The organism is Streptomyces sp. 2A115 (assembly GCF_052245575.1).
Taxonomy (GTDB): Bacteria; Actinomycetota; Actinomycetes; order Streptomycetales; family Streptomycetaceae; genus Streptomyces.
Genome location: NZ_JBQQCG010000048.1, coordinates 1 through 55,418 on the forward strand (window position 1 = coordinate 1; position 55,418 = coordinate 55,418).

Below are 55,418 nucleotides of genomic sequence, written 5' to 3' on the forward strand. Positions count from 1 at the left end.
ATGACAGGCCGGGAACGGGGTATCAACATATCTGGCGTTGATTTTTGGCACGCTGTTGAGTTCTCAAGGAACGGACACTTCCTTCGTACTCACCCACAGAACCTTCTCCGGGGCTTTCCTCCGGGCGTTTCCCTTCGGTCTTGCGTTTCCGACTCTATCAGACCGTTTCCGTATCCGATTCCCTGTCGGGTGGGTTTGTCTTTCGGCTCCAAGGTTTCCCTCGCGGCCTTTCGACATTCACTACGTTAACCGATCCGCTCGGCAACTCATAATCGAGTTCCGCAAGTTTGAATTAGGGCGTGCATGCACGCCGAATTCACCCTCGCTGAGAGGAAGTCGTAGGTAGTGGGTTGGCCGCTTCCGGCTGCTGGCTGAACGCCGTACCCGGTTCAAGCGGCTCGGACCACATTACGCACCACCCAAGGGTGGGTCAAGTTCGGCGACGACGGGGCGTATGGGCCCGATAAGGGCTCACCGTCGGGTCGTTGGTGATCCAGAAGCGCCACGGGTGGACGCCCCCTTCGCCTGCCACCCCGGTGCGTGGACCGCTGCTTACCTGGTCGGAGTGCACGCGAGTCCCCCTAAGAAGGGTTATCGGAGGCCTTGCGGGAGCGCACGCGTCCGTGCCGTCGAGGGTGCGGTCCACGCCCAGCGCCGTGGCCAGGCGGGCGGGTCCCTTGGCCAGTTCCCTGTCATATCGGGCTGAAAGTCGACGTTTGCGGGCCAGCTCGACGCCCTCGGTGATCTCTCCGGCGCGGAGCAGGACCGCGCTCGCCATGCCCTCCGGACCGCACACCAGGTTCATGCAGTGCCACATTCCGTAGGTGAAGTAGACGTACACATGCCCGGGCGGACCGAACATCACGTCGTTTCGGGCGGTGCGGCCCCTATACGCGTGGGAGCCGGGGTCGTTCGGACCGTCGTAGGCCTCGACCTCTGTGAGACGGAGCTCGATCGGTCCGTCCGGGGTGGTGCGCACGAGGACCCGTCCCAGGAGATCGGGGGCGACCTCCAGGACGGGTCGGTCGAAGAACTCCCGGGTGAGGGGCGTACGGTCAGGGGCCGCGATCATGGCGTACGAGCGTAGTGCAGAGGTGTGACTGCGTGCGGGGTGGTCAGGGAGCGTCCGCGTTGCCAGGGTGAGGGCACGGAACCGGCCACGGCTGGATCGCGTTTGTATGGATCAAGGATCCGATCCGGATAGAACAACGGGGCGTTGCCCGAGGAGGAAAAGACATGGGGTTCAAGCGGATGCTTGCGAGCCTGGGGGCCGGTGGGGCTTCGGTCGAGACCGTACTGACCGAGGTGAATGTCGTTCCGGGCGGCGTCGTTCAGGGTGAGGTGCGGATCCAGGGCGGGTCCGTGAATCAGGCGATCGAGGGCCTGTCGGTAGGACTGCAGGCCCGGGTCGAGGTCGAGGGCCCTGACGACCAGGAGCACAAGCAGGACATCGAGTTCACGAAGACGCGGCTCGGCGGTGCCTTCGAGCTGCAGGCCGGGGCGGTGCACGCGGTGCCGTTCGGGCTCGAGATCCCATGGGAGACGCCGATCACGACCATCAGCGGTCAGCCGCTGCGCGGGATGAACGTCGGTGTGACCACGGAGCTGGAGATCTCGCGTGCGGTGGACTCCGGTGACCTGGACCCGATCAGCGTGCACCCGCTGCCGGCGCAGCAGGCGCTCCTGGACGCGTTCATCCAGCTGGGCTTCCGGTTCAAGAACGCGGACCTGGAGCGCGGCAGGATCCGGGGCACGCGGCAGAAGCTGCCGTTCTACCAGGAGATCGAGTTCTTCCCGCCGCAGCAGTACCGCGGTCTCAACCAGGTCGAGCTGAGCTTCGTCGCGGACGAGCGCGAGATGGACGTCGTCCTGGAGATGGACAAGAAGCCGGGTCTGTTCAGTGAGGGCAGTGACTCGTTCCGCTCGTTCAAGGTGGGACTGAACGACTTCCAGGGGACGGACTGGGCCGCGTATCTCAATGAGTGGCTGTCCCAGGTCGGTAGCCGGCGCAACTGGTTCTAGGCTCGGGAACGAGAGATTCCACCGATCAGAAACGATCAGGAGGTGCCGAGGTGACCGAGCCCAAGAGGCCGCCGCTTCCCCACGACTTCCATCCCGCCGTGCCGTCGTTCACGGTCACGAGTGAGGACGTCGAGCCGGGCGCGACGCTGAAGGACGCTCAGGTCTACGCGGCCGGGAACACCTCGCCACAGTTGCGCTGGGAGGGCTTCCCGCCGGAGACCGAGAGCTTCGCTGTGACCTGCTTCGATCCGGACGCCCCAACGGGGAGCGGATTCTGGCACTGGGTCGTGTTCGACATCCCGGCCTCGGTGACCGAGCTGCCGGCGGGCGCGGGCAGCGGCAAGTTCGAGGGCCTGCCGGAGGGTGCGGTGCAGGTGCGCAACGACTACGGGTCGAAGGACTTCGGTGGCGCCGCGCCGCCGGCCGGGGATCCTGCGCACCGGTACGTCTTCACGGTGTTCGCGGTGGATCAGGAGAAGCTCGGGCCGGACTCGGACGGTTCGCCGGCCTTCGTCGGCTTCAACCTCCGGTTCCATACGCTGGCGAGGGCCCAGCTCATCGCCGAGTACGCGGCGCCCGCGGACAGCTGAGCGTTCACTGAACGTTTGCCCGCCTCTGGTCTTGGAATTGATCAGGGGCGGGCATTTTTTTATTGCGTTGTCCATCTCGGCGTGCCCGGCCAAAGTTGATCCAGTCCGCCAGGGGGTGGGCCGGTGCACAGAGGAGGTGGGCTGGATGCGGGACACGCTGGTGCTGAACGCGAGCTTTGAGCCGCTGTCGACGGTGACGTTGAACCGAGCCGTCGTTCTGGTGCTGCAGGACAAGGCCGTCGTCGAGCAGGCCCACCCCGAACTGCGTCTGCGCGGAGCCGCGGTCGACATACCGGCGCCCCGTGTGATCAGGCTCTGCCGCTATGTGCGGGTGCCCTTCCGAAGACAAGCGCCGTGGTCGAGGCGAGGTGTGCTGGTGCGTGACCGGCACAGGTGCGCGTACTGCGGAAGGCGGGCGACGACCGTGGACCACGTGGTACCGCGGGCGCAGGGCGGTCAGGACTCCTGGCTGAACACGGTGGCCTCGTGCGCGCAGGACAACCACCGCAAGGCGGCTCGTACGCCGGAGCAGGCGGGGATGCCGCTGTTGCGGCAGCCGTTCGAGCCGACGCCGGCGGACGCGATGCTGCTGGCGTTGGGGCGGGATGACTTCGAGGCCTTGCCGGAGTGGCTCGCCCAGCCTGCGTAAACGCTCCGCTGGGAGAGCCGGGGAACTGCGGGTGGTTCGTTGCTGCGGGTCACTTGTGGCTGGTCGCGCCGTTCCCCGCGCCCCTGAAGGATTGCGCAGTTCCCCGCGCCCCCAAGGAGAAGGGGCTCGCCTCTCCAAGAGGCGAGCCCCTTCTTTGGCGATTCTCAGTCAGTGACGGTCGGCTTCTCGCGGCGCTCTGTGCCTCCGCCTCCGTTGCCCGAGCCGCCGCCCATCCCGCCCATCGGTCCGAAGTTGCCCATGGCGCCGCTCAGGCCCTTGAGGGCGTCGCCGATCTCGCTGGGCACGATCCAGAGCTTGTTCGCGTCGCCCTCGGCGATCTTCGGGAGCATCTGGAGGTACTGGTAGGCGAGGAGCTTCTGGTCCGCGTCACCGGCGTGGATGGACTCGAAGACCGTTCGGATGGCCTGGGCCTCGCCCTCGGCGCGCAGCGCGGCGGCCCTGGCCTCACCTTCGGCGCGCAGGATGGCGGACTGCTTCTCACCCTCGGCGGTGAGGATCTGCGACTGGCGGATACCTTCGGCGGTGAGGATCGCGGCGCGCTTGTCACGGTCGGCGCGCATCTGCTTCTCCATCGAGTCCTGGATGGAGGTGGGCGGCTCGATGGCCTTGAGCTCGACGCGGTTGACGCGGATGCCCCACTTGCCGGTTGCCTCGTCGAGGACGCCGCGCAGGGCCGCGTTGATCTCCTCGCGGGAGGTGAGTGTCCGCTCCAGGTCCATGCCACCGATGATGTTGCGGAGTGTGGTGACGGTGAGCTGCTCGATCGCCTGGATGTAGCTGGCTACCTCGTACGTGGCCGCGCGGGCGTCGGTCACCTGGTAGTAGATGACCGTGTCGATGTTGACGACCAGGTTGTCCTGGGTGATCACCGGCTGGGGCGGGAACGGCACGACCTGTTCACGGAGGTCGATGCGGTTGCGGATCGAGTCGATAAACGGGACGACGATGTTCAGGCCCGCGTTGAGTGTCCGCGTGTAGCGGCCGAAGCGCTCGACGATCGCCGCGCTGGCCTGTGGGATGACTTGGATGGTCTTGATCAGCGCGATGAAGACCAACACCACCAGAATGATCAGGACGATGACGACCGGTCCCATCGTGGCTCCCCGTACCCTTCTCCGCCTCGGCGCTTGCCGGAAGATCTTGTGATTGTTGAAGATCTTGCTGGACGAGTCTGTCAGACCACAACCCGCCACGTGGGGCGTTCCGTTCGCTGAACGCCTCGGGGAGTCACATGACGATCGCCGTGGCTCCTTCGATCTCCACGACGTCCACCTCTTGGCCTACGTCGTAGGCGCGTCCGGTGTCGAGGGAGCGGGCGGACCAGACCTCTCCGGCGAGCTTGATCCGGCCACCGGCGCCGTCGACTCTCTCCAGGACGACGGCTTGTTTGCCCTTCAAGGCGTCTATGCCCGTGGCGAGCCGGGGCCGCTGGGACAGCTGCCGGGCCGCGATGGGGCGTACGACCGCGATGAGCGCGACGGAGACGACCGCGAAGACCACGACTTGGAGGACGACACCACCTCCGAGCCCTGCGGTCACAGCGCCCGCGACGGCGCCGACGGCCAGCATTCCCAATTCCGGCATCGCGGTCACGACGAGCGGAATTCCGAGCCCGACCGCGCCGATCAGCCACCACACCCATGCGTCGATGTCGTCCACGTGGTCATGGTAGGTCCGCGGGTCCCGTCGCGGACAGGGCGCCGATCAGGTTGGTGCAGGTCTTCGGGTCGTCAGGACAGCGGGAGGCCCTGCGCGGTCCAGCGTTCGCCGGCCTGTTCCACGACGAGGGGGAGGCCGAAGCACAACGACAGGTTGCGCGAGGTGAGTTCGAGTTCCAGGGGGCCCGCGGCGAGCACCTTGCCCTGACGGATCATCAGGACGTGGGTGAAGCCCGGAGCGATCTCCTCGACGTGGTGCGTGACCATGATCATGGAGGGGGCGATCGGGTCGCGGGCGAGGCGGCCGAGGCGGCGTACGAGGTCCTCGCGGCCGCCGAGGTCGAGGCCGGCGGCGGGCTCGTCGAGGAGCAGCAGCTCGGGGTCGGTCATCAGCGCGCGGGCGATCAGGGTGCGCTTGCGCTCTCCCTCGGAGAGCGTGCCGAACTTGCGGTCCAGGTAGTCGCTCATGCCGAGGCGGTCGAGGAAGGCGCGGGCGCGCTGCTCGTCGATGTCCTCGTAGTCCTCGTGCCAGCCGGCCGTCATGCCGTACGCGGCGGTCAGCACCGTCTGCAGGACGGTCTGGCGCTTGGGAAGCTTGTCGGCCATGGCGATGCCGGCCATGCCGATGCGCGGGCGCAGCTCGAAGACGTCCACCTTGCCGAGGGTCTCGCCGAGGATGGTGGCGGTGCCCGCGCTGGGGAAGAGGTAGCTGGAGGCGAGGTTGAGGAGGGTCGTTTTTCCGGCGCCGTTGGGGCCGAGGATGACCCAGCGCTCGCCTTCCTTGACCGACCAGGAGACCTGGTCCACCAGAGCCCGGCCCTCTCGGACCACGGATACGTCCTCAAGCTCCAGAACATCGCTCATGAGCGCGCTGTCTCCCATTGCAGTCTCGGCCGTCGCTTACGTCTGTGGACGCAGCCCCCAGGGAAAACCTACGCCACCGGTCGACCGGTCCAATCCATCGGCCGGTCCTTAGGGTGGGGGCATGCTTTCGGAACCACGCTCAGGACGGCTGGCGGCATGGGGAAATGCCCTGTTGGCCGGATTTGTTTCGCCGGACGACGCGGTCACCGCCATCATCGGCGAGGACGCCGTGCACCGGGTCGAAGGGCTGCCTGGTGAGACGGGGCCCGTCGGACTCACGCTCGCCCTGGGGCGACTGCGCACGCTCGGGGTGACCGGCCTCCGGATCGCGCTCCCCGCGCCCGGGCATCCGCTCGGGCTGAGCGGACCGCCGGAGTTCAATGCCCGCGCCCTCGACTCCGAGGAGGCGGTGGTCTGCCAGGGCGCCGCACTGGGGCTCGTACCCGAGGTGTACGAGGCCGGTCCCGACGGCGACGTGCACGTGGAGGTCGTCTGGCACTGTCTCGCCGTACGCGAGGCGCCGCCCGCCGATGTGCCGTCGCTCAGCGAGGCCGAGCGGGAGCTCGCGGAGGCACTGCGCGATGCCACCCAGATGCTGTCGCAGCTCGACGTGGCCGGCTCGGGTCCGGTCGCCGAGGCGGCGATCGACGCGTACCGGGCGCGGGCCGAGCGGGGCGGTGAAGTGCTCGCTCCCGGGTATCCACCGCGTGCGGTACGGGTGTTGGAGCTGGCGCAACGCGTCGGGCTGCTCGTCTCGGTGGCGTACGAGAACGGGCACGGCGGAGCTGTGAGCGCTTCGGAGATGGCCGCGCGGTCCGAGGCGCTGAGGCCTGTGGAGCGGACGGCTCGGCGGGCGCAGGTGGCTGCGTACAACGCGTTCGTGGAGGAGCAGGAGCGCGGGGTTCGGTGAGACCTCGGCCTTCGGCTGGGCTCAGGTCCCTCTGAGGTACGGAGGACGTCCCGGACGTACGGAAGAGGCCCCGCGACCGGTGTGGTCCACGGGGCCCTTGGCCAGGTGCGGTCTCAGTCGTTCGCGGCGAAGTCGGCGACAGCGGCACCGGCAGAGGCACCCGCGGCGAGACCGACGAGGGTGACGGCCATGGCTGCCCTCTTGGTGATGTTCATGCTGAGAGATTCTCCAGCGTTCGCGTGTCCGACCCAGCCGCGGGTCGCACGCTGAGCGGCATGTCCGGGAGCCGAAAACCGGACCGGCCCCCCAGGCGTACCTGGAAGGCCGGTGGTCACTGTTGACCCGGGGCGTACGTCAGCCGTTGATGCCGTCGTTGCCGAACGCCGGGTTCAGGATGCCGACAACGTTCACGGTGTTGCCGACCGCGTTCACCGGAATGGCGACGGGGGCCTGGACGAGGTTGCCCGAGGCGACGCCCGGCGAGCCCACGGCCTTGCCGACGGCGTGCGCACCATCGGTGGCGGAGGCGAAACCGGCACCGGCGGCAACCAGGCCACCGGCCACCATCGTGACGGCTGCGGCCTTCTTCAGGTTCTTCACTTCTAAGCCCTCTTCCTTGTGAACCACTGCGGCAAAGCGCCGCAGCACGCACTGAAGAACGGCGGAGATCCCGGAAGGATGCGCCATCTGGGGGACATTCCCACGACGGTATGAATCTCAGTCCGGAACGGAACGCTCCGTGTTGCCGTCCGGAAAGCTCGCAGAGGTGTGAATCAGCCGGTCACACCATGGCGTACGGCCCACAGCGCGGCCTGTGTGCGGTCGGCGAGGTCGAGCTTCATCAGGATGTTCGAGACATGCGTCTTGACGGTCTTCTCGGAGAGGACGAGGGCGCGGGCTATCTCGCGGTTGGAGCGGCCGTCGGCGATCAGGCCGAGGACCTCGCGCTCCCGCTCGGTGAGTGAACCCCCTCTTCCCTGCCCGTAGTTGGTCTCCTCCTGGGACAGCAGCGCGCCGGCCACCTCGGGCTGCAGCAGGATGTGTCCGGCGTGGACCGAGCGGATGGCTCCGGCGAGCGCGTCGGGGTCCACGTCCTTGTAGACGTACCCGGCGGCTCCGGCGCGCAGGGCCGGGATCACCGTGCGCTGCTCGGTGAAGCTGGTGACGATGAGCACGCGCGCGTGGTTGTCGAGTTCGCGGAGCTTGCGCAGGGCCTCCACGCCGTCCATGCCCGGCATCTTGACGTCCATGAGGACGATGTCGGGCTTCAACTCCTCGGCGCGGGCGACTCCTTCGGCGCCGTCGGACGCCTCGCCCACGACCTCGATGTCGTCCTGTACCTCCAGGAAGGTGCGCAGGCCCCGGCGGACCACTTGGTGGTCGTCGACCAGCAGCACCTTGATTGCGTCAGCCACCAGGGACCTCCATCTCGATCGTGGTGCCCTTTCCGGGCGCCGATTCCACGGTGAGCGTGCCGCCGACGCCACTTGCCCGGTCGCGCATGGACACCAGGCCGAGGTGGCGTCCCGCGCGGCGCGTCGCCTTGGGTTCGAAGCCGCTGCCGTCGTCGGTGACGCTCAGGACAGCGCCCTGACCGCGCCTCGCCAGGCTGACGTCGACGCGGGCCGCGCCCGAGTGGCGCAGCGCGTTGTGCAGCGCCTCCTGGGCGACGCGCAGCATGGCTTCCTCCTGGGCGGCCGGCAGCGCACGGACTCCGCAGCTGTCGAAGGTCACGTGCGCGGAGTGGGCGCGGTCGAGGACCTGTATCTGGGTGCGCAACGTGGCGACCAGGCCGTCATCGTCGAGGGCGGCGGGGCGCAACTCGACGACGGCGGCGCGCAGTTCGTCGGCGGCCTCAGCGGCGAGAGCGGCCACCTGCTGGAGTTCGCCCTTGGCGCGGCCCGGGTCGCGGTCCACCAGGGCGGCGGCGGCCTGGGCGGTGAGGCGCAGGGAGAACAGCTTCTGGCTGACGGCGTCGTGCAGTTCGTGCGCTAGGCGGGAGCGCTCCTCGGCGATCGTGAGCTCCCGACTGCGCTCGTACAGGCGGGCGTTGGTGAGGGCGATCGCGGCGTGCTGGGCGAGGATCGTCAGAAGTTCCTCGTCGTCCTCGGTGAAGCCGCAACCGCCCTCCGGCTTGGGGCAGTTCTTATTTGCCAGGAAGAGGGCGCCCATGACCTCGTCGCCGTCGCGGATGGGCAGGCCCAGGAAGTCGGACATGTCGGGGTGGGCGCTCGGCCAGCCCTCGAAGCGGGGGTCCTTGCGTACGTCGGCGAGGCGCTCGGGGCGGGCCTCGTGCAGCATCGCGGCGAGGATGCCGTGCTGGCGCGGCAGCGGGCCGATGGCCTTCCACTGGGCGTCGCTGACGCCGTCGACCACGAACTGGGCGAAGCCGCCGTGGTCGTCGGGGACTCCGAGCGCCGCGTACTGCGCGTCGAGCAGCTCGCGGGCCGAGGCGACGATCGTCTTGAGGACGTCGCGCACCTCGAGATGCCTGCTCATGGCCAGCAGCGCGGAACTCACCGCGTACAGGCCCGACCGGTGTCCTTGGCTCATGACCTCACGCTACCGGCGGGGTGTGACAGCGCGTATCCGACCTGTGGCGGCCGCCGCCTAAGCCGCTGGGCCTAGGGCAAAGGGCCCCGAGGTTTTGCGGCCCGCGCACGAGGCGGCGGAGGCGGCCCGGTTCCTACGTTGAAGACATCCGCCGGGAACGGCGGTCATGGGACGAGGGGACAGTTGTCATGCCGGTAGCGATCATCACGGGGGCTTCGAAAGGGCTGGGGCGCGCACTCGCCGAGGCCCTGGCGGCGCGCGGCTGGGATCTGGTGCTCGACGCCAGAACGGCGGGGGTTCTTCGGGAGACGGCCGCGGCGCTCAGCAAGTACGGGACGCGGGTGGAGGCGCTGCCCGGGGACGTCACGGACGAGGCGCACCGTGCCGGTCTTGTGGCGAAGGCGCGGGAGCTCGGTGGCGTCGATCTCCTGGTGAACAACGCGAGCGCGCTGGGCGCCGAGCCCCTCGTACGCCTCGAATCGCTGTCCCTGGACGGGCTGAGGCGGGCGCTGGAGGTCAACGTGGTCGCGGCGCTCGGCCTCGTCCAGGAGGCGCTGCCGCCGCTGCGGGAGTCGCGGGCGGGCGCGGTGATCGACATCAGCTCGGACGCGGCCGCCGAGGCGTACGAGACCTGGGGCGGCTACGGGGCCGCGAAGGCGGCGCTCGACCATCTGTCGGCGGTGCTCGGCGTGGAGGAGCCCGGGCTGCGGGTCTGGGCGGTCGATCCGGGCGACATGGGCACGGACCTGTACGCGGCGGCCGTGCCGGACGACGCCGATCCGCGGCCGGCCCCGGCCAGTGTCGTTCCGGCCTTTCTGCGGCTGATCGACCGGCGTCCGGCGAGCGGGCGCTACGGGGCGCCGTCGTTGCTGGAGCAGCGATGACGATCGCCACGGGGGTCTCCCGGCTCGAGCGAGGTCGAGAGTGGCGGAGGGTTCCGGAGGAGCTGTCGGCGCGGGTGCCGGCCGAGCAGCGTGGGCCCGGGCTCGACCGGGACGCGGTTCGGCTGCTCGTCTCGCGCGGTACGGAGGTGTCGCACCACACGTTCGTGGATCTGCCGGGCCTGCTGCGGGCCGGGGACCTGCTCATCGTGAACACGTCGCCGACACTGGCGGCCGCGGTGGACGGAAGGATCGGGCACGCGCGCGTGGCGGTGCATTTCTCGACGCGGGGCGACGACGGCCGATGGGCCGTCGAGCTGCGGGATCCCGACGGAACGGGCACCACGCGCGCGCGTGCGGGCGGGCCCGCCGGTACAGAAGTGCGCCTCCCCGGGGACGTACGGCTCGTCCTGGAGGAGCCCCTCGCCTCGCGCGGTCCCCGGCTGTGGTGGGCGCGGACGTCGGAGGCGGACGTGCCGGGGCTGCTGCGGCGGCACGGGAGGCCCATTCGTTACTCCTATACGGAGAGGGATCAGCCGCTGTCCGTGTACCAGACGGTGTTCGCGCTGCCGTCCGCCGACGGCTCGGGCAGCGCGGAGATGCCGAGCGCGGCGCGGCCCTTCACCTCACGTCTGGTGGCGGAGCTGGTGAGCCGGGGCGTGCAGTTCGCGCCGATCACGCTGCACACCGGGGTCGCCTCGGCCGAGGTCCACGAGCAGCCGTACCCGGAGCGTTTCACGGTGCCGGAGACGTCGGCGCGGCTGATCAACGCGGCGAAGGCCGGCGGAGGCCGGGTCATCGCGGTCGGTACGACGGCGGTGCGCGCCGTGGAGTCGGCGGCAGGCCCGGACGGAGTGGTGCGTGGCGCGGAGGGGTGGACCGATCTCGTGGTGACTCCGGAGCGCGGGGTGCGGGTGGTCGACGGGCTGCTCACCGGGCTGCACGAGCCCGAGGCCTCGCATCTGCTGATGCTGGAGGCGATAGCGGGGCGGGCGGCGATCGAGCGCGGTTACGACGAGGCGCTGCGCGGGCGCTACCTGTGGCACGAGTTCGGCGACGTGCACCTCATCCTGCCGAACGAGGACACTCACGCAGAGCATTGCTCGGGCAACTGTTGGTGAGACCGCAGCGTGACCCATGTGAGCCCGCGCATAGGACCCATATCACGTACGAAGGGACCTAGGAGATAAACCGGACCCCGGTGAGCGGGGCAGACGTCTTGGTCTGTCCCGTTTTGCCCTCCCCGGGTCCACTACCCCGCTTCGTAGGTCACACCTTTGCCACAGGATTTTGCGGCCGCTAACAATGGCTGCCGTCGCTCGACGCCGCGGGGTCCTACCCGCGGCGTTTGTCTGGAAAACCTTTGTCCCCCACCGGACTGAGAGCGACCTCCGCGCCATTGGAAGAGGTCCATCAGCCATGCCCCAGCAGAACCGCACCACTCGTCTTAGTCCCATGCTGACCAAGACCCACAAGCTCTCGCTCGCCGGTGTCGCCACGCTCGGCGCCGCCGCCCTCGCGTTCTCCCTCGTGCCGGGCAGCTCCGAGGCGAGCGCCGAGACGGTCTCCGCCGCTCCGGTCGCCTTCTCCTCCCAGCAGTTCACGCACGCGAAGACCGCCGTCAACGGCCAGCTGGCCTCCGCGACCGAGCAGGCCGCAGTCGACGCCGCGAAGAAGAAGGCAGTCGACGCTGCCGCCGCGAAGACGGCTGCCGAGGCCGCCGCGAAGAAGAAGGCCGAGGATGCGCGCAAGGTGAAGGAGGCCGCGAGCCGGTCCGCCAAGCGCGCCGCGGTCAAGCCGGCCGCCGCGAAGACCTACGCCAACAACCTCGACGGCTGGATCCGCCAGTCGCTGGACATCATGAAGAAGAAGGGCATCCCGGGCACGTACGACGGTCTGCACCGCAACATCATGCGGGAGTCCTCGGGCAACCCGAACGCCATCAACGGCTGGGACATCAACGCCATCAACGGCGTCCCGTCGATCGGTCTGCTGCAGGTCATCAAGCCGACCTTCGACGCCTACCACGTCGCCGGCACGGCATGGAGCCAGTACAACCCGGTCGCCAACATCACCGCCGCCGCCAACTACGCGGCCGACCGATACGGCTCGATCGACAACGTCGACAGCGCGTACTGAGGTTTGCGCGGACCTCTGCCACGTACGTCAAAGGGCGGCATCCCGACCGGGATACCGCCCTTCGCGCGTCCGGGAACTGCGCGTCCGGGAACTACTTGCGCATGACCTCGGGCTCGTGGCGGCGCAGCAGCCGCGCCACGATGATGCCGCAGAGCACTCCGATGCCGATCAGCACGCCCATGTCCATCAGCCACTGGCTGAGTTCGTGGTCCCACAAGGGGTCCGTACTGGTCGGATCGTCGCGGTTGGGGAACAGGATGTTGAGCGAGGCCGTGGTGCCCGCGGCGGCCACCGCCCAGCGGGACGGCATCAGGTACGAGACCTCGTTGACGCCGATTTGCCCGTTCAGGGTGAAGAGGCAGCCGGTGAAGACGACCTGGACGATCGCGAACATCACCAGCAGCGGCATGGTCTTCTCGGAGGTCTTCACCAGCGAGGAGATGACCAGCCCGAACATCATCGAGGTGAAGCCGAGCGCCATGATCGGGAAGGTCATTTCGAGCCGGGTGGACGCCCCGAGCAGTACGCCCTCCACGGGGGCCTCGTTGAGGCCGAAGCCGATCGCGCCGATGATGGCACCCTGGAAGATCGTGATGATGCCGAGGACGATCACCTTGGACATCAGATAGGCCGAGCGCGACAGGCCCGTCGCCCGTTCGCGTTCGTAGATCACCCGTTCCTTGATCAGCTCGCGTACGGAGTTGGCCGCGCCCGAGAAGCAGGCGCCCACGGCGAGGATCAGCAGCACGGTGGCGCCGTCCCCGTTGGAGCGCGGCAGAGGACCTCTGTCCGGGCCGAATCCGAGGCCGTAGTCAGCTGGGATCAGCACACCGACCGTGCCGAGGACCGCGGGCAGGATGACCGACAGGGCCAGGAAGCCCTTGTCGGCGGCGATGACCGAGGCATAACGGCGGATCAGTGTGAACAGCTGGGAGCCCCAGCCCTGCGGCTTCGGCGGCCGCATCGCCTGGGCGGACGGCATGGGTACGGACTGTGCGGCGACCGCGTCGATGTCCGCGGCGTACATCTGGTAGTGCTGCGAGCCCTTCCAGCGGCCCGCCCAGTCGTAGTCGCGGTAGTTCTCGAAGGCGGAGAAGACGTCGGCCCAGGTGTCGTAGCCGAAGAAGTTCAGAGCCTCCTCGGGCGGGCCGAAGTAGGCCACCGAGCCGCCGGGCGCCATCACCAGGAGCTTGTCGCAGATCGCCAGCTCGGCCACGGAGTGCGTGACGACGAGGACCGTACGGCCGTCGTCGGCGAGACCGCGCAGCAGCTGCATGACGTCACGGTCCATGCCCGGGTCGAGGCCGGAGGTCGGCTCGTCCAGGAAGATCAGCGACGGCTTGGTGAGCAGCTCCAGAGCCACGGAGACGCGCTTGCGCTGGCCACCGGAGAGGGAGGTGACCTTCTTCTCCTTGTGGATGTCCAGCTTGAGCTCGCGCAGCACCTCGTCGATCCGGGCCGAGCGCTCGGCCTCCGTGGTGTCCGCGGGGAAGCGCAGCTTGGCCGCGTACTTGAGGGCCTTCTTGACGGTCAGCTCCTTGTGCAGGATGTCGTCCTGCGGGACCAGACCGATGCGCTGGCGCAGCTCGGCGAACTGCTTGTAGAGGTTCCGGTTGTCGTAGAGGACGTCGCCCTGGTTGGCGGGGCGGTAGCCCGTGAGCGCCTTCAGGAGCGTCGATTTTCCGGAGCCGGACGGGCCGATGACCGCGATGAGCGACTTCTCCGGAACACCGAAGGAGACGTCCTTGAGGATCTGCTTGCCGCCGTCGACCGTCACCGTCAGGTGACGGGCCGAGAAGGAAACCTCACCGGTGTCGACGAACTCCTCGAGGCGGTCGCCGACGAGGCGGAACGTCGAGTGGCCGACGCCGACGATGTCGTTCGGGCCGAGCAGCGCGGAGCCGCCCTTGGCGATCGGCATACCGTTGACGTACGTGCCGTTGTGCGAGCCGAGGTCGCGGATCTCGTAGCGGCCGTCGGGCGTCGCGTGGAACTCGGCGTGATGCCGCGACACCTGCAGGTCGGAGACGACCAGCTCGTTCTCCAGCGCGCGGCCGATCCGCATCACGCGGCCGAGGGCCAGCTGGTGGAACGTGGTCGGGCTGCGGTCGCCGTAGACCGGCGGCGCCCCCGCGCCACCACCGGGTCCTTGCTGCGGCGGGATGTGCGCGGCCTGCTGCGGCTTCTGCCAGCCCTGCTCCGGCACCCGCTGCTCGGGCACCTGCTGCTCCGGCGGCGCCTGCTGGGCCCAGCCCGCGGCAGGGGCGGCCGGCGCACCCTGCGCGGCGTACGGCTGCTGTTGCGGCTGCGCCTGCGGTGCGGCGGCCGCGGCACCCGAGAGGTTCAGGCGCGGGCCGTCGGTCGCGTTGCCGAGGTGCACGGCAGAGCCGGGGCCAATCTCCATTTGATGGATCCGCTGCCCCTGCACGAATGTGCCGTTGGTGCTGCCGTGGTCCTCGATGACCCAGGTGCGGCCGCCCCAACTGATCGTGGCGTGACGCCAGGACACCCTGGCGTCATCGAGCACGATGTCTCCCTGCGGATCACGTCCGAGGGTGTATGGCCTGGACGCATCGAGCGTCCAGGTCCGTCCGTTCAATTCCAGTACGAGTTCCGGCACTCCATGCCCCACTGAGTTGTCCCCCGAGTTGTCCCCATCGCAGGGAGTCTAGGGATGTCGAACATCGGGGGGAACTATTTCAGTAGGAGCCCCATGACCGAAAGTCGGGCCTTCCGTAGATCGCGTACGGGCGGCTTGTCCGTTTCCGTTGACGGGGTTGAAACCGGCCCGGAGAGTGGTAATCCCACGCGAGGGGGACACCTCGGGTGGAGGCGTCGCGGTGCGGAGTCGGGGGGCTGACGATGAGCGACGGGACCGTGGGACACGGCAGGCGTGTGCCGATGGGTGACGTGCTGCTGTCCTCGATCGCGGCCGTGAGCTGGGCGTTGATCGGAATGGCGGGTGTGGCGGCACTGGGGCTGCATCTGCTCGGCGCGGACTCGGCGGGCTCGCTCGGGACGATGACCGCGGCGGTTGTGGCCCTTGGGGCGGGTGGTTCGGTGGCGCCGTCCGGCGATGTGTCGGCTTTCGGCCTGGAGGGCGCTCAGGCCGAGACCGCCCTCCAGATCACGCCACTCGGCGTGAGCCTGGTGGGTGCGCTGCTGCTGTCCTGGTTCTTCCTGCGTTCCCTGCGCGGGGCCGGAGTTGTGGTCGCCCCGGCCGAACTGCTCGCCCGGGTGGGCACGGTGGTCGTGCTCTTCGTCGCGATGCTGGGCGGTCTTGCCTGGGCGGGACACGATGTCATCACGATCGACGGCGGCTCGCTCGGGCTCGACGAGCTGCCGGGCGGCGGCCTGCCCGACGAGGTCGATGTTCCCGGACTCGGTGACATCGGCGGACTGCTGCCCGACCGCCTCGGGGACCTCGCCGACGCGAACGCGGAGGTGGGCTTCACGGTCGAGACCGTGCCGACGCTGTTCGGCGGCCTGGGCTGGGTGCTGGGCGTCCTGGCGATCGCGCTGCTGGCCTCGCGCCGGACCCCGCTGCCGCGCGGCTGGACGGCCGTGCACCGCTTGGTGCGGCCCGCCGCGTCCGCGCTGGTCACGGTGTTGCTGGTCGCGGTCCTGGCGGGGTTCTCGGCGGCGGCGTACGCGGCGATCAGCGACGAAAATCCGAAGCGGATCGCAGGCGCGGCACTGGTCGGGGCGCCCAACGGGGTGTGGCTGGGAATCCCGATCGGGCTCCTCGTGCCGTGGGACGGAAAGGCCACGGGCCCGCTCGCCACGCTCCTGCCCGATCCCGTGGACGAGTTTCTGAGCTCCTCCGACCAGCCCATCACGTTGGGGCGGCTGGCCGAACTGGACAGCCGGGTCTGGCTGTTGGGGGTCGCGGCGGCACTGATGATGCTGTTCGCGGGCGTGCTGACCGCGGTGCGTACGCCCTTCGTACGTGAGCGGGGTGTCCTCGGTTTCGCGGGGCGCTGCGCGCTGCGGCTGGCGATCGTGACCGCGCTCACGCTGCCGCTGCTCGCCTGGCTGACGGAGGTGTCGGTGGACGCCTCACTGTCCGTCCTCGGCATCGACGCGTTCGACGCCGGGATCGAGCTGCACGGGCAGCTGGGCATGGCGCTGCTGCTCGGCGCCGTGTGGGGTGCGGGCGCGGGGGCGGCGGGCGCACTGCTCGCCTGCGCCAGTGGGGCCGCCGGTCGGCACGCGGCACCGCTGGCACTGGGTGACGCGGGCGCTCCCGACGCCACTCAGCCGTACGCGGAGGTCGCCGCGGCCGCCGGGGAGTCGGGGCCTTACAACCCCGGTGCGCCGTTCCGGCCGGCGAATCCCGACACGAACCCGTATCTGCGGTTGCCGGACGAGCTGCGGGGGCCTGGGGACGGGAGGCGGGGTGCTGAGGACGGGCGGCGGCCGCCCGGCACCCGGTCCCCTCGTTCGCGGCCTCCCGGTGGGCAGTCCCCTGGCGGCGGGCAGGATCCTGGTGCCCGGCCGCCCAATGACGTGTACGGCGCCCCCACTGTGGCCGGGCCTTTCACGCCACCGCCGGTTCCGAAGCCGCGGCCCAGGCCCCGGTCGTCGCAGGACGGGCCGCCTCCCCCGCCGGACGAGCCGCCGCCTCCGCCCGAGAGGCCACGGGGGCGGCGGTGACCTCGGGCCTGGGACACCGAGGCCCCGAGGCACGGAACGCCGGGCACCGGGCGCTGGGGCACCGAGGCACGAGGTGACACGCGGGCGCCATGGCCCGTGAAGAGCGGCGACACCTCCATGACACCCACTGTTCGCTGTCCGTCAGGCGGACCTCAGGGGCGTCCGGCACGGGGTGCCGGATACGGTGGGAAGACCATGAGCGCTTCGCAGACCTCTGATTTCCCCACTCTCCTTGTCAAGATCTTCGGCAAGGACCGTCCCGGTATCACGGCCGGGCTCTTCGACACCCTCGCCGCCTACCAGGTCGACGTGGTCGACATCGAGCAGGTCGTCACCCGTGGCCGGATAGTGCTGTGCGCCCTTGTGACCCTGCCGCCGGCCGGCCTGGAGGGCGACCTGCGCGCCACGGTGCACAGCTGGGCGGACTCCATGAAGCTGCAGGCCGAGATCATCTCCGGTCTCGGTGACAACCGCCCGCGCGGGCACGGCAGGTCGCTCGTGACCGTGCTCGGACACCCGCTCACAGCGGAGTCGACGGCCGCGATCGCCGCCCGGATCACCGGGACCGGCGGCAACATCGACCGTATCTTCCGGCTGGCCAAGTACCCGGTGACCGCTGTCGAGTTCGCCGTGTCCGGTACGGAGACCGAGAAGCTGCGCACCGCGCTGGTGACCGAGGCGGCGGCCCTCGGCGTCGATGTCGCGGTGGTGGCGGCCGGGCTGCACCGGCGTGCCCAGCGCCTGGTGGTCATGGACGTGGACTCGACGCTCATCCAGGACGAGGTCATCGAGCTCTTCGCCGCGCACGCCGGGTGCGAGGACGAGGTCGCCGAGGTGACGGCGGCCGCGATGCGCGGGGAGCTGGACTTCGAGCAGTCGCTGCACGCACGCGTGGCGCTGCTCAAGGGGCTCGACGCCTCCGTGGTGGACAAGGTGCGCAGCGAGGTGCGGCTGACGCCTGGAGCGCGCACGCTGATTCGTACGCTGAAGCGGCTCGGCTTCCAGGTTGGTGTCGTCTCGGGCGGATTCACGCAGGTCACGGACGATCTGAAGGAGCGGCTCGGGCTCGACTTCGCCCAGGCCAACACCCTGGAGATCGTCGACGGGAAGCTGACGGGCAAGGTCACCGGCGAGATCGTGGACCGCGCGGGCAAGGCTCGGCTGCTGCGCCGGTTCGCCGCGGAGGCGGGTGTGCCCCTCGCGCAGACCGTGGCGGTCGGGGACGGCGCCAACGACCTGGACATGCTGAACGCGGCCGGCCTCGGCGTCGCCTTCAACGCCAAGCCGGTCGTCCGTGAGGCCGCGCACACCGCCGTGAACTTCCCCTTCCTGGACACGGTCCTGTATCTGCTGGGCGTGACGCGGGAAGAGGTCGAGGCGGCGGACATGCACGTGGACTGAGTGCTCCGACGGAGTGCCTCGCGGCAGGGACCTCTGCACGGGAGTGCCGCTACAGCGACAGGCCCGACACATGGTGGTGCCGGGCCCGTCGCTGTCGACACTGTCGAGGTGGGGTTATTCGGACGGCGCCCAGTACTCGATCAGCGTGGCCGCGCCGGGCTCCAGGCTCTTCCAGGAGCCGGAGAAGGAGAGCACCGCGAAGGCCGCGGCGGGGAAGCCGCGGCGGCCCATCCGCTCCTGCGCGTCTCCCTCGGACTGGCCGGCCAGGATGTCGGCGAGGCCCTGCACGCCGGGGTTGTGGCCGATCAGTAGGGCGTTCTGCACGTCGTCCGGGGTTTCGTTGAGCACGGCGATCAGCTCACCGGGCGAAGACTCGTAGAGCCGCTCCTCATAGACCGTTTTCGGCCGGTGCGGGAGCTCCTGGACGGCGAGTTTCCATGTCTCGCGGGTCCGGATCGCTGTGGAGCAGAGGGCCAGATCGAAGGGGATGCCTGTGTCTGCCAGCTTGAGTCCGGCGGCGGCGGCGTCCTTGCGGCCCCGCTCAGCGAGGGGCCGCTCGTGGTCGGGGACCTGGGGCCAGTCGGCTTTCGCATGCCGGAAAAGGACAATCCTGCGGGGTTCTGCGACGCTCATGGGTCCCAGCTTCGCATGAAACACGCCACGGGGCGCAGGGAGTTGACTGGCCGCCCCGACATGGGGCAAAGGGAGCTCAGGAGCCCTGGTGCAGCACGATCTGCTGGACGCGCTCGAAGAGCCTGCCGACCGCGGGGTCACCGCTCGCCGCCTGGGCGTCCGCGGGGTTGAGTATGAGCAGCAGCAGCGCCACGAAGGCGAGCGCGGGGAGGACGACGGCCCACCAGGGCAGCCTGGTCCCGACGCCACCCCTGGTCGCCGGGTGGGGCCGGGTGTGCGTAAGGGCCGACATGCCGCCTCCGTGGGTGTTCGGGTGATCCGTGCTCCGCGTCCTCGCGGTCACACCTCGAAGTTACGGAATCCGGAGCCCTCAACCCATCCGGTGATCCACCCACTTGACCCTGACACTCGCCCCCTAGGGGACGGTGGGGCTAGCCCCACCATCGCGCCCGGAACGGGTCATGTGCACCTGAGACGACGGGTCACGGTGAGGCGATCGTCGCGATAATGCCGATGATCACGAAGATGGCGAGGAACGCGCCGAAGACGAGCAGCATCTTCTTCTGGCCGTTCTGGGGGTTCGGGTCTAGCACGGGCATGCGGTCAGTCTCGCACTCTTCGCCCGCCCCTTCACGGGCGGGGTCGGCTCACCATCGGCGTCGGATCACCACCTCGGTCGGATCACTACCTCGGTCGGATCACCGGCGAGGTCGGCTCACCGTTGGGGTGTGGGCTCACCGGCGGTGTCCCAGCGCGGCCTCGTCCTCGACGGTGCGGTCGCGCCCGGCCAGGACGCCCATCACGATCTGCGGGAGCATCAGGCCCGTCATCAGCGCGATCGGGGACCCCCAGCCGCCGCTGTGCTGGTAGAGCACACCCACGAGGAGCGGGCCGGGGATCGAGATCAAGTAACCCGCGCTCTGTGCGAAGGCCGACAGCTGAGCGACCCCCGCACCGGTCCTGGCCCGCATGCCGACCATCGTGAGGGCCAACGGGAACGCGCAGTTGGAGACGCCGAGCAGCAGCGCCCACGCCCAGGCGCCGCCGGCCGGGGCGAAATAGAGCCCCGCGTACCCGGCGAGACCGCAGACGCCGAGGGCGACCACGATCGGTCCCTGGCGGGGCAGGCGCGCGGCCAGCCGCGGTATGACGAAGGCCAGTGGCACGCCCATCACCATCGTGACGGCGAGCAGCAGTCCGGCCGTGCCCGCCGGGACCCCCGCGTCGCGGAAGATCTGCGGCAGCCAGCCCATCGTGATGTACGCGGCGGTGGCCTGGAGCCCGAAGAAGACGGCGAGCGCCCAGGCCGTACGGCTCCGGGTGATCCGCAGCGCGGCGGGCTCCTGGCGTGCGGCGGACGCCGAGCCGGTAGTGGGAGCCGGAGCCGCACCACGGGCCGGGGCGGCGCCGGCGTCGGCGGACAACGCCGTGCCCCGGGCCCGTACGAGAGGGATCCACGGCAGCACGGCGACGGCCGCGAGCCCCGCCCAGACGGCGAGGCCTGACTGCCAACTGCCGCCCAGCGCCCGGGCCATGGGCACTGTGACAGCCGCAGCGGCGGCGGTGCCGAGCGCGAGGGCCATGGAGTAGAGGCCGGTCATGGAGCCGACCCGGTCCGGGAACCAGCGCTTGACGATCACAGGCATGAGGACGTTGCTGACCGCGATTCCCATGAGCGCGAGGGCGCTGGCGACCAGGAAGCCGGCCGTGTTCCCGGCGAAGGGCCGGATCGCCAGACCCGCGCTGATCGCCACCATGCCGGCGCAGACCACGGCGCCGGGTCCGAAGCGGCGGGCGAGGCGCGGTGCCGTGACGCCGAAGACGGCGAAGCAGAGCGGCGGTACGGAGGTGAGCAGTCCGGCGACGCTCCCGCTCATGCCGAGCCCGTCGCGCACCTCTTCGAGGAGGGCGCCGAGGCTGGTGATGGCGGGGCGCAGGTTGAGGGCCGTGAGAACGATGCCGACGATCACCAGACGCGTTCGCCACGCGCGCGTGGCGGGTGTTTGGAGTCCTGCGTCCTGTGCGGAGCTGCGTATCGGTTCGGACATCGTCGTCCGGGTTTCCTCGCCAGTCATGAACGCCATCATAGAATCATGGGATGATTGGTTGTCCAACCCTTCGGTGCACGATCCCGGTGGACAACCTCCTGCCGCACGATCTGACACGCATTCCTGACACGCATCCCGGTGCACCCCTGGCACGAAGGACCGTCATGCCGCTGAGCCACCCCCGTCGATCGGCGCTGTCCGAGCAGGTCATCGCCGAGCTGCGGAACCAGATCACCTCGGGCGAGTGGCCGGTGGGCTCCCGCATCCCCACCGAGCCGGAGCTGGTCGAGCAGCTGGGGGTGGCCCGCAACACGGTCAGGGAGGCGGTCCGCGCGCTCGCGCACAACGGTCTGCTCGACATCCGTCAGGGCTCGGGGACCTACGTCCGGGCGACCAGTGAGCTGGCGGGCGTGATGCACCGCCGCTTCGCCGACGCCGATCCGCGACACATCGCGGAGCTGCGCTCCACGCTGGAGTCCAGCGCCGCGAAGCTGGCCGCCGAGCGCCGCACCGGGCGCGACCTCAAGCAGCTGGACGCACTCCTCGTACGCCGCGACGAGGCCTGGGAGTCGGGCGACGCGGAGGCCTTCGTGACCGCCGACACGACCTTCCACCTGGCGGTGATGGCCGCGTCCCACAACGACGTCATGACGGCGATGTACGCGGACCTGGGCGAGGTCGTGCGCGACTGGCTGCGCGAGGACGTGGGCGGGGAGCTGACGCCCGAGACGTACATGGACCACGCGCGCCTGGTGGACGCGATCCGGGCGGGCGACGCCGAAGCCGCGGCCACGGAGGCAGCCGGCTATCCGTTCATGTGCCGCCCGGGGCAGCTCGGCCGGAAGTACCCGGACGTCACCTCTGGTGACTGACCCAGGCCGAGCGGACTTCCTTCCAGCAGCGGCCGGTGAGCCGCACGGTCTGCGCCGGTCCCGCCTCGACCAGGGTCCCGTCGCTGTCGATGTCCCACCACCGCTCGCACTCGATGTGCAGACCGACGTGGTCGGGCTCCGGATACGGGTTGTGGCAGTACGCCGTCACGTACGAACCGTCGACCGCGGTCCGGCACGCCGCCCCGAAGGGCCTCTCGGCGGGCACACGCGCGTGGGGGACGGTTTTCGTGGCGTGCGATGCCGCGTCACAGGGCAGTGCGAGCAGGAGGGTCAGGGCAGCCAGCAACGGAGCGAAGCTCTGGGGCGAGCGCACAAGGGGGACCTCCTCGGCCGTGCTGGGGAGGGCATCTCGGGAGGGGAACTCCTACCAGGGGACTACCGGGGGAACTCCTACTCCAGAGTGGGTGGTTGCCACCCCTCTCCGCCCGGCCGGTGGGGCCGAACGGGTGACGCCCCGCTCCCCGCGCGCTGCGGGAGAACGGGGCGTCGGCACCGTACGAAGACGTTCGCGTAAACGCTTACGCGCCGATCGCGTGCAGACCGCCGTCGACGTGGATGATCTCGCCGGTGGTCTTCGGGAACCAGTCGCTCAGCAGGGCGACGATGCCGCGGCCGGCCGGCTCGGGGTCCTTGAGGTCCCACTCCAGGGGGGCGCGGTCGTCCCAGACGGAGGCCAGCTCACTGAAGCCCGGGATGGACTTGGCGGCCATCGAGCCGATGGGGCCCGCGGAGATGAGGTTGCAGCGGATGTTCTGCTTGCCGAGGTCGCGCGCCATGTAGCGGCTGGTCGCCTCCAGGGCGGCCTTGGCCGGGCCCATCCAGTCGTACTGCGGCCAGGCGTACTGCGCGTCGAAGGTGAGGCCGACGACGGAACCGCCGTTCTGCATCAGCGGCAGGCAGGCCATCGTCAGCGACTTCAGGGAGAACGCCGAGATATGCATGGCCGTGGCGACCGACTCGAACGGCGTGTTGAGGAAGTTTCCGCCGAGGGCGTCCTGCGGAGCGAAGCCGATGGAGTGCACGACGCCGTCCAGGCCGCCCAGCTCCTCTCCGACCAGGTCGGCCAGCCGCCCGAGGTGCTCGTCGTTGCTGACGTCCAGCTCGATGACCTTGGCGGGCTTGGGAAGCTTCTTGGCGATGCGCTCGGTCAGCGTGGGCCGCGGGAACGCGGTCAGGATGACCTCGGCGCCCTGCTCCTGGGCCAGCTTGGCGGCGTGGAAGGCGATGGAGGACTCCATCAGCACACCGGAGACCAGGACGCGCTTGCCCTCGAGAATTCCGCTCATGGTGATCAGTGACCCATTCCCAGTCCGCCGTCAACCGGAATGACGGCTCCAGTGATGTACGAGGCGTCGTCCGAGGCGAGGAACCGCACCGTCGCGGCGATCTCCTCGGGCTGCGCGTACCGGCCGAGCGGCACCTGCTTCACGATGCCCGCGCGCTGCTCGTCGGTGAGCACCTTGGTCATGTCGGTGTCGACGAAGCCGGGCGCGACGACGTTGAAGGTGATGTTGCGCGAGCCCAGCTCACGGGCGAGCGAGCGGGCGAAGCCGACGAGGCCGGCCTTGGAGGCGGCGTAGTTCGCCTGGCCCGGCGAGCCCATGAGCCCGACGACCGAGGAGATCAGCACGACGCGGCCCTTCTTGGCGCGCAGCATGGCGCGGTTGGCGCGCTTCACGACCCGGAAGGTGCCCGTCAGGTTGGTGTCCAGGACGGACGTGAAGTCGTCCTCGGACATGCGCATCAGCAGCTGATCCTTGGTGACGCCGGCGTTGGCGACCAGCACCTCGACCGGGCCGTGCTCGGCCTCGATCTCCTTGTAGGCCTGCTCCACCTGCTCGGTGTCGGTGATGTCGCACTTGACGGCCAGGAAGCCCTCCGGGGGCTCACCCGAGCGGTACGTGATCGCGACCTTGTCGCCCGCGTCGGCGAAAGCGCGGGCGATGGCGAGGCCGATGCCCCGGTTTCCTCCGGTGACGAGAACCGAGCGGCTCAACGGATCACCCTTTCGATAGGCCGGTCTGGTACCTCAAAAACCTATCGGTACCGCCCCCCTTACGGAGAATCGGGCACCGACAGTGGCGTACGGGACTCCCTGTCGGATCCCTACAGAAAGATGTGGCCGCAGGCCCGTCCGCGCGACATGATCGGACCGACAGGCAACGACAGCAGGGAGACCCCCGTGCCTCATTCCATCGACGAAGCCTTCACGGCACTGCCGCTGAGGGCCCTGGCCGACGCGGCGCTCGCGCGGGCCCGGGCGCTGGGCGCCGAGCATGCGGACTTCCGGTTCGAGCGGGTGCGCAGCGCCGCCTGGCGGCTGCGGGACGCGAAGCCCGCCGGATCGTCGGACACGACCGACCTCGGGTACGCGGTGCGGGTCGTGCACGGCGGCACGTGGGGGTTCGCGTCGGGCGTGGACCTGACGATGGACGCGGCGGCGAAGGTCGCGGGTCAGGCCGTGGCGATGGCGAAGCTCTCCGCCCAGGTGATCAAGGCGGCCGGTTCCGACGAGCGCGTGGAGCTGGCCGACGAGCCGGTGCACTCCGAGGAGACCTGGATCTCCTCGTACGAGGTGGACCCCTTCTCCGTGCCGGACGAGGAGAAGACCGGGCTGCTCACGGACTGGAGCGCGCGGCTGCTCGCGGCGGACGGCGTCAGTCACGTGGACGCCTCGCTGCTGACGGTGCACGAGAACAAGTTCTACGCGGACACGGCGGGGACGGTGACGACGCAGCAGCGTGTACGGCTGCATCCCCAGCTGACCGCTGTGGCCGTCGACGAGTCGAGCGGCGAGTTCGACTCGATGCGCACCATCGCGCCGCCGGTCGGGCGCGGCTGGGAGTACCTGACGGGCACCGGCTGGGACTGGGAGTCCGAACTCGGGCGGATCCCGGAGCTGCTCGCCGAGAGAAGATGCGGGCGCCGAGCGTCGAGGCGGGTCTGTACGACCTCGTCGTCGACCCGTCCAACCTGTGGCTGACCATCCACGAGTCCATCGGGCACGCCACCGAGCTGGACCGCGCGCTCGGCTACGAGGCCGCGTACGCCGGCACCTCCTTCGCCACCTTCGACCAGCTGGGCAAGCTGAGGTACGGCTCCGAGCTGATGAACGTCACCGGTGACCGCACCGCCGAGCACGGCCTCGCGACCATCGGGTACGACGACGAGGGGGTGGCCGGGCAGTCCTGGGACCTGGTGAAGGACGGCACGCTGGTCGGCTACCAACTGGACCGCAGGATCGCGAAGTTGACCGGGTTCGAGCGGTCCAACGGCTGCGCGTACGCCGACTCCCCGGGCCATGTTCCCGTACAGCGCATGGCGAACGTGTCGCTCCAGCCGGATCCCGCCGGCATGTCCACCGAGGACCTGATCGGGAGCGTCGACCGCGGGATCTACGTTGTCGGCGACCGGTCCTGGTCGATCGACATGCAGCGCTACAACTTCCAGTTCACCGGGCAGCGGTTCTTCAAGATCGAGAACGGGCGGATCACGGGGCAGTTGCGGGATGTCGCGTACCAGGCGACGACCACCGACTTCTGGGGCTCCATGGCCGCCGTCGGCGGCCCGCAGACGTACGTCCTGGGCGGTGCCTTCAACTGCGGCAAAGCCCAGCCCGGCCAGGTCGCCGCGGTTTCGCACGGCTGCCCGTCGGCACTCTTCAAGGGCGTCAACATTCTCAACACCACGCAGGAGGCCGGGCGATGACCACGACGACCAACAAGCCGCACGAGGTCGTCGAGCGCGCCCTCGAACTGTCCCGGGCCGACGGCTGCGTCGTGATCGCCGACGAGCACTCGACGGCGAATCTGCGCTGGGCGGGCAACGCGCTGACCACGAACGGCGTCACGCGCGGGCGCACGCTGACCGTCATCGCGACGGTCGACGGCCGGGAGGGCACCGCCTCCGGTGTCGTCTCGCGCTCGGCCGTGACCCCCGACGAGCTGGAGCCGCTGGTGCGGGCCGCCGAGTCCGCGGCCCGCGGCGCGAGCCCGGCCGAGGACGCGCAGCCGCTCGTCGAGGGGGTGCCCGCCTCCCCCGACTTCACGGACGCGCCCGCCGAGACCTCGTCGGCCGTCTTCGCGGACTTCGCTCCGGCGCTCGGCGAATCGTTCGCACGCGCGCGTGCGGGCGGACGCGAGTTGTACGGCTTCGCCAACCACGAGCTCGTCACGAGCTATCTCGGTACGTCGACGGGGCTGCGGCTGCGTCACGACCAGCCCAACGGGACGCTGGAGTTGAACGCCAAGTCTCCGGACCGTACGCGTTCGGCGTGGGCCGGGCGGTCGACGCGGGACTTCAAGGACGTGGACCCGGCGGCGCTCGACGCGGAGCTGGCCGTGCGGCTCGGCTGGGCCCAGCGGCGGGTCGAGCTGCCCGCCGGACGGTACGAGACGCTGCTGCCGCCGACCGCCGTCGCGGACCTGCTGATCTACCAGATGTGGTCGGCGGCGGCCCGGGACGCGGTCGAGGGGCGGACGGTGTTCAGCAAGCCCGGCGGCGGTACGCGCGTCGGTGAGAAGCTCACCGACCTGCCGCTGACGCTGCGCAGCGACCCGAACGAGCCGGGTCTTGAGTCCGCGCCCTTCGTGCTCGCGCACTCCTCCGGAGACGATGCTTCCGTCTTCGACAACGGGCTGCCCCTCCGGGCCACCGACTGGGTGCGCGCGGGCGAGCTCGCGCATCTCACGAGCACCCGGCACAGTGCCGGCCTGACCGGTCTGCCGGTGGCCCCCGGGATCAGCAACCTGATCCTCGACGGCGGCGAGGAGAAGTCCCTGGAGGAGATGGTCGCGGCCACCGAGCGGGGTCTGCTGCTGACCTGCCTCTGGTACATCCGCGAGGTCGATCCGGCGACGCTGCTGCTCACCGGGCTGACTCGGGACGGCGTCTACCTCGTGGAGAACGGCGAGGTCGTCGGCGAGGTGAACAACTTCCGGTTCAACGAGTCGCCGGTGGATCTGCTGGGGCGGGCGGTCGAGGCGGGGCGGACGGAGAAGACGCTGCCTCGTGAGTGGAGCGACTGGTTCACCAGGGCCGCGATGCCCGCGCTGCGGGTGCCGGACTTCAATATGAGCTCTGTCAGTCAGGGCGTATAACCTCGTAGCTGGCTGTCACCCGACTGCCCGAAGATCATCCAAGGAGATACGAGAACCGTGACGGACATCGTCGACGAACTGCAGTGGCGCGGGCTGATCGCCCTCTCCACTGACGAGGACGCATTGCGCAAGGCGTTCGCGGACGGTCCCGTCACGTTCTATTGCGGCTTCGACCCGACCGCGCCCAGCCTGCACCTCGGCAACCTCGTGCAGATCCTCACGATGCGCCGGATCCAGAGGGCGGGCAACCGCCCGCTGGGCCTGGTCGGGGGCGCCACTGGCCTGATCGGCGACCCGAAGCCGGACTCGGAGCGCACGCTGAACGCGCCGGACGTCGTGGGCCAGTGGGTCGAGCGGCTGCGCGCGCAGATCGAGCCGCTGCTGGACTTCGAGGGGCCGAACGCGGCGATCATGGTCAACAACCTGGACTGGACGTCCGGGATGTCGGCCATCGAGTTCCTGCGGGACATCGGCAAGCACTTCCGGGTCAACAAGATGATCGCGAAGGAGGCCGTCTCCCGGCGGCTCAACTCCGACGCGGGCATCAGTTACACGGAGTTCAGCTACCAGATCCTGCAGAGCATGGACTTCCTGGAGCTCTACCGGAGGTACGGCTGCACGCTGCAGACCGGCGGCAGCGACCAGTGGGGCAACCTCACCTCGGGCACCGAGCTGATCCACCGGGTCGAGCCCGAGGCCGTGGTGCACGCACTGGGCACGCCGCTGATCACCAAGGCGGACGGCACCAAGTTCGGCAAGACGGAGTCGGGCACGGTCTGGCTGGACCCCGACATGACGACGCCGTACGCGTTCTACCAGTTCTGGCTGAACGCGGACGACCGGGACGTCTCCAAGTTCCTGCGCATCTTCAGCTTCAGGTCCCACGAGGAGATCGAGGAGCTGGAGAAGCAGACCGAGGAGCGTCCGCAGGCGCGCGCCGCCCAGCGCGCGCTCGCCGAGGAGCTGACGACCCTGGTGCACGGCGCCGACCAGACGGCCGCCGTGATCGCCGCGTCAAAGGCCCTTTTCGGCCAGGGCGAGCTGGGTGAACTCGACGAGAAGACGCTGGGTGCGGCGCTCTCCGAGGTGCCGCACGTCCAGGTCGCCGAGCTCGGCCCGGTGGTGGATCTCTTCGCCGAGGTCGGTCTCGTGGCCAGCAAGTCGGCCGCGCGCCGCACGGTCAAGGAGGGTGGGGCGTACGTGAACAATGCGAAGGTCGTCGGCGAGGACGCCGTTCCCTCCAAGGAGGACCTGCTGCACGGGCGCTGGCTCGTGCTGCGGCGCGGCAAGAAGAATCTGGCGGCCGTCGAGGTCACCGGGGTCTGATCGCTCCGCCGGGCGCTCCGCGGGAAGGGCGGTACGGGTACGTAAATGTGCGGGCCCGTCGTGGCTGAGCGCTCCCCCACTCTCGGCGTCGCTCGAGCGGGGGGACCCCCATCGCGGCGGCGGAGCCGCATAGCGTCCCAGCCCCGCGCCCCTTACGGTGCGCGACGAAGGGGGCCGGTTCCCTGAGGGAACCGGCCCCCTTCGCCCGTACCCTCAAGCTCTCCTTCTGCTGCCCCGTGCCGCCGAGTACAGCATGTCGCCGAAGAAGACGACGACGACCGCTGCCGCCAGCTGGAGGCCGTGGCGGCCCCAGTCGATGCCGTTGGTCTCGTCGATGCCGATGCCTCGGGCGATCGCGTTGCCCACGATGGCGCCGATGATCCCGAAGATCGTGGTCAGCCAGAGCGGGCTGTGCTGCTTGCCCGGAATGATCGCCTTGGCCAGGAGGCCGAGCACGAACCCGACGATGATCGCCCACAACCAGCCCATGGCTGCCTCCTGTACGGCTCGACGTGAGCATTTCGCTCAGTCTCGGCCTGCCTGCCGTACGGCGCATGCCGGGCACACCCATACGCGGTACGGCGCAGTCGTCCCCACTCGGACAGGACCTGCCCCGCTCTCGTAGGCGGCGCAGTCGCGGCGTAACGTGGGGACTGTTCGGGCCTGGTTCCCTGACCGGGTACGGACCGGGTACGGGCCGGGGAGCGTCCGATACAGGCGGGTGGTGGAACGTGATGCGGAAGCAGAGCGACGTCGAGGTCTTCCGGATCACCGGAGCCAGGCAGGGACTCGCCGACGATGTACGCGGCAGGCAGCGCCGCTACATCATCTCGATGGCCGTCCGCACGGTCGCGGTGATCCTCGCGGCCACCCTCTGGAACGTCGAACGGCACGTCGCCGTCGTGGCTTTGGTGCTCGGAGCCGTCATCCCCTACATCGCCGTGGTGATCGCCAACGCGGGCCGGGAGAACGCGCCCTCACTGCCGTCCACGTTCGTGACGGCGCCCACCCGTCCGATGCTCACGAGCCCCACTCCGGGCGGCCCCGCGGAATCCGTCCCGGAAGACGTCACGGCCGATCCCGGGGTAGGCGTGCGGGACGAGCCGCACGAGCGGACCCGACCGCAGACCTGACCACGGACGATCCTCCGAACGGAGGATCAAGGGCCGCGCCAAGCTCAAGAAAAGCTCAGATCAATCATGCTGTTCCAGTGCCGGGCGGCGGGTTACCCGTGACATACTTCGTACGCGCTCCGCATCCCCCGTCGGAGCGACGGACCGACGCCGGGCAGCTCCCCCCGTGGCTGCTCGGCGTCGCCTTTTGTGCAACCGTTCCAGCACTTGCACGGCCGTTCCAGCGGCTTCGGCGGTCGGCCCAGGCAGGTTGCAGGCGGTCAGTCCAGCTGCTCCATCGGCACCGCCTTCACGCTGTAGCCGCGCCGGTCCAGCACACGGCCCACGTTCTTCTCCGTCCGCAGCACCACCGCTCGGTCTCCGACCCGGAACCGCAGGTGCGCCATTTCCTTCTCCAGGTGCGCTTCGAGACGGTGTACGTCGTGGACGCCGCGCAGCCACACGTCGAGGATCAGGTTGTGCGGGCCCGCGGTGATCGCGCACAGCCGCAGCTCCGGCAGCGTACGCAGTGAGGCCGAGGCCGCCTCCAGGTGTTCGGCCGGAACGGACGCGAAGTAGACGGCGGAGACGGGCCAGCCGGTCAGCGGGCGGGCCAGGCTGCAGCGCAGGACGAGCTGTCCGGTGGTGAGCAGCTGGTTCAGGCGGCGTCGTGCGGTGGCCACGCTGGTGCCGGTGCGTTCGGCGAGCCGGTTGAGCGGCATTCGGCCGTCCTCGCCGAGGGCCACCACGATGCGCCGGTCGAGCGGGCGCAGCGGCTCCGCGGGCGTCGGCTGCTGCTCGGGCGGGCGGAGCAGGGCGCGCTGGTCGGCGGAGAGGCTGCGCAGCCGCCAGCGGCTGCCCTCGAAGGGCGCGGCGGTGACGACGTGCGAGCGCGTCGAGCGCACACCGGGGCAGCGGGAGATCCGCTCGCCGATGTAGTCGACGAGACCGTCGAGGTCGTACGCCCAGACGATGGCCAGGATGTCCCGGGCGCCCGAGGTCTGCTTCACGCTCATCGCCTGGACGTCGTGCGCGAGGAGCTGGGCGACCCGGGAGGCCTGGGCGGCCTCGGTGACGATCTCGACCTGGGCCAGGACCCTGCCGTCGGCGGCCGGGACCAGATAGCCGTCCACCCAGGCGGCACCGTTGTCCGTGAGCCGCTTCCAGCGCCGGGCGACGGTGACCGCGTCCACGCCGAGCGCCTGGCCGACCAGGGCCCAGGGGGCTCGCGGCTGGATCTGCAGGGCGTTGACGATCGCGAGGTCGAGTTCTTCGAGCTCCTGCGGTGGTCCTTTTTCCTGCATGTCGAGCGCCTCACTGAACGAATCCTGCGAATTGACGGCCACGTTGCTCCCTGATCGGAGGCTACCGCTCTCAGTGACCGGCATGACCAGCACGAGGAGTGGCAAGCGTGGCATCAGGGGCCCTGAAGATCATCAACGCCCGTATCGTCGACGGCACCGACCGCGCGCCCGTGAGCGACGGGGTGGTCGTCACGGACGAGCAGGGCGATCTCGTCCACGTGGGGCCCGCCGAGGGCGCCCCAGGCACGGACGCTGATGTCCGGGTCGTGGATGTGGCCGGCCGGACCGTACTGCCGGGTTTCATCGACTGCCATGTGCACTTCGGCATGGAGCACGGCGCGGACCTGGGCACCCGGTTCGCCGCCGATCCGACCGTGGAGACGTTCCGTACCGCCGAGCGGCTGCGCCGGACTCTGCACGCGGGGGTCACCACCGCGCGTGACCTCGGCGGTCTGCCCTCCGGGTTCCGCACCTCGGTGGCCGAGGGGCTGATCGAGGGGCCCCGACTGCACACCGCGGTCCGGATCATCGGGCACACGGGCGGGCACGCCGACTTCACCACCCCGGGCGGGGTCGACACCAGCGGCGGTGTGGGCGAGATCGCCGACACCGCGGACGAGGTGCGCAAGGCGGTACGGCGGCTGCTGCGGGACGGCGCCGACGTCATCAAGCTCTGTGCGACCGGCGGCATGGGCAGCCCGCACGACCAGCCCGAGGACGAGGGGCTGACCGAGGAGGAGATCCGCACGGTCGTCGACGAGGTGCGGCGGCACGGCGGGCGTCCGGTGGCCGCGCACGCGCAGGGCACGGCCGGCATCCTCAACGCGGTCCGGGGCGGCGTCACCAGCATCGAGCACGGGTACGGCCTCGACGCCGAGGCGCGTGAACTGGCCGGAGAACGGGGCGTGTTCGTCGTACCGACGCTGTCGACGGTCTTCGACGGCATCGACAAAGCGACGATGGCGCCCTACCACTACGCGAAGAAGATGCGCTGGTCCGGGATCACCAAGGAGAACATCTCCGCCGCGATCGCGGACGGGCTGCGGATCGCGATGGGGACGGATGCCGCGATCTGCCCGCACGGCCGGAACCTGCGCGAGCTGATGCATCTCGTGTCGCTCGGGATGTCCCCGATGGACGCGATCGCGGCCGGTACCCGGGTGGCCGCCGAACTGCTGGGCCTCGACGAGCGGTTGGGGACGCTGGAGCCCGGCAAGGCCGCCGACATCGTCGTGTGCGACGGCGATCCGCTGGCCGACATCTCCCTGCTGGCCGAGCCGGCGCACATTCGGTGCGTGGTCCAGCAGGGCGTCGTACGCAAGAACACGCTCACCGACTGAAAGGCGACCGCCGTGCAGGACACCCTCACTCCGCCGGCCCCGGCAGCCGGCAACGGCAGACTCGACCGGCTCATGGGCGGGTTGGAACGCCTGGGCAACCGACTCCCGCACCCCTTCTACCTGTTCGGCGCGCTCTTCGGGGTCCTCGCGCTGGTCTCCACCGCGCTGGCGTGGGCGAACACCGGAGTGACGGTCCCCGGTTCGGACGAACGCCTCGCGATCAAGGGGCTGTTGACCGGGGAGGGCGTCAGCTGGTTCCTCGAGAACGCGCTGACCAACTTCACCGGATTTCCGCCGCTCGGCACCGTCCTGCTGATGATGATGGCCGTCGGGGTCGCCGAGCGGACGGGCCTGCTGGAGACGGCGGTCAAGGCGACCATCGCGCGGGCCCCGGCGCGGCTGCTGCCGTACGTGGTGGCGTTCGTCGCCGCCCAGGGGCACGTGATGAGCGACATCGCGATCCTGGTGATCCCGCCGCTGGCCGCGCTCGCCTTCAAGACCGCCGGGCGCAATCCGGTGGCCGGACTCGTCGGGGCCTTCGCCTGCGTGTGCGCGGGCTATTCGGCGGGGTTCACGGTGGGTGCGCTGGACGCGCTGTACGCGGGCATCACCGAGGAGGTCGCGGCCGCGCTGCCGATGGGCCAGGACGCGCCCACGCATCTGCTGGTCAACTACTTCTTCACCGCCTCGGCCAGCGTGCTGCTCGCCCTCATCGGCGGGTTCCTGACGGCCCGGGTACTGGAGCCGCGGCTGCCGGCGCCCACCGGGGACGGCACCGCGGAAGGGGATTCGCCGGAAGACGGCGAGACGCTGACCACCGAGCTCAGCAAGGAGCAGCGGCGCGGGCTGCTGCTGTCCGCCGCGGCGGTCGGTGTGTACGCGGCCGTGGTGCTCGTCGCCTGGCTGGTGCCGGGCAGCGCGCTGCGGGGCGAGGGCGGGGCGCTCATCCCGTCGCCGGTGCTGAGCGGCGTCGTGCCGCTGCTGTTCGGGGCGTTCATGATCGCGGGTGTGGTGTACGGCGTCGCGGCGCGCACGGTGACGCACAAGAACGACGTGCCCAGGATGATGGGCGAGTCGGTCACCTCGATGTCCTCCTACATCGTGCTGATCCTGGTCATCGCGCAGTTCATCGCGGTCTTCAACTGGTCCAACGTGGGCACCCTGTTGGCGGTGAAGTGCGCGGCGCTACTCAAGTCCGCGGGGCTCACCGGCTTCACCGCACTGGTCCTGTTCGTGCTGGTGGTGAGCCTGCTCAACATGCTCATCTCGTCCGGTTCCGCGCTGTGGTCGCTGATGGCGCCCGTCTTCGTGCCGACGTTCATGCTGATCGGGATGTCGCCGGCGCTGACCCTGGCGGCGTTCCGGATCGCGGACTCGGCGACGCAGATGATCACGCCGTTGAACCCCTATCTGTTCCTCTCGCTGGCGCTGATGCGGAGGTACGAGCCCGGGGCCCAGCTGGGCACGCTGATGTCGCGGCTCGCGATCTATGTCGTGCCGTTCCTGGGGGCGTGGCTGGCGGTGCTCGGGATCTTCTACGCGTTCGATCTGCCGCTGGGGCCGGGGGCCGGGATCGAGATGCCGTAAGGGGTCGGGAAAGGGGCCGGTACGTGAAGGGCGTTAGGGTCGGGGACGTGATTCTGAACGTCCCCGGCTCCGAACCGTCCTCCCCCGCCACCCCCATCTGCTCCGCGAAGGCCTGCCGAGCCGACGCGGTGTGGGTGCTCGCCTGGAACAACCCGAAGCTGCACACCCCGGAACGCCGCAAGACGTGGCTCGCCTGCGAGGAACACCGCGAGCACCTTTCCCAGTTCCTGGGCGTACGCGGCTTCTTGAAGGACGTGGTGCGCCTGGAGGAATGGGTGTCGCCGGAGTAGCCGAGCCCTTAGGGACGCGGGGGGGCTGTATCGATTTGCGGCTCCGCCGCGTGGGCGCCACCGGCCCACGACGGCCCGCAGACTCACACCGGACTCCGTGCTGAGGGCCAAAGACAGCGGGCTGAGCAATCAGCCACCTATCGCCGACATCGGCCTGTCCGGCTGGACGAACGACGGATCGTCCAGACCCGCTCCCGCCTTCTTCCCCCACATGGCGAGCCGCCAGATACGGGCAACCTCTTCATCCGGCGCATCCGAGCGGAGCGCGGCCCGCAGGTCGGTCTCCTCGCGGGCGAAGAGGCACGTGCGGACCTGCCCGTCCGCCGTCAGCCGCGTGCGATCGCAGGCCGAGCAGAACGGACGGGTGACGGAGGCGATCACACCGACCCGGTGCGGACCACCGTCCACGACCCAGCGCTCGGCCGGGGCCGAGCCACGCTCGTCGGAGCCCTCGGCCGTCAGCTCGAAGCGTGTCCGCAGCGAGGTGAGGATGTCGCCCGCGGTGACCATGCCCTCGCGCTTCCAGCCGTGCTGGGCGTCCAGCGGCATCTGCTCGATGAACCGCAGCTCGTAGTCGTGCTCGACGGCCCAGGCGAGCAGGTCCGGGGCCTCGTCGTCATTGAGGCCCGGCATCAGCACGGAGTTGACCTTGACCGGGTTCAGGCCGGCGTCGCGGGCGGCTTCGAGGCCCTCGAGGACGTCCTTGTGGCGGTCGCGGCGGGTGAGGGTCTTGAAGACGTCCGGGCGGAGCGTGTCCAGCGAGACGTTGACCCGGTCCAGGCCTGCCGCCTTCAGGGCGGTCGCCGTGCGCTTGAGGCCGATGCCGTTGGTGGTGAGAGACGTCTGGGGACGCGGCTCCAGGGCGGCCACGCGCTCCACGATGCCCACGATGCCGGGGCGCAGCAGAGGCTCACCGCCGGTGAAGCGGACCTCGGTGATGCCCAGCCGGGTCACGGCTATGTCTATGAGACGGACGATCTCGTCGTCCGTGAGCAGGTCGGGCTTGGCCAGCCACTGCAGGCCTTCCTCCGGCATGCAGTACGTACACCGCAGGTTGCAGCGGTCGGTCAGCGAGACGCGCAGGTCGGTGGCCACTCGGCCATAGGTGTCGATGAGCACGTGGGCCCCCTCCCTCGATACGGACCAGGACGCGGGTCGGACTGCTCCGAGCGATCAGCCTGACCGATACCAGCGAGCCTACGTGACGGGACTGACAAAAACGGCGGCCAGGATCACACCAGACGCGCCGCGGCCGCGTCGTAGGGATCTACGACGCGGCCGCTCAGCGGGACGGTTCAGTGCGCTCCGGTGCCCGTGAGGGAGCGAACCTCCAGCTCGGCGTACTTGGCGGTGTCCGGCTCCTCCTTGGAGATCATCGTGCCGAGCCAGCCCAGCAGGAAGCCGACCGGGATCGAGATGATGCCCGGGTTCTCCAGCGGGAACCAGTGGAAGTCGACGTCCGGGAACATCGAGCTCGCCTTGCCCGAGACGACCGGCGAGAACAGCACCAGTACGACCGCCGTGGTGAGACCGCCGTAGATCGACCACAGCGCGCCCTGGGTGGTGAACCGCTTCCAGAAGAGGCTGTAGAGGATGGTCGGCAGGTTGGCGGACGCGGCGACCGCGAAGGCGAGGGCGACCAGACCGGCGACGTTGAGGTCGCGGGCGAGGGCGCCGAGGCCGATGGAGACGACGCCGATGCCGATCGTCGCGTAGCGGGCGGCCCTGACCTCTTCCTTCTCGGTTGCCTCGCCCCTCCTGATGACGTTCGCGTAGATGTCGTGCGCGAACGACGAGGACGAGGCCAGGGTCAGGCCGGCGACGACCGCGAGGATCGTGGCGAAGGCGACCGCGGAGATGGTGGCGAGCAGGATCGCGCCCCACGCCGAATCGACGCCGCCGATGTGCAGCGCGAGCAGTGGCGCGGCCGTGTTGCCCGCCGGGTTGGAATCGGTGATCTCCTTCTGGGAGATGAGCGCCGCCGCTCCGAAGCCGAGCGCGATGGTCATCAGGTAGAAGCCGCCGATGATGCCGATCGCCCAGTTCACGGACTTCCGCGCGGCCTTGGCGTTGGGCACCGTGTAGAAGCGGATCAGGATGTGCGGCAGGCCCGCGGTGCCCAGCACCAGCGCGATGCCCAGCGAGATGAAGTCGATCTTCGAGGTGGTCGTGAGGCCGTACTTCAGACCGGGCTCGAGGAACGCCGAGCCCTTGCCGCTGTTCTCGGCCGCCGAGCCGAGCAGGTCGGAGATGTTGAAGTTGAACTTGAGCAGCACCAGGAAGGTGATGAGCAGGGTGCCGCCGATGAGCAGCACAGCCTTGACCATCTGGACCCAGGTGGTGCCCTTCATGCCGCCGATGGTCACGTACACGATCATCAGGACGCCGACCAGGGCGACGATGGCGACCTTCCCGGCGTCGGTGGTGATGCCGAGCAGCAGGGAGACGAGGACGCCCGCGCCGGCCATCTGCGCCAGCAGGTAGAAGATCGAGACGACGATCGTGGAGGTGCCGGCGGCGGTACGCACCGGTCGCTGGCGCATGCGGTACGCGAGGACGTCGCCCATCGTGTACCGGCCGGAGTTGCGCAGCGGTTCGGCGACCAGGAGCAGCGCCACGAGCCAGGCCACGAGGAAGCCGATGGAGTACAGGAAGCCGTCGTATCCGAAGAGCGCGATGGCGCCCGCGATGCCGAGGAACGAGGCGGCGGACATGTAGTCGCCGGAGACGGCGAGGCCGTTCTGGAAGGCGCTGAACTGGCGGCCGCCCGCGTAGAAGTCGGCGGCGTCCTTGGTCTGCCGGCCCGCCCAGACGGTGATGGCGAGCGTCGCGAGGACGAAGACCGCGAACAGGGAGATGATCAGCGGCCGGTGCTCGCTGGCCTCGTTCGCCGCGAGCTGGACCTGACTCGTGGCGAGCTGGGCCTGGGTGATCGCGGGGCTCATGCGCCGCCCTCCATCCGGGACTTGATCGCTTCCGCCTTCGGGTCGAGCTTCGCGGCGGCGTGGCGGGAGTACCACCAGGCGATGAGGAACGTACTGACGAACTGGGCGATGCCGAAGACGAAGGCGACGTTGATGTTGCCGAACAGCTTGGTGCCCATGAAGTCGCCCGCGTAGTTGGACAGCAGGACGTACAGCAGGTACCAGGCGATGAAGCCGACGGTCAGCGGAAAGGCGAACGAGCGGTGGGAGCGGCGCAGATCACCGAACTCAGCGCTCTCCTGTACCTCGACGAACTCCTCGGTCGTGGGGAAGTGAGGTTCGGCCTTCGAGGGGGGCGGTGCGTCGGTAGCCACGGAGTCTCCTCGCGTTGCGGGTGCGGTTGCGACGTTGGACGGGGGCGCAGGGGTGTCGGGGGACGAATTCGGTACGGACATGGCTGTTTCTGACCTCGCGGTGATGTGGATCACGTGGGCCGAGTGGCGATGCTAGGGCCCTCGGGCGTGATCCGAACAGGGGGCTCGACGGTGCTCGGGCTCCCTGCTCAACGTCACGGAGCCACGCGAGAACCGGTTCAACTCCCGGCGCTTCTTTCCGAAGTCGTAGCCGGTCTTTCCGAAGACATCCCCGGAAGTCATTGCTGGCCAGGGACGACGAGAGATAGCTTCGGCCAAGCAGTATTCCGTCATGTACCTGCCCGATACCTGCCCGAGCACCATCTGTGTTCGGGCCGGTTCCGTTTCCGGATGATGTGGAGATCCCATGGCTCATCTGCGCTCCAGACGCCGTCTCGCTCTCGCCGTGCCAGTCGCGCTGTCCCTCACCGCCTCGCTCGGCTTCCTGCCGGGTGTCGCCTCCGCCGCTCCGTCGGCCGCATCCGCCGCGACGTCGGCGGACGGTCCGAACCTCGCGTACGTGGTCAACACCAAGTCGGACCGCGGCACGATCGCGTCGGTGAAGAAGGCGATCGCGAAGGCCGACGGCACTGTCGTCACCACGTACGACAAGATCGGCGTCATCGTCGTCCACTCGGCGAACCCGGACTTCGGCAAGGAGATACGCGCCGTACGCGGCGTGCAGTCCGCGGGCGCCACGCGCACCACGCCGCTGACCGCGGCGGGGACGACCGACGAGGGCGCCGCCGACTATCTGTCGGCCGCGGAGGCCGCCAAGGTCGAGGCCGCCGCCGTCCCGGAGAGCGAGCCCCTCGAGGCCGACCAGTGGGACCTGCGCGCGATCGGCGCCGACAAGGCCGCGAAGATCAACCCGGGCAGCAAGAAGGTGACGGTCGCCGTCATCGACACGGGCGTGGACGACACCCACCCGGACCTGGCACCGAACTTCTCCGCGTCGCAGTCCGCCAACTGCGTGGGCGGCGTGGCCGACACGAGCGAGGGCGCCTGGCGTCCGTACACCGCCGACGACTACCACGGCACGCATGTCGCCGGTGAGATCGCCGCCGCCCGCAACGACATCGGCGTCGCCGGTGTCGCGCCCGGCGTGAAGGTCTCCGGCATCAAGGTCAGCGACCCGGACAACGGACTCTTCTACCCGGAGAGTGTTGTCTGCGCGTTCGTGTTCGCAGCCGACCACGGCGTCGAGATCACGAACAACAGCTACTACGTGGACCCTTGGCTCTACAACTGCGTGGACGACCCCGACCAGAAGGCGATCGTCGACGCCGTCAACCGGGCCCAGCTGTACGCCACGAAGAAGGGCACCCTGCACGTCGCGTCGGCCGGCAACTCGAACCACGACCTGGACTCGGACGCCATCGTCGACGACACCAGCCCCGACGACTCGACCCCGGTCACCCGCACGATCGACCCGCACGAGTGCTTCGACGTGCCGACCCAGCTGCCCGGCATCGTCACGGTCAGCGCGACGGGCGTGAACAGCCTCAAGTCGTACTACTCCACATACGGCAAGGGTGTTGTCGACGTGGCCGCTCCCGGTGGTGACCGGCTCTACCAGATCCCGGACACCCCGTCGAAGAACGGCCGCATCCTCTCCACGATGCCGAACAACCAGTACGGCTTCCTGCAGGGCACGTCGATGGCGTCACCGCACGCCTCCGGTGTCGCCGCGCTCCTGAAGTCCAAGTACCCGTGGGCGACTCCGGCCCAGCTGCAGGCGCTGCTCAAGGCCCAGGCGGACAACCCGGGTTGCCCGGACTCGTACGACCAGGACGGCAACGGCACGCAGGACGCCACGTGTGAGGGCGGCACGCGGGTGAACGGCTTCTACGGTTACGGAATCGTCAACGCGCTGAAGGCGGTCAAGTAGGCGGTCCCGTCCGCCACTTCGGACGTGTGCCATCTTCGGAACCGGTCCCGCACGACCCGTACCGCCCGCACAGCTCGCACGGCCCGTACAGCTCGTCAAGCGAACGAACTGGAGACAGCATGACAGCGCCTCGTACGCGCTCCCGTCGCGTCATAGCGATCCCGCTGGGGATGGCCATGGCGTCGGCCCTCGCCTTCCTGCCGAACGTCAACGCGTCGGCGGCCGCCCCGACGGCCGAACCTGCCCCACTGAGCGCGGCGGACGTCTCGGCGGAGGCAACCCCGCTCAGCTATGTCGTCAACGTCCGCCCCGGGTACGGCACTTCCTCGTACGTGAAGAAGGCCATCGCCAAGGCCGGCGGCACGATCGTGACGTCGTACGACCAGATCGGCGTGATCGTCGTCCACTCGTCGAACGCCGACTTCGCCAAGACCATCCGTGAGGTGCGCGGCGTTCAGTCGGCGGGCTCGACGCGCACCGCGCCGCTGCCCGCGCAGTCCACGACCGATGTCGGCACCCCCAAGGTGCTCACCTCGGAGCAGATCGCGGACGTCGAGGCGGAGGCCGGGCAGGACCCGTTGGAGCCCCTGCAGTGGGACCTGCCCGCCATCAAGGCGGACAAGGCCCACGAGAAGACGCTCGGCAGCGACAAGGTCACCGTCGCCGTCATCGACACCGGCGTCGACGACACGCACCCCGACATCGCGCCGAACTTCGACCGCGACGCGTCGGTCAACTGCGTGACGGGCAAGCCGGACACGACCGACGGGGCGTGGCGGCCGAGCGCCGCCGAGAGCCCGCACGGCACGCATGTCGCGGGAGAGATCGCGGCCGCCAAGAACGGCGTCGGCGTCACTGGTGTCGCGCCGGGCGTGAAGGTCTCCGGGATCAAGGTCTCCACGACGGCCGGCTTCTTCTACACGGAGGCCGTCGTCTGCGGCTTCGTGTGGGCTGCCGAGCACGGCGTGGACGTCACCAACAACAGCTATTACACCGACCCTTGGTACTTCAACTGCAAGGACGACCCGGACCAGAAGGCCCTCGTCGAGGCCATCACCCGGGCGTCGAAGTACGCGGAGAAGAAGGGCACGGTCAACGTCGCGGCGGCGGGCAACGAGAACTACGACCTCGCCGCGGACGAGATCACCGACCCGGTCTCGCCGAACGACTCGACTCCGTCGGATCGCGTCATCGACCCGTCCGAGTGCCTTGACATCCCGACCCAGCTGCCGGGTGTCGTCACGGTCGCGGCGACCGGCGCGAAGGGCATCAAGTCGTCCTTCTCCAACCACGGCCTGGGCGTCATCGACATCGCGGCTCCCGGCGGCGACTCGACGGCGTACCAGACCCCGGCCCCGCCGGCCACCAGCGGCCTCATCCTCGGCCCGATCCCGGGCGGCAAGTGGGGCTACATGGCCGGTACGTCGATGGCGTCCCCGCACGTGGCGGGCGTCGCCGCGCTCATCAAGTCGACGCACCCGAAGGCTCCGGCCTCGCTGGTCAAGGCCCTGCTGTACGCCGAGGCCGACGCCACGGCGTGCACCGACCCGTACGACATCAACGGCGACGGCAAGGTCGACGCGGTCTGCGAGGGCCCGAAGAACTACAACGGCTTCTACGGCTGGGGCACCGCGGACGCGCTGGACGCGGTGACGAAGTAGGGATCGTTTTGATCGTCTGAGGACGGTCGTCTGAGGACGCGGGTGAGAACGATCGAGTGAGAGCGGTCGGGCCGGGCGGAAGGATCCGCCCGGCCCTTCCGTCGCACCCCCGGGTCGACCCTGCTCTCGCGGGTCTCGACCGTTGTGCGGCCGGGCCGGCGTTGGCGCGGACGGCGAGGTGGCTCATGAGCGGTTTCAGGTCCAACGCCTCGCATGGCCCGTACACCTCGCCCGCCCCGTACGCCTGCGACAACTCGGACACCTCGTACGATGACCCCGCTCCCCGGCTCGCGGAGACGGTCGGCAAGCTCGGCCGGATGAGGTACGCACGGCCGCCGGTCTCCTTCGAGGGCGGGCCGGAGAACTGGTCGCGGCCGCCCGGCCCCTGGGGTACGGATTCCCCGCGGTGGGCCTGAGCCTGAGTCACAAAGGCGGTCGGAAGCGTATGGATGGGCGGAATGCCGTTCCGCCAGTTTTTTTCCAGGACTTGCCCGGATCTGTGAAGACTGGTGAAGATCTTGAGGTGAGTTCGATCAGACCGATTGCCGACACGGGTGACGAGGCGAGTGACGAGGCGGGCGCGTCCCGGGTGGGCGCGGCCGTCGTGCGTCGTGCCGTCGCCCTCCTCGCCCTGGTGGCCCTCGCCGCACTGATTCCGCTGCTCGGGCCGCCCACCGCGCTCCGCGGCACGGGCGAGGCCGCCGCGCCCGGAGTCGGCGGGATCGCGCTACTGCGGACGGTCCTGTTCGCGGCGGTCTGCGTCTCGGCGGGCGAACTCTTCGCCACCCGGCTGGCGCACAGGGTGCCGGGCGCACCCCTGGAGGACGCGCCCCGCAGCTGGGCCCCCTACGCGGCCGCCGCCGGCTTCGTCGCCGCGCTCGGCCTCGCCTCGGTCGTGGCCACCGGCAACCTGGTGCCGCGCAGCCTCTCCGACATGGATATCGGCGGCCTCTACGAGACCCGGGACGGCACGCTCGCGCTCCTGGAGGTCAACGCGTTCGTCGTGGCGGGCCTGTGCGCCCTCTCGCGCCGCCCGGCCACCCAGGCATGGCCGCTGGCCGCGGTGGCCGTCGCGGAGGCACTGCGCGCCCACCCCGTCACGGAGCAGAGCCCGCTGGTCGGCTCCGGTCTGACGCTCGTTCATGTGACATGCGCCGCCCTGTGGGTGGGCGGCCTGCTGCACGTCCTGCGCATGCTGCGGCGGTGGCGAAACAGTGCCCCCGGGGAGGGCATCGCGTTGCTGGGCCTCTACGCGCGCGTGGCGGCCGTCCTGCTCGCCGCGATCACCGCGACAGGGGTGTGGAGCACGTTGCGCCGGATGCCGCCCGGCACGGTCCTGGACCAACTGACGACGACGGCGTACGGGCGCACCCTGCTCGCCAAGGTGCTCCTCGTGCTCACCGTCGCCGCCCTCGCCCTGTGGGCCCGCCACCGGCTGCGCCGTGCGGCCGACGCGCTCACCGCCCACTCCCCCGCGGGGGCGGAGGTCGTGGTGCTGGGCGTGGTGGTCGCGGTCTCGGCCGTACTCACGGCGCTGCCGGTGCCGATCCGCTGGTGACATCCAGGAGTACCTCCGGACGCGCACCGGATACCTCCATGACTCCTCTGACCAGCAGGTACTGCGCCGTCACATAGGTGAGTATGATCCAGAAGTCGGGCCGCGGAAGCTGCGGCCACCCGGCGACGCCGGAGGCGATGAGCGTGTCCGAGAGCAGGAAGAGGACACCCCCGAGCCCCGCGACGAACCCGAGCCGCGTGGCGCCGTACGCCATCGCCGTCAGCAGCAGGCTGTAGCCGACGACAGGGGCCCGGAGATCGGTGGGGAGGCCGGGCCACAGGAGGGTGACGCTGACGACGAGGGCGATGGCGTACGCGGCGGCCGTGAGCCATGTCCCGGTCCGCCCACGCGCGCGTGGAGTGCTCTTTTTGAAAAGCAGCAAGTAGCACACGTGGCCCGCCGCGAAGGACGCCATCCCGGCGAGGAAGGCCGGCTCGGCGTCGAAGAGCAGTAGGACATCGCCACCCCACCCGAAGAGCAGGGCGGCGACGAGGAGCCGAGGCCCACCGCGTACGAGTACGCAGGCGGCGAGCAGGGGCATCAGGAGGGGCTTGGCCGACGTATGCCCCGCGTCGTACCCGGTGGCCAGGGAGACGAGGTCCACGACCGCCACCAGACCGAACGGAACGAGCAGCACGCGCGCGTGGCGTGGTCTCACGCGACGGGCTCCGTGACCGCGGCCTTCTCAGCCGGCGGGACCGGCTGCCAGCCCGGCCCGCGGAACACCCGGCCCGCCCGCTCCCGCCAACTCCCCGCCGATCTCAGGTCCCTGGCGATGGCGGCGTACTCGTGCGTGGCGACCCGTAGCGGGTTGTACGTGTCGATGTTCTTGGTCAGCCCGTACACCGGCCGCTCGGCCTCCGGGACGAACGACCCGAAGAGCCGGTCCCAGACGATCAGGATTCCGCCGAAGTTCCGGTCGAGGTATCCGCCTTGGGAGGCGTGATGTACGCGGTGGTGCGAGGGCGTGTTGAAGACGGCCTCGAAGGCCCGGGGCAGCTTGTCTATGCGCTCGGTGTGGATCCAGAACTGGTACACGAGGTTCGTGGACGAGCAGAACGCGAGCGCGGCCGGGTGCACGCCGAGGGCGATGAGGGGGACGTAGAACGGCCATACGGTCCAGCTCGTCCACGGCTGCCGCAGTGCGGTGGTGAGGTTGAACTTCCGGCTGGAGTGGTGCACGACGTGACAGGCCCAGAGGATGCGGATCACGTGATGCCCGCGGTGCGACCAGTAGTAGAAGAAGTCCTGCGCCAGCAACATCAGTGGCACGGTCCACCACAGAACAGGCACGCGCAGTGGTGTCAGCTCATATAGGGCCGTGTAAATGGCGACGATCGGAATCTTCCACAGCAGGTCGAAGACCAGACTGCCGAGCCCCATGCCGACACTCGTCGCGGCATCCTTCGCCTCGTACCCCGCGGCATCCTCGTCCGGATGGACCCTGACACTCACCACCTCGATCACGGTGAGCAGCAAAAAGGCGGGTATCGACCACAGCACGACATCGGGCAGGTTCGGCATGTGTGAACCGTAGGACCGCTGGTCAGCCGCGACCAGACGTTGTTACCCACAAGTATTACCGGGGGTACGCGCTTACTTCTTGGTGATCTCCGCCAAACGGCTCGGCGCAGACCGCGACATCCTCGTTCTCCCAGGACCACCGCACTGGTTGACCAGATGTCAGAAAAGGGACCCGTGTTCGCACAACCCGCCGAGGAGGACCGACTCCGGGGACAGGACTGTCAGTCACGCCCTTTATCCTCAATGACCATGCTCGAAGACCGTACGACCGCAGCGTCCGAAGCCTCCTGGCCGGCCGCGTATCCGCAGGGATACGCGGTCGTCGACGTGGAAACCACAGGACTGGCCCGCGACGACCGCATAGTGTCGGCCGCGGTCTACCGGCTGGACGCGCTCGGCGAGGTCGAGGACCACTGGTACACGATGGTCAACCCGGAGCGGGACCCGGGGCCGGTGTGGATCCACGGTCTGACGAGCGACATGCTCGAAGGGGCGCCCCTCTTCCCGGACATCGCCGAGGAGTTCGCGGCCCGGCTCGACGGCCGCGTGCTCGTCGCGCACAACGCGGTGTTCGACTGGTCGATGATCGCCCGGGAGTACGCGCGTGCGGAGCGCGAGGCGCCGGTCCGTCAGCGGCTGTGCACCATCGCGCTGTCCAAGGAGCTGGGCCTGCCACTGGCCAACCACAAACTGGAGTCGCTCGCGGCCCACTTCGGCGTCGTACAGCAGCGTGCGCACCACGCCCTGGACGACGCGCGCGTGCTGGCCGAGGCGTTCCGGCCGAGCCTGCGGGCCGCCGCGCGCGACGGCGTGCGGCTGCCGCTGCTGGAGTGCCGGCCACTGACGGAGTGGTCGGACCGGGCGGTACCGCGGATCGGGCGGCAGTCCGGCGGCGGATCGGGCGGTGGCTATCCGTCCGGGAGTTGGCGACCCTCACGCAAGCGGCCCGCCTGCCCGTATCCCAACCCTGGGCGGTACGTACCGGACAAGCCGCTCAAGCAGGGCATGCGCATCGCCTTCTCCGGGGACACCTCGGTCGAACGCGAGCTCTTGGAGGACCGCGCCGTCGAGGCCGGTCTGCACGTCGCGACGAGCCTGTCCCGACTCACCAGCCTCCTCGTCACGAACGATCCGGACTCCGGTACGTCCAAGGTGGTCAAGGCACGCCAGTTCGGCACCCCGGTCGTCGACGAGGCGGCGTTCGGACAGCTGCTGCGGGACGTGGAGCCGGCGTCGGAGGCGTGAGCGGACGTCCAGGCCTCAGGGCCTGCGGGTGAGCGCGGACATCCGGTCGTACGGGTGATTGGCGGGCGACTCGCCCGGCGACCGCTCGCCCGTACCGCCCTGGCGGCCCACCCTGTGGCGCATGGCACGTTGCGAGGTCTGCGGAAACGACTACGGCATGTCGTTCGAGGTGCACGCGCAGGGCGCGGTGCACGTCTTCGACTGCTTCTCCTGCGCCATCCACCGCATGGCGCCCATCTGCGAACACTGTCGCGTCCAGATCATCGGCCAGGGGGTCGAGGTCGAGGGCCATTGGTACTGCGGAGCGCACTGCGCCCGCGCCGAGGGGAGGACGGGAATCGTCGACAAGGTCTGAGCCCGCACGTAACCGTGGAAGCGGACTCGTCGTTGCACCTCGTGCCGCGGCAACGCACAAATCCTTGATCCCCGCCGACGCGGGGGTGATCCGCGGTAGACCCCACAACCGTACAAGTCGGTCATGTGGTCCCCGCCTCTGCGGGGTTGCGGCCCTCGACGGGACCCTCCCGTCGAGGGCCGTTTTGTACGGGGTACCGTCAATGAGGTGTACCGCTTCCTGTTGTCCCGGCAGTGGGTGATCCTCACCCTCATCACGCTCGCGCTCATCCCGACGATGATCGAGCTGGGCTACTGGCAGCTGCACCGGCACGAGAACCGGGTCGCGCTGAACCAGGTGATCTCCGACTCGCTGTCGGCGAAGCCGGTGCCCGCCGAGTCGCTCACCGCGCCGGGCCGTGCGGTCAACCATGACGAGCTGTACCGCCGGGTCACCGCGAAGGGCACCTTCGACACCGCGCACGAGGTCGTCGTCCGCCGCCGCACCAACTCCGACGACAAGGTCGGCTTCCACGTGCTGACCCCCTTCGTCCTGGACGACGGCCGCGTCCTCATGGTCAACCGCGGCTGGATTCCGGCGAACGGCGTGCAGACCGAGTTCCCGAAGATCCCCGCACCCGCGAAGGGCGAGATCACCGTCACCGGCCGGCTGATGGCCGATGAGACGACCGGCGAGAGCGGCATCAAGGACCTCAGCGGCCTCCCCGACCGCCAGGTCATGCTCATCAACAGCGAGCAGCAGGCGAAGCTCCTCGGCAAGAAGGTCCTCGGCGGCTACATCGAGATGACCTCGCCCGAGCCCAAGGGCGACAGCCCCGAGCTGCTCGCGGAGCCCGACCACGGCAGCATCGGTCCCCATATGGCGTACGCCGTCCAGTGGTGGCTGTTCGCCGCGGGCGTCCCCGTGGGCTGGGTCATCCTGGTCCGCCGCGAGCGCCGGGACCGGGCGGAGGCGGCCACCGCGGAGGCCACGCCGGAGGCGGAACCAGCCGCCGTGTAGCCGACGCGCCACGCCGCCCGGAGTAATCACCCCGGGTGCCGGGAACCCGGCACGCGTGCACCCATCCATCGAGGACTACGCACTCATCGGTGACCACCAGACCGCCGCCCTGGTCGGGCGGGACGGGTCGATCGACTGGCTTTGCCTACCACGGTTCGACTCGGCGGCCTGCTTCGCGAAGCTGCTGGGGGACGAGGAGAACGGGCACTGGCGGGTCGCTCCGATGGGAGCGGACGCCTGCACCCGGCGGGCGTACCGGCCCGACTCCCTCGTCCTCGACACGGAGTGGGAGACCGAGGACGGCACGGTACGGGTCACCGATCTGATGCCGCAGCGTGACCGCGCCCCCGACGTCGTACGGATCGTCGAAGGCGTCAAGGGCCGGGTGACCGTACGCAGCACGCTGCGGCTGCGCTTCGACTACGGCTCGGTCGTGCCCTGGATGCGCAAGGCCGACAGCCATCGCGTGGCCGTCGCGGGCCCGGACTCGGTGTGGCTGCGCAGCGAACCCGCCGTGCGCACCTGGGGCAAGGACTTCGGCACGCACTCCGAGTTCACGATCGCCGAGGGCGAGAAGGTCGCCTTCGTACTGACCTGGCACCCCTCGCACGAGCCGCGCCCCCCGCTCGTCGACCCGCACGAGTCGCTGGCCACGAGCCTCGACGACTGGCAGAGGTGGGCGGGCCGCTGCCGCTACGCCGGCCCGCACCGGGACGCGGTCATCCGCTCCCTGATCACCCTCAAGGCCCTCACGTACGCTCCGACCGGCGGCATCGTCGCGGCCCCCACGACCTCGCTCCCCGAGGAACTCGGGGGCGTACGCAACTGGGACTACCGCTACTGCTGGCTGCGCGACTCCACGCTCACCCTGGGCGCGTTGCTCGCCTGCGGCTACCAGGACGAGGCCGAGGCCTGGCGCGACTGGCTGCTGCGCGCGGCCGCGGGCGACCCGGCGGACCTGCAGATCATGTACGGCCTGGCGGGCGAGCGGCGGATCCCCGAGTACGAGCTGCCGTGGCTGCCGGGATTCCGCGGCTCGACGCCGGTCCGGATCGGCAACGACGCCGTACGGCAGTTGCAGCTCGACGTGTACGGCGAGGTCGTCGACTCCCTCACGCTCGCGCACGACGCGGGCCTGCCCGTCAAGCCGCACATGTGGCGTCTGCGGCTGGCCCTGATGGAATTCCTGCGGTCGCACTGGCGCGAGCCGGACGAGGGACTGTGGGAAGTACGAGGCCCACGCCGCCAGTTCGTGCACTCGAAGGTGATGGCGTGGGTGGCCGCCGACCGCACCGTTCGCGCGCTGGAGGAGACTCCCGGCCTGCGCGGCGACGCGGACCGCTGGCGGGCGATGCGCGACGAGGTGCACCGCGAGGTGTGCGAGCGCGGCTACGACCCCGAGCGGAACACCTTCACGCAGTCATACGGTTCCCGCGAACTGGACGCCGCACTGCTGCTCATCCCCCGTCTCGGCTTTCTGCCGCCGGACGACCCGCGGGTGGTGGGGACGATCGACGCGGTGCGCGACGAGCTCGGGAGCGAGGGTTTTCTGCGCCGCTACAGCTCGGAGCAGACGGTCATCGACGGGCTGCCGGGCCGCGAGGGCACGTTCCTGGTCTGCTCGTTCTGGCTGGCGGACGCGCTGCACATGACCGGGCGCAAGAAGGAGGCGCGCGAATTGTTCGAGCGCCTCGTCTCGCTCTGCAACGACGTGGGGCTGCTGGCGGAGGAGTACGACCCCGTGGGCGGCGGCCAACTCGGCAACTTCCCGCAGGCGTTCAGCCATATCGGCCTGGTGGGCACCGCCCTCGCCCTGTTCGGTGAGGACGGGGAGGGAGACGATGAGGGGGAGGACGGAGGAGAGGCTGAGGGGCAGGATGAAGGCCCCGACGAGGAGGGGGCAGGATAGAGACCATGGATCTTGGACTGAAGGACCGTGTCTACGTCGTCACCGGAGCAACGCGCGGCCTGGGCCACGCCTCCGCGCGTGAACTCGTCGCCGACGGCGCGAAGGTGATCATCACGGGGCGCGACGAGAAGACGGTGGCCGAGGCCGCGACTGCGCTCGGCCCGAACGCGCACGGCGTCGCCGTGGCCAACGCCGATCCGGCGGCCCCGGAGAACCTGATCGCGGCCGCCCGCGAGTACTTCGGCGGCTTCGACGGCATCCTGATCAGCGTCGGCGGCCCGCCGCCCGGCTTCGTCGCCGACAACACGGACGAGCAGTGGCAGTCGGCGTTCGAGTCCGTCTTCCTGGGCGCGGTGCGGCTGGCTCGCGCGGCGGCCGCGGAGCTGGGCGAGGGCGGCGTCATCGGCTTCGTACTCTCCGGTTCGGTGCACGAGCCGATCCCGGGCCTGACCATCTCCAACGGCCTGCGTCCCGGTCTCGCGGGCTTCGCCAAGTCGCTCTCGGACGAGCTCGGCCCGCGCGGCATCCGTGTTGTCGGCGTGCTCCCGGCCCGTATCGACACGGACCGCGTGCGCGAGTTGGACGGGTACTCCGCGGATCCCGAGGCGACGCGGGCGGCCAACGAGTCGCGGATTCCGCTCCGTCGGTACGGCACGCCGGAGGAGTTCGGGCGGACGGCCGCGTTTTTGTTGTCTCCGGCTGCGTCTTATCTGACGGGGATCATGGTTCCTGTTGATGGTGGGGCTCGGCACGGGTTCTGAACGGCGGGGTTGTTGTGTGTCTGCGGGCAGTGGGGGCTGAGCGCGCAGTTCCCCGCGCCCCTTTGGGGCGCCTTCAGCTGACCCTTTCCGCACGGTGTTTGACCCCGCGCAGCCGGACCTCCGCCGGGAGTGACGCCAGCCCGGCCGAGTCCCGCGCGTGGGCGAGCGCCTCCGCCGTCAGGCGGTGCAGCGCGTCCCCTGGACCGGCGTGCGGTTCCAGGAGCAGCTGGACGCGCGCCTCGGGGAAGCTGCGCCGCCCGGTGAGCGCCACCTGCGCACGCTCGACCCCGTCCAACGCCCCCGCCTCACTGGCCAGTACGCCCTCCAGCGCCCGCCCGCGCAGCAGCGCGCCCTCGCCGTCGCCGGTGTCGACGAGCACCTCGGCGAGCCGGCGCCGCCGCAGCACGGCCGTCAGCCACCACAGGGCGAGCAGCACGACCACGGCGAGTACGGCGATGACGGTGGGCCACCACCAGCCGTCGTCCCGCCACCGCGTCCGGTCCGCGTCGCTCAGCAGCACGTCCTGCCGCCCGTCGTGGATCCACCACGAGGGCGGCTTCGCGCCGAGGCCGACCGCCAGCACGGAACCGCCGAGCACGACAAGGACCAGGCCCGCCAGGCCCAGCAGAACACGGTTCACGATCCTCAGCATCGGCTCATCCCTTCCGGCCCGGCCGCGCTACATGCACCGACAGCGCCGGGCGCCGGGCGAGCCCGAGTCCCCTGATGCCGTCGGCCAGCGCGGCGTCCAAGTCGGCACGTACGTCGTCCAGTTCACGGAAGTGCGACACGGCGCGGACATCGACCTTCGTACGCCCCATGCTGACCCGCACCGACCGCACACCGGACACCTCCATGGCCCGGTCGCGGAGCACCATGGCGGCCGCGCCCCGGTGCAGTCCGGCCCGTACGTCGGCCTGGGCGCGCCGCATCGGCAGGACATCGCGCAGGCCGGGGGTCGCGGCGAGCACGAGCAGCCAGACGCCGAGGGCCGTGGCGACCCCGGCGCCGACGAGCACCCAGGTGTCGTCGAGGGGCCGCTCGGCGAGTTCGCGGGCCAGGGACCTGCGCCACCGCATGGCCGACCGGTCGGCACGCACGGCGGCGACGTCGTACAGCAGGAGACCCACGCCGGCCAGGACCAGCAGGGCGAGGACGCCCGCCGGGACGCGGCGCGCCGACCAGAAGCGGCCCTCCCCGTCGTCGGTGTCGTCGAGGGTCGGCAGCGGTTCGTAGTCCGCCGCGGACGCGGACTGGCCGAGTTCGGTCTCGGGCGCCTTCTCGATCGCCTCGTCGATGACGGGCAGTTGCCGGGTGCTCTCGGAGCCCTGGGGCTCGCTCATTGGATCCTCCCGAGTGCCGCGCCACGCGCCTGTGCCGAATGCAGCCGCTCCACCTGGACAGCGACCTCGGGCACCTGCATCCCCGCCAACGTCTCTACCCGCTGGGCAACTTGACGACGCACGGCACCGCACTGGCCGCCGATGTCGGAGGGATAGTCGAGTTCGAGACTGACCCGGACGCGGGCGACGCCGTGGTGCACGACGACGGAGGCGTGCGGGGGTACGGCGTCGGGCGGCGGCGCGTCGAGGGCCTCACGCGCCGCGCGTGCGGCGATCTTCGCGACGACCCGGTCGGCGATCCGGGTCGCACCGCGCTCGGCCGGCGCGACGGCCCGGCCGGGGCTGCCCGACCGGATGCCCGCACCGGACCCACCGGCCGCAGCCGACCCACCGGCCGCAGCGGACGCACCGGCCGCAGCCGACCCACCGGCCGCAGCGGACGCACCGGCCGCAGCGGACGCACCGGCCGGAGCGGACTCGCTCGACACGTGCGTCACCGGCGCCGGTCGTCGCGCGTGCCGCGGGTGCGGAAGAAGTCACCGGGGTCCAGGTCCCCCTCCAGGTATCGGCCCACGACGAACCCGATGGCGCCCAGCGCCGCCACCAGGAGGAAGGCACCGAACCCGCCGAAGTACCCGGCGAAGCCCAGCGCCATTCCGGCGATCATGCCGATCACGGCCATGCTCATGGTGCGCTCCTCAGCAGGTCTCCGGCGGGTCGCCGATACGGCTTTCACTGGAGCCGGGTCTCCGGCTCCTCTTCCTCTTCTTCCGGCAGCTTGACGTCGCTGACCGCGATGTTGACCTCGACGACCTCCAGGCTCGTCATCCGCTCGACGGCCGCGATGACGTTCTCCCGCACGGCACGGGCGACATCGCCGATGGACACGCCGTACTCGACGACGATCTCCAGGTCGAGCGCGGTCTGCAGTTCGCCGACCTCTGCCTTGACACCGCGCGTGGCGGACTTCGCGCCGCCGCCGGGGACCCGGTCGCGTACCGCGCCGAAGGTCCGCGAGAGCCCGCTGCCCATCGCGTGGACGCCGAGGACGTCGCGGGCGGCGAGCCCGGCGATCTTCTCGACCACGCCGTCGGCGATGGTGGTACGCCCCCGGGTGGCCGGATCGCCACCGCCGCGCTTGGTCACATTGGTCTTCCTGGTCTGCTGCGGGTCCGGCTGCTCACCCTGGGGGGTCTCCGGCCGCTCCCGCTGAGTCATGTCGGTCATCGCCGTTCGTCCCTTTCGGTTGGCCCCTTTGCCCACACTAAGCGGCGTTGCCCGGTCGCGCGCCGGGGATGCGGCAGGCTGGGGCAATGACGGCGGATCGATGGACAGAGGTGGTTCGGCATCAGCTCGGCCTTGGTCGGCTGGTGCCCTTGGGCGGCCCGCGCGACGGCGCGTGGATCACGGAGCGGGCGGCCGTCTCGGCACTGCGCCGCGCGACAGACAACGTGCCGGGCGTACGCCTCGGCTCGCTAAGGCTCTCGCTCACCGATCCGGAGGACGTGTACGAGGCCGCCGTACCGCCTCCGCCCAGCGCGCTGCCGCCCGGGCCGCTCCGGATCAGCGCGGAGTTCGCGGCCACGCTCACGCCCGGCGAACCACTCCCGACCACCGCGTCCCGCCTGCGCGCGGCCCTTGTCTCGGTGTCGACGGAGCGGCTCGGGCTGACGGTCACGGAGGTGGATCTCCGGGTGACGGGCTTGCTGGACACGGACGTCACGGCGCAGGACGTCACAGGGCAGGACGTGACAGCGCAGGACGAGGAAGACGTACACCCTGACGATCGACAGCCCGCCGAAGAGCCTGAGCCGGACACCGACGAGTCCCGGGTGGCCGCCGCCGCACTGTCCGTCCCGGGCGTGACCCGCCTGACCCGCGCACTCGGCGGCCTGGGCCGGGCGGTGCACATCGAGGAGCGGCCAGGCGATACCGCCCTTCCACGCCGCCACGTCCGCGTGGAGATCGAGGTCCGGGCGGCCGAACGCACGCTGGAGGTGGCCCGAGCCGTCCGAACGACGGTCACCGATGCACTCCCGGACCACCCAACCGTGGCCGTACTGGTCACAGCAGTGACGGGCTGACCCCTGCGTCAATCGCGCTCCGTCAGACGCGCCCTTAAGGGGCGCGGGGAACTGCGCGATCAGCCCCCACCGACCCGCACATCACGCACCGCCCTCGGCACGTCCCTCGCGCGGAGCGCAACGACACCCCGCGCCCCGCGGAGCGCTAGTCACCGACCCCAGCCAGATCCCGCAGTCGCCGCCCCTGCGCCGCCCGTTCCGCAACCCGCTGATCCGCATACGTACGGTCCACGGCCCCCTGGAGCAAGGCCTTGGTCTCAATAAGAGCGTCCCGCGGCGCAGCCAGAAGCGCCGCCGCCAGATCCCGGACGGCACCGTCAAGCTGGTCAGCGGGCACAGCAAGGTTGGCGAGCCCGGTCCGCTCCGCCTCCTCGGCCGACACGAACCGCCCCGTCGCACAGATCTCCAGCGCCCGGGCGTACCCCACGAGCCCGACCAGCGGATGCGTCCCCGTGAGGTCCGGTACGAGGCCCAGACTGGTCTCGCGCATGGCGAACTGCACGTCGTCGGCGACGACGCGCAGGTCACAGGCGAGCGCGAGCTGGAAGCCCGCCCCGATGGCATGCCCTTGCACGGCCGCGATGGACACGATGTCGCTCCGTCGCCACCAGGTGAAACCCTCCTGGTACCCGGCGATGGTCGCGTCGAGCTCGGCGTCGGAACCGCGTGCGAGATCGATGAAGGACGGCTCGCCGTCGAAACCCTCGGGCGTGAACGCCTGCCGGTCGAGCCCCGCGGAGAAGGACTTGCCTTCGGCGCGCAGCACGACAACCCGGACGGTGCCCGGCAGGAGTTGCCCCGCCTCGGCCAACGCCCGCCACAGAGCGGGGCTCTGCGCGTTGCGCTTGGCCGGGTTGGCCAGCGTCACCGTGGCGATCGCGTCGTCGACGGTGAGCCGTACGCCGTCCTTGTCGAGCAGCGGGTCGAACGAAGCCATGGGGCCCTCCGATGGGTGCGGTCAGAGGGAGTGCCGTACGGGCACACCCTTAAGTGACTGCACAGTAACCACCCGGGCGGTCAATCGACCGACCGGGTGGCCACCATCGAGGTACGAGGAGCCGCCCGGCGTCAGGCCGACGCGGCCTTCTTGCCTCGCGTCGCTCCGCCACGCCCACGAAGCGTGACGCCCGACTCACTGAGCATCCGGTGCACAAAGCCATACGAGCGGCCGGTCTCTTCGGCCAGCGCCCGGATACTCGCACCGGAGTCGTACTTCTTCTTCAGGTCTGCCGCGAGCTTGTCGCGCGCGGCGCCGGTCACCCGGCTGCCCTTCTTCAGAGTCTCGGCCACCCGTGCCTCCTCATGGGAAGTGCGCTCTGGACTTCTCATGATCACCCCTCAAGAGCTTCCTGGCCACCCATTCGGCAAGGTCCGTAGGACAAGCTTTGAGCGGGGGGAGTCCGTCCCCACGAGCGGAATTTGACATTCCGGACGTCCGCGTCCGTACGGCCGAACGGGTTCATCGACGAAGGTCCAGGTCAGCGAGGCGCGACGGCCAGAGCCTCGGGAGCGAAGGGCCCGGCCACGAAATCGATGTAGGACACACCTCGGTACGAGGAGATCTCACACAGATGATGGATCACGGATCGGCCGAATGATCCATACGCAGTGGATCAGTCATTCGATCAAGCGCGGCTGACCCCGGGCTCAGGGCGGAAGAAGAGCCGAGGGTTCAGGGCTCATGGCTCAGGCGAGGGCCACCAGGTCCGCGTAGTCCGAGCCCCACAGGTCCTCGACGCCGTCCGGCAGCAGGATGATCCGCTCCGGCTGGAGTGCCTCGACGGCGCCCTCGTCGTGGGTGACGAGGACGACGGCGCCCTTGTAGGTCTGCAGCGCGCCGAGGATCTCCTCGCGGCTGGCCGGGTCGAGGTTGTTCGTCGGCTCGTCGAGGAGGAGGACGTTCGCGGAGGAGACCACCAGGGTCGCGAGCGCGAGGCGGGTCTTCTCGCCGCCGGAGAGGACACCCGCCGGCTTGTCGACGTCGTCGCCGGAGAACAGGAACGAGCCGAGTGTCTTGCGGACCTCGACGAGGTCAAGATCGGGGGCGGCGGAGCGCATGTTCTCCAGGACCGTGCGCTTCGGGTCGAGGGTCTCGTGCTCCTGCGCGTAGTAACCGAGCTTGAGGCCGTGGCCCTCGATGATGTTTCCGGTGTCGGGCTTCTCGACGCCGCCGAGCAGCTTCAGAAGGGTCGTCTTTCCGGCGCCGTTGAGGCCGAGGATGACGACGCGCGAGCCCTTGTCGATGGCCAGGTCGACGTCGGTGAAGATCTCCAGGGAGCCGTACGACTTCGACAGCCCCTCCGCCATGAGCGGGGTCTTGCCGCACGGGGACGGCTCGGGGAAGCGCAGCTTGGCGACCTTGTCCGCCTTCCGCACGGCATCCAGACCGGCCAGCAGCTTGTCGGCACGGCGGGCCATGTTCTGCGCGGCGACGGTCTTGGTGGCCTTGGCGCGCATCTTGTCGGCCTGCGAGTGCAGCGTGGCGGCCTTCTTCTCGGCGTTCTGCCGCTCACGCTTGCGGCGCTTCTCGTCGGCCTCGCGCTGCTGCTGGTAGAGCTTCCAGCCCATGTTGTAGACGTCGATCTGGGAGCGGTTGGCGTCCAGGTAGAACACCTTGTTGACGACCGTCTCGACCAGGTCGACGTCGTGGGAGATCACGATGAAGCCGCCGCGGTAGGTCTTCAGGTAGTCGCGCAGCCAGACGATCGAGTCGGCGTCGAGGTGGTTGGTGGGCTCGTCGAGGAGCAGGGTGTCCGCGTCGGAGAACAGGATCCG

General features: G+C 69.8%; 56 protein-coding genes and 1 pseudogene (1 of these 57 running past the window's edge). 27 read left to right on the forward strand and 30 right to left on the reverse strand.

All coding sequences use genetic code 11. The features are described 5' to 3' along the window. Positions 1–430: 430 nt before the first annotated feature. Positions 431–1,072, reverse strand: coding sequence for a DNA-3-methyladenine glycosylase (locus tag ACTWQR_RS33465; protein ID WP_443230955.1), 642 nt, complete (start codon positions 1,070–1,072; stop codon positions 431–433). Between the two features lie 164 nt (positions 1,073–1,236). On the opposite strand from ACTWQR_RS33465, the gene ACTWQR_RS33470 reads away from it, so the two are divergent. The 3 genes from ACTWQR_RS33470 to ACTWQR_RS33480 all read left to right on the forward strand — a co-directional run bounded on the left by ACTWQR_RS33470 (position 1,237) and on the right by ACTWQR_RS33480 (position 3,261). Continuing rightward, complete coding sequence (locus ACTWQR_RS33470; protein ID WP_443230956.1) at positions 1,237–2,022, forward strand: sporulation protein; 786 nt, start codon at positions 1,237–1,239, stop codon at positions 2,020–2,022. 50 nt (positions 2,023–2,072) lie between these two features. After that, positions 2,073–2,612, forward strand: coding sequence for a YbhB/YbcL family Raf kinase inhibitor-like protein (locus ACTWQR_RS33475; protein WP_443230957.1), 540 nt, complete (start codon positions 2,073–2,075; stop codon positions 2,610–2,612). A gap of 145 nt (positions 2,613–2,757) precedes the next feature. Continuing rightward, positions 2,758–3,261, forward strand: coding sequence for an HNH endonuclease (locus ACTWQR_RS33480; protein WP_443230958.1), 504 nt, complete (start codon positions 2,758–2,760; stop codon positions 3,259–3,261). Between the two features lie 164 nt (positions 3,262–3,425). Here ACTWQR_RS33480 and ACTWQR_RS33485 read toward each other — a convergent pair whose 3' ends face one another. The 3 genes from ACTWQR_RS33485 to ACTWQR_RS33495 all read right to left on the reverse strand — a co-directional run bounded on the left by ACTWQR_RS33485 (position 3,426) and on the right by ACTWQR_RS33495 (position 5,804). After that, positions 3,426–4,376, reverse strand: a complete 951-nt coding sequence (locus ACTWQR_RS33485; RefSeq protein WP_443230959.1) for an SPFH domain-containing protein — start codon at positions 4,374–4,376, stop codon at positions 3,426–3,428. Positions 4,377–4,509: 133 nt separating this feature from the next. Beyond that, the gene (locus ACTWQR_RS33490; protein WP_443230960.1) at positions 4,510–4,941 is read right to left on the reverse strand and encodes an NfeD family protein; all 432 of its coding nucleotides are present in this window, start codon (positions 4,939–4,941) and stop codon (positions 4,510–4,512) included. Positions 4,942–5,012: 71 nt separating this feature from the next. Continuing rightward, positions 5,013–5,804 (reverse strand): ABC transporter ATP-binding protein, encoded by a 792-nt coding sequence (locus ACTWQR_RS33495; RefSeq protein WP_443230961.1) that lies wholly within the window; start codon positions 5,802–5,804, stop codon positions 5,013–5,015. A 121-nt stretch (positions 5,805–5,925) separates the two neighbouring features. On the opposite strand from ACTWQR_RS33495, the gene ACTWQR_RS33500 reads away from it, so the two are divergent. Next, entirely contained in the window at positions 5,926–6,714 is a 789-nt protein-coding gene (locus ACTWQR_RS33500; RefSeq protein ID WP_443230962.1) for a hypothetical protein, read from the forward strand. Positions 6,715–7,068: 354 nt separating this feature from the next. On the opposite strand, the gene chpE is transcribed toward ACTWQR_RS33500, so the two are convergent. The 3 genes from chpE to ACTWQR_RS33515 all read right to left on the reverse strand — a co-directional run bounded on the left by chpE (position 7,069) and on the right by ACTWQR_RS33515 (position 9,267). Continuing rightward, the gene (gene chpE / locus ACTWQR_RS33505; RefSeq protein WP_443231027.1) at positions 7,069–7,314 is read right to left on the reverse strand and encodes a chaplin ChpE; all 246 of its coding nucleotides are present in this window, start codon (positions 7,312–7,314) and stop codon (positions 7,069–7,071) included. Between the two features lie 173 nt (positions 7,315–7,487). Beyond that, positions 7,488–8,129 carry a response regulator gene (locus tag ACTWQR_RS33510; protein WP_443230963.1) on the reverse strand — a complete coding sequence of 214 codons (642 nt, stop codon included), beginning with the start codon at positions 8,127–8,129 and terminating at the stop codon, positions 7,488–7,490. Beyond that, positions 8,122–9,267, reverse strand: a complete 1,146-nt coding sequence (locus ACTWQR_RS33515) for a GAF domain-containing sensor histidine kinase (RefSeq protein WP_443230964.1) — start codon at positions 9,265–9,267, stop codon at positions 8,122–8,124. The genes ACTWQR_RS33510 and ACTWQR_RS33515 overlap by 8 nt, the downstream gene beginning before the upstream one ends. Before the next feature lie 188 nt (positions 9,268–9,455). Between ACTWQR_RS33515 and ACTWQR_RS33520 the strand changes: the two genes are divergently transcribed. From ACTWQR_RS33520 to ACTWQR_RS33530, 3 genes are all read left to right on the forward strand, one after another. Beyond that, positions 9,456–10,151 (forward strand): SDR family NAD(P)-dependent oxidoreductase, encoded by a 696-nt coding sequence (locus ACTWQR_RS33520; RefSeq protein WP_443230965.1) that lies wholly within the window; start codon positions 9,456–9,458, stop codon positions 10,149–10,151. Further along, positions 10,148–11,269 (forward strand): S-adenosylmethionine:tRNA ribosyltransferase-isomerase, encoded by a 1,122-nt coding sequence (locus ACTWQR_RS33525; RefSeq protein ID WP_443230966.1) that lies wholly within the window; start codon positions 10,148–10,150, stop codon positions 11,267–11,269. The genes ACTWQR_RS33520 and ACTWQR_RS33525 overlap by 4 nt, the downstream gene beginning before the upstream one ends. A 298-nt stretch (positions 11,270–11,567) precedes the next feature. Beyond that, positions 11,568–12,287 carry a transglycosylase SLT domain-containing protein gene (locus ACTWQR_RS33530; RefSeq protein ID WP_443230967.1) on the forward strand — a complete coding sequence of 240 codons (720 nt, stop codon included), beginning with the start codon at positions 11,568–11,570 and terminating at the stop codon, positions 12,285–12,287. A 91-nt stretch (positions 12,288–12,378) separates the two neighbouring features. Here the strand turns inward: ACTWQR_RS33530 and ACTWQR_RS33535 are convergent, their stop codons facing one another. After that, positions 12,379–14,907: an FHA domain-containing protein gene (locus tag ACTWQR_RS33535; RefSeq protein ID WP_443231028.1), complete on the reverse strand. Its 2,529-nt coding sequence runs from the start codon at positions 14,905–14,907 to the stop codon at positions 12,379–12,381. A 242-nt stretch (positions 14,908–15,149) separates the two neighbouring features. Here ACTWQR_RS33535 and ACTWQR_RS33540 point away from each other — a divergent pair, with 242 nt between their 5' ends. Together ACTWQR_RS33540 and serB are read left to right on the forward strand one after the other, a co-directional pair. Then, positions 15,150–16,943, forward strand: a complete 1,794-nt coding sequence (locus tag ACTWQR_RS33540; protein WP_443230968.1) for a streptophobe family protein — start codon at positions 15,150–15,152, stop codon at positions 16,941–16,943. Between the two features lie 195 nt (positions 16,944–17,138). Beyond that, positions 17,139–18,344: a phosphoserine phosphatase SerB gene (serB, locus tag ACTWQR_RS33545; RefSeq protein ID WP_443230969.1), complete on the forward strand. Its 1,206-nt coding sequence runs from the start codon at positions 17,139–17,141 to the stop codon at positions 18,342–18,344. A 114-nt stretch (positions 18,345–18,458) separates the two neighbouring features. Here the strand turns inward: serB and ACTWQR_RS33550 are convergent, their stop codons facing one another. The 4 genes from ACTWQR_RS33550 to ACTWQR_RS33565 all read right to left on the reverse strand — a co-directional run bounded on the left by ACTWQR_RS33550 (position 18,459) and on the right by ACTWQR_RS33565 (position 21,052). Next, positions 18,459–18,977 carry a SixA phosphatase family protein gene (locus ACTWQR_RS33550; protein WP_443230970.1) on the reverse strand — a complete coding sequence of 173 codons (519 nt, stop codon included), beginning with the start codon at positions 18,975–18,977 and terminating at the stop codon, positions 18,459–18,461. A 76-nt stretch (positions 18,978–19,053) separates the two neighbouring features. Beyond that, positions 19,054–19,269: a hypothetical protein gene (locus ACTWQR_RS33555; RefSeq protein WP_443230971.1), complete on the reverse strand. Its 216-nt coding sequence runs from the start codon at positions 19,267–19,269 to the stop codon at positions 19,054–19,056. A gap of 190 nt (positions 19,270–19,459) precedes the next feature. Continuing rightward, entirely contained in the window at positions 19,460–19,576 is a 117-nt protein-coding gene (locus tag ACTWQR_RS33560) for an SGM_5486 family transporter-associated protein (RefSeq protein ID WP_443230972.1), read from the reverse strand. Positions 19,577–19,711: 135 nt separating this feature from the next. Further along, positions 19,712–21,052: a CynX/NimT family MFS transporter gene (locus tag ACTWQR_RS33565; RefSeq protein WP_443230973.1), complete on the reverse strand. Its 1,341-nt coding sequence runs from the start codon at positions 21,050–21,052 to the stop codon at positions 19,712–19,714. A 137-nt stretch (positions 21,053–21,189) separates the two neighbouring features. Between ACTWQR_RS33565 and ACTWQR_RS33570 the strand changes: the two genes are divergently transcribed. Beyond that, positions 21,190–21,897 (forward strand): FadR/GntR family transcriptional regulator, encoded by a 708-nt coding sequence (locus ACTWQR_RS33570; protein WP_443230974.1) that lies wholly within the window; start codon positions 21,190–21,192, stop codon positions 21,895–21,897. Here the strand turns inward: ACTWQR_RS33570 and ACTWQR_RS33575 are convergent. From ACTWQR_RS33575 to fabG, 3 genes are all read right to left on the reverse strand, one after another. Further along, a complete protein-coding gene (locus ACTWQR_RS33575; protein WP_443230975.1) occupies positions 21,881–22,231 on the reverse strand; it encodes a hypothetical protein in 351 nt (116 codons plus the stop codon). The two genes, ACTWQR_RS33570 and ACTWQR_RS33575, sit on opposite strands and share 17 nt — an antisense overlap. A gap of 205 nt (positions 22,232–22,436) precedes the next feature. Then, positions 22,437–23,204, reverse strand: coding sequence for an enoyl-ACP reductase FabI (gene fabI / locus ACTWQR_RS33580; protein WP_443230976.1), 768 nt, complete (start codon positions 23,202–23,204; stop codon positions 22,437–22,439). Between the two features lie 5 nt (positions 23,205–23,209). Next, entirely contained in the window at positions 23,210–23,914 is a 705-nt protein-coding gene (fabG, locus tag ACTWQR_RS33585; protein WP_443230977.1) for a 3-oxoacyl-[acyl-carrier-protein] reductase, read from the reverse strand. 147 nt (positions 23,915–24,061) lie between these two features. On the opposite strand from fabG, the pseudogene ACTWQR_RS33590 reads away from it, so the two are divergent. The 3 genes and pseudogenes from ACTWQR_RS33590 (at position 24,062) to tyrS (ending at position 28,343) form a co-directional block, all read left to right on the forward strand. Next, a pseudogene (locus ACTWQR_RS33590) lies at positions 24,062–25,626 on the forward strand (TldD/PmbA family protein). Then, positions 25,623–27,017 (forward strand): metallopeptidase TldD-related protein, encoded by a 1,395-nt coding sequence (locus ACTWQR_RS33595; protein WP_443230978.1) that lies wholly within the window; start codon positions 25,623–25,625, stop codon positions 27,015–27,017. The pseudogene ACTWQR_RS33590 and the gene ACTWQR_RS33595 overlap by 4 nt, the downstream one beginning before the upstream one ends. Before the next feature lie 57 nt (positions 27,018–27,074). Beyond that, positions 27,075–28,343, forward strand: a complete 1,269-nt coding sequence (gene tyrS, locus ACTWQR_RS33600; RefSeq protein ID WP_443230979.1) for a tyrosine--tRNA ligase — start codon at positions 27,075–27,077, stop codon at positions 28,341–28,343. A 213-nt stretch (positions 28,344–28,556) separates the two neighbouring features. On the opposite strand, the gene ACTWQR_RS33605 is transcribed toward tyrS, so the two are convergent. Continuing rightward, positions 28,557–28,832 (reverse strand): GlsB/YeaQ/YmgE family stress response membrane protein, encoded by a 276-nt coding sequence (locus ACTWQR_RS33605; protein ID WP_443230980.1) that lies wholly within the window; start codon positions 28,830–28,832, stop codon positions 28,557–28,559. Between the two features lie 245 nt (positions 28,833–29,077). Here ACTWQR_RS33605 and ACTWQR_RS33610 point away from each other — a divergent pair, with 245 nt between their 5' ends. Further along, positions 29,078–29,476, forward strand: a complete 399-nt coding sequence (locus ACTWQR_RS33610; RefSeq protein WP_443230981.1) for a DUF3099 domain-containing protein — start codon at positions 29,078–29,080, stop codon at positions 29,474–29,476. Positions 29,477–29,736: 260 nt separating this feature from the next. On the opposite strand, the gene ACTWQR_RS33615 is transcribed toward ACTWQR_RS33610, so the two are convergent. Next, on the reverse strand, positions 29,737–30,759 hold the full coding sequence (locus ACTWQR_RS33615) for an Lrp/AsnC family transcriptional regulator (protein ID WP_443231029.1): 1,023 nt from the start codon (positions 30,757–30,759) through the stop codon (positions 29,737–29,739). A 98-nt stretch (positions 30,760–30,857) separates the two neighbouring features. Here ACTWQR_RS33615 and ACTWQR_RS33620 point away from each other — a divergent pair, with 98 nt between their 5' ends. Genes ACTWQR_RS33620 through ACTWQR_RS33630 form a run of 3 tightly spaced genes read left to right on the forward strand, consistent with a single transcriptional unit; the run spans position 30,858 to position 33,976 of the window. Beyond that, the gene (locus ACTWQR_RS33620; protein ID WP_443230982.1) at positions 30,858–32,099 is read left to right on the forward strand and encodes an amidohydrolase family protein; all 1,242 of its coding nucleotides are present in this window, start codon (positions 30,858–30,860) and stop codon (positions 32,097–32,099) included. Between the two features lie 12 nt (positions 32,100–32,111). Further along, positions 32,112–33,686, forward strand: a complete 1,575-nt coding sequence (locus ACTWQR_RS33625; protein WP_443230983.1) for an AbgT family transporter — start codon at positions 32,112–32,114, stop codon at positions 33,684–33,686. A 47-nt stretch (positions 33,687–33,733) separates the two neighbouring features. Continuing rightward, entirely contained in the window at positions 33,734–33,976 is a 243-nt protein-coding gene (locus ACTWQR_RS33630; RefSeq protein ID WP_443230984.1) for a hypothetical protein, read from the forward strand. Positions 33,977–34,105: 129 nt separating this feature from the next. Here the strand turns inward: ACTWQR_RS33630 and moaA are convergent, their stop codons facing one another. The 3 genes from moaA to ACTWQR_RS33645 form a co-directional block, all read right to left on the reverse strand. Further along, positions 34,106–35,095, reverse strand: a complete 990-nt coding sequence (gene moaA, locus ACTWQR_RS33635; RefSeq protein WP_443230985.1) for a GTP 3',8-cyclase MoaA — start codon at positions 35,093–35,095, stop codon at positions 34,106–34,108. 176 nt (positions 35,096–35,271) lie between these two features. Beyond that, a complete protein-coding gene (locus tag ACTWQR_RS33640) occupies positions 35,272–36,921 on the reverse strand; it encodes a solute symporter family protein (RefSeq protein ID WP_443230986.1) in 1,650 nt (549 codons plus the stop codon). Then, the gene (locus ACTWQR_RS33645) at positions 36,918–37,274 is read right to left on the reverse strand and encodes a DUF485 domain-containing protein (RefSeq protein ID WP_443230987.1); all 357 of its coding nucleotides are present in this window, start codon (positions 37,272–37,274) and stop codon (positions 36,918–36,920) included. Before ACTWQR_RS33645 ends, ACTWQR_RS33640 begins: the two co-directional genes overlap by 4 nt. A 406-nt stretch (positions 37,275–37,680) precedes the next feature. Between ACTWQR_RS33645 and ACTWQR_RS33650 the strand changes: the two genes are divergently transcribed. The 4 genes from ACTWQR_RS33650 to ACTWQR_RS33665 all read left to right on the forward strand — a co-directional run bounded on the left by ACTWQR_RS33650 (position 37,681) and on the right by ACTWQR_RS33665 (position 42,423). Next, positions 37,681–39,204, forward strand: a complete 1,524-nt coding sequence (locus tag ACTWQR_RS33650; protein ID WP_443230988.1) for a S8 family peptidase — start codon at positions 37,681–37,683, stop codon at positions 39,202–39,204. Between the two features lie 119 nt (positions 39,205–39,323). Continuing rightward, the gene (locus ACTWQR_RS33655) at positions 39,324–40,865 is read left to right on the forward strand and encodes a S8 family peptidase (RefSeq protein WP_443230989.1); all 1,542 of its coding nucleotides are present in this window, start codon (positions 39,324–39,326) and stop codon (positions 40,863–40,865) included. Between the two features lie 185 nt (positions 40,866–41,050). Further along, on the forward strand, positions 41,051–41,281 hold the full coding sequence (locus ACTWQR_RS33660) for a hypothetical protein (protein ID WP_443230990.1): 231 nt from the start codon (positions 41,051–41,053) through the stop codon (positions 41,279–41,281). Between the two features lie 107 nt (positions 41,282–41,388). Then, positions 41,389–42,423 carry a CopD family protein gene (locus ACTWQR_RS33665; protein WP_443230991.1) on the forward strand — a complete coding sequence of 345 codons (1,035 nt, stop codon included), beginning with the start codon at positions 41,389–41,391 and terminating at the stop codon, positions 42,421–42,423. Here ACTWQR_RS33665 and ACTWQR_RS33670 read toward each other — a convergent pair. Both ACTWQR_RS33670 and ACTWQR_RS33675 read right to left on the reverse strand, forming a co-directional pair. Beyond that, positions 42,392–43,081 (reverse strand): lysoplasmalogenase, encoded by a 690-nt coding sequence (locus ACTWQR_RS33670; protein ID WP_443230992.1) that lies wholly within the window; start codon positions 43,079–43,081, stop codon positions 42,392–42,394. The genes ACTWQR_RS33665 and ACTWQR_RS33670 overlap by 32 nt on opposite strands. Beyond that, entirely contained in the window at positions 43,078–43,947 is an 870-nt protein-coding gene (locus ACTWQR_RS33675) for a sterol desaturase family protein (protein WP_443230993.1), read from the reverse strand. Before ACTWQR_RS33675 ends, ACTWQR_RS33670 begins: the two co-directional genes overlap by 4 nt. A 249-nt stretch (positions 43,948–44,196) precedes the next feature. Here ACTWQR_RS33675 and ACTWQR_RS33680 point away from each other — a divergent pair, with 249 nt between their 5' ends. The 5 genes from ACTWQR_RS33680 to ACTWQR_RS33700 all read left to right on the forward strand — a co-directional run bounded on the left by ACTWQR_RS33680 (position 44,197) and on the right by ACTWQR_RS33700 (position 49,216). Next, positions 44,197–45,192, forward strand: coding sequence for a DEDDh family exonuclease (locus ACTWQR_RS33680; protein ID WP_443230994.1), 996 nt, complete (start codon positions 44,197–44,199; stop codon positions 45,190–45,192). Positions 45,193–45,313: 121 nt separating this feature from the next. Then, complete coding sequence (locus ACTWQR_RS33685) at positions 45,314–45,547, forward strand: hypothetical protein (protein WP_443230995.1); 234 nt, start codon at positions 45,314–45,316, stop codon at positions 45,545–45,547. 207 nt (positions 45,548–45,754) lie between these two features. After that, a complete protein-coding gene (locus ACTWQR_RS33690; protein ID WP_443230996.1) occupies positions 45,755–46,546 on the forward strand; it encodes an SURF1 family cytochrome oxidase biogenesis protein in 792 nt (263 codons plus the stop codon). Positions 46,547–46,601: 55 nt separating this feature from the next. Then, a complete protein-coding gene (locus ACTWQR_RS33695) occupies positions 46,602–48,455 on the forward strand; it encodes a glycoside hydrolase family 15 protein (protein ID WP_443230997.1) in 1,854 nt (617 codons plus the stop codon). 5 nt (positions 48,456–48,460) lie between these two features. Beyond that, on the forward strand, positions 48,461–49,216 hold the full coding sequence (locus ACTWQR_RS33700; protein WP_443230998.1) for an SDR family oxidoreductase: 756 nt from the start codon (positions 48,461–48,463) through the stop codon (positions 49,214–49,216). 73 nt (positions 49,217–49,289) lie between these two features. On the opposite strand, the gene amaP is transcribed toward ACTWQR_RS33700, so the two are convergent. The 5 genes from amaP to ACTWQR_RS33725 form a co-directional block, all read right to left on the reverse strand. Then, positions 49,290–49,868 carry an alkaline shock response membrane anchor protein AmaP gene (gene amaP / locus ACTWQR_RS33705; protein ID WP_443230999.1) on the reverse strand — a complete coding sequence of 193 codons (579 nt, stop codon included), beginning with the start codon at positions 49,866–49,868 and terminating at the stop codon, positions 49,290–49,292. Between the two features lie 4 nt (positions 49,869–49,872). Further along, on the reverse strand, positions 49,873–50,559 hold the full coding sequence (locus ACTWQR_RS33710) for a DUF6286 domain-containing protein (protein ID WP_443231000.1): 687 nt from the start codon (positions 50,557–50,559) through the stop codon (positions 49,873–49,875). After that, positions 50,556–50,915: a hypothetical protein gene (locus tag ACTWQR_RS33715; protein ID WP_443231030.1), complete on the reverse strand. Its 360-nt coding sequence runs from the start codon at positions 50,913–50,915 to the stop codon at positions 50,556–50,558. Before ACTWQR_RS33715 ends, ACTWQR_RS33710 begins: the two co-directional genes overlap by 4 nt. Positions 50,916–51,052: 137 nt before the next feature. Continuing rightward, complete coding sequence (locus ACTWQR_RS33720; RefSeq protein ID WP_443231001.1) at positions 51,053–51,247, reverse strand: hypothetical protein; 195 nt, start codon at positions 51,245–51,247, stop codon at positions 51,053–51,055. A 44-nt stretch (positions 51,248–51,291) separates the two neighbouring features. Then, positions 51,292–51,786 carry an Asp23/Gls24 family envelope stress response protein gene (locus ACTWQR_RS33725; RefSeq protein WP_443231002.1) on the reverse strand — a complete coding sequence of 165 codons (495 nt, stop codon included), beginning with the start codon at positions 51,784–51,786 and terminating at the stop codon, positions 51,292–51,294. A gap of 86 nt (positions 51,787–51,872) precedes the next feature. On the opposite strand from ACTWQR_RS33725, the gene ACTWQR_RS33730 reads away from it, so the two are divergent. After that, complete coding sequence (locus tag ACTWQR_RS33730; protein ID WP_443231003.1) at positions 51,873–52,643, forward strand: nucleopolyhedrovirus P10 family protein; 771 nt, start codon at positions 51,873–51,875, stop codon at positions 52,641–52,643. Positions 52,644–52,788: 145 nt separating this feature from the next. Here the strand turns inward: ACTWQR_RS33730 and ACTWQR_RS33735 are convergent, their stop codons facing one another. The 3 genes from ACTWQR_RS33735 to ACTWQR_RS33745 form a co-directional block, all read right to left on the reverse strand. After that, positions 52,789–53,580, reverse strand: coding sequence for an enoyl-CoA hydratase/isomerase family protein (locus tag ACTWQR_RS33735; protein ID WP_443231004.1), 792 nt, complete (start codon positions 53,578–53,580; stop codon positions 52,789–52,791). Positions 53,581–53,711: 131 nt separating this feature from the next. Continuing rightward, the gene (locus ACTWQR_RS33740; protein WP_006123601.1) at positions 53,712–53,933 is read right to left on the reverse strand and encodes a helix-turn-helix domain-containing protein; all 222 of its coding nucleotides are present in this window, start codon (positions 53,931–53,933) and stop codon (positions 53,712–53,714) included. A 396-nt stretch (positions 53,934–54,329) separates the two neighbouring features. Then, positions 54,330–55,418 carry the 3' portion of an ABC-F family ATP-binding cassette domain-containing protein gene (locus ACTWQR_RS33745; protein ID WP_443231005.1) on the reverse strand. The gene runs 510 nt beyond the window's last position, so only the last 1,089 of its 1,599 coding nucleotides appear in the window; the start codon falls outside the window, past its right edge; the stop codon is at positions 54,330–54,332.

Bases quoted from the DNA above. Each gene is read 5' to 3' on its own strand.
- ACTWQR_RS33560 (WP_443230972.1), bottom strand. From the start codon at position 19,576: ATGCCCGTGCTAGACCCGAACCCCCAGAACGGCCAGAAGAAGATGCTG.
- ACTWQR_RS33735 (WP_443231004.1), bottom strand. From the start codon at position 53,580: ATGGCTTCGTTCGACCCGCTGCTCGACAAGGACGGCGTACGGCTCACC.
- ACTWQR_RS33605 (WP_443230980.1), bottom strand. From the start codon at position 28,832: ATGGGCTGGTTGTGGGCGATCATCGTCGGGTTCGTGCTCGGCCTCCTG.
- serB (WP_443230969.1), top strand. From the start codon at position 17,139: ATGAGCGCTTCGCAGACCTCTGATTTCCCCACTCTCCTTGTCAAGATC.
- ACTWQR_RS33710 (WP_443231000.1), bottom strand. From the start codon at position 50,559: ATGAGCGAGCCCCAGGGCTCCGAGAGCACCCGGCAACTGCCCGTCATC.
- ACTWQR_RS33650 (WP_443230988.1), top strand. From the start codon at position 37,681: ATGGCTCATCTGCGCTCCAGACGCCGTCTCGCTCTCGCCGTGCCAGTC.
- ACTWQR_RS33655 (WP_443230989.1), top strand. From the start codon at position 39,324: ATGACAGCGCCTCGTACGCGCTCCCGTCGCGTCATAGCGATCCCGCTG.
- ACTWQR_RS33540 (WP_443230968.1), top strand. From the start codon at position 15,150: ATGAGCGACGGGACCGTGGGACACGGCAGGCGTGTGCCGATGGGTGAC.
- ACTWQR_RS33555 (WP_443230971.1), bottom strand. From the start codon at position 19,269: ATGTCGGCCCTTACGCACACCCGGCCCCACCCGGCGACCAGGGGTGGC.
- ACTWQR_RS33610 (WP_443230981.1), top strand. From the start codon at position 29,078: ATGCGGAAGCAGAGCGACGTCGAGGTCTTCCGGATCACCGGAGCCAGG.
- amaP (WP_443230999.1), bottom strand. From the start codon at position 49,868: ATGCTGAGGATCGTGAACCGTGTTCTGCTGGGCCTGGCGGGCCTGGTC.
- ACTWQR_RS33720 (WP_443231001.1), bottom strand. From the start codon at position 51,247: ATGAGCATGGCCGTGATCGGCATGATCGCCGGAATGGCGCTGGGCTTC.
- ACTWQR_RS33725 (WP_443231002.1), bottom strand. From the start codon at position 51,786: ATGACCGACATGACTCAGCGGGAGCGGCCGGAGACCCCCCAGGGTGAG.
- ACTWQR_RS33615 (WP_443231029.1), bottom strand. From the start codon at position 30,759: ATGCAGGAAAAAGGACCACCGCAGGAGCTCGAAGAACTCGACCTCGCG.
- ACTWQR_RS33550 (WP_443230970.1), bottom strand. From the start codon at position 18,977: ATGAGCGTCGCAGAACCCCGCAGGATTGTCCTTTTCCGGCATGCGAAA.
- ACTWQR_RS33685 (WP_443230995.1), top strand. From the start codon at position 45,314: ATGGCACGTTGCGAGGTCTGCGGAAACGACTACGGCATGTCGTTCGAG.
- ACTWQR_RS33680 (WP_443230994.1), top strand. From the start codon at position 44,197: ATGCTCGAAGACCGTACGACCGCAGCGTCCGAAGCCTCCTGGCCGGCC.
- ACTWQR_RS33675 (WP_443230993.1), bottom strand. From the start codon at position 43,947: ATGCCGAACCTGCCCGATGTCGTGCTGTGGTCGATACCCGCCTTTTTG.
- ACTWQR_RS33700 (WP_443230998.1), top strand. From the start codon at position 48,461: ATGGATCTTGGACTGAAGGACCGTGTCTACGTCGTCACCGGAGCAACG.
- ACTWQR_RS33465 (WP_443230955.1), bottom strand. From the start codon at position 1,072: ATGATCGCGGCCCCTGACCGTACGCCCCTCACCCGGGAGTTCTTCGAC.
- fabI (WP_443230976.1), bottom strand. From the start codon at position 23,204: ATGAGCGGAATTCTCGAGGGCAAGCGCGTCCTGGTCTCCGGTGTGCTG.
- ACTWQR_RS33495 (WP_443230961.1), bottom strand. From the start codon at position 5,804: ATGAGCGATGTTCTGGAGCTTGAGGACGTATCCGTGGTCCGAGAGGGC.
- ACTWQR_RS33595 (WP_443230978.1), top strand. From the start codon at position 25,623: ATGACCACGACGACCAACAAGCCGCACGAGGTCGTCGAGCGCGCCCTC.
- ACTWQR_RS33525 (WP_443230966.1), top strand. From the start codon at position 10,148: ATGACGATCGCCACGGGGGTCTCCCGGCTCGAGCGAGGTCGAGAGTGG.
- ACTWQR_RS33520 (WP_443230965.1), top strand. From the start codon at position 9,456: ATGCCGGTAGCGATCATCACGGGGGCTTCGAAAGGGCTGGGGCGCGCA.
- ACTWQR_RS33480 (WP_443230958.1), top strand. From the start codon at position 2,758: ATGCGGGACACGCTGGTGCTGAACGCGAGCTTTGAGCCGCTGTCGACG.
- ACTWQR_RS33485 (WP_443230959.1), bottom strand. From the start codon at position 4,376: ATGGGACCGGTCGTCATCGTCCTGATCATTCTGGTGGTGTTGGTCTTC.
- ACTWQR_RS33530 (WP_443230967.1), top strand. From the start codon at position 11,568: ATGCCCCAGCAGAACCGCACCACTCGTCTTAGTCCCATGCTGACCAAG.
- ACTWQR_RS33660 (WP_443230990.1), top strand. From the start codon at position 41,051: ATGAGCGGTTTCAGGTCCAACGCCTCGCATGGCCCGTACACCTCGCCC.
- ACTWQR_RS33570 (WP_443230974.1), top strand. From the start codon at position 21,190: ATGCCGCTGAGCCACCCCCGTCGATCGGCGCTGTCCGAGCAGGTCATC.
- ACTWQR_RS33500 (WP_443230962.1), top strand. From the start codon at position 5,926: ATGCTTTCGGAACCACGCTCAGGACGGCTGGCGGCATGGGGAAATGCC.
- ACTWQR_RS33640 (WP_443230986.1), bottom strand. From the start codon at position 36,921: ATGAGCCCCGCGATCACCCAGGCCCAGCTCGCCACGAGTCAGGTCCAG.
- ACTWQR_RS33470 (WP_443230956.1), top strand. From the start codon at position 1,237: ATGGGGTTCAAGCGGATGCTTGCGAGCCTGGGGGCCGGTGGGGCTTCG.
- ACTWQR_RS33515 (WP_443230964.1), bottom strand. From the start codon at position 9,267: ATGAGCCAAGGACACCGGTCGGGCCTGTACGCGGTGAGTTCCGCGCTG.
- ACTWQR_RS33730 (WP_443231003.1), top strand. From the start codon at position 51,873: ATGACGGCGGATCGATGGACAGAGGTGGTTCGGCATCAGCTCGGCCTT.
- ACTWQR_RS33565 (WP_443230973.1), bottom strand. From the start codon at position 21,052: ATGACTGGCGAGGAAACCCGGACGACGATGTCCGAACCGATACGCAGC.